Origin of the sequence: Dictyoglomus sp., from assembly GCA_025060475.1 — a bacterium.
Lineage (GTDB): Bacteria > Dictyoglomota > Dictyoglomia > Dictyoglomales > Dictyoglomaceae > NZ13-RE01.
In genome coordinates this window covers 1-57,671 of the sequence record JANXBZ010000002.1, presented here as the reverse complement: position 1 = coordinate 57,671, position 57,671 = coordinate 1, and the positions used below count along the sequence as shown (strand labels likewise).

The window sequence follows — 57,671 nt, the reverse complement described above, 5'->3', positions numbered from 1 at the left end:
TAAATATAGAAGTCTTTGCAGTAGCAGTAAGAAGAATAAATCCGGAAAAAGGAAAAGGATATTCGGTTCTTGACTTTCTTCCTAAAGAAGCAGTAATCATGATAAATACTTCTGGAGCACGAAATTATAAAGAAGCAGTAAAAATTGCCATGATTGGAAGAGAAATTACAAATTCAGATTGGATAAAAATCGAAATATCGGGAGAACTGAAATATCTTCTTCCAGACAATGAGGAAACCTTGAAAGCAGCGGAAATTCTAGTAAAAGAAGGATTTAAGGTCTTTCCATATATCTTTCCCGATCTTGTTCTTGCAAAGAAACTAGAAGACATAGGTGTCTCTGCTGTAATGCCCCTTGGATCTCCTATTGGGAGCAATAAGGGAATCGATTGTGAACTCTTACTTAAAGCTATTATAAATGAAATAAACATTCCTGTAATAATTGATGCAGGAATAGGAAGACCCTCCCATGCAGCAAAAGCCATGGAACTTGGAGCAGACGCTGTACTTATAAATACTGCCATTGCTACATCTCCTGATCCTTTCTCCATGACAAAGGCTTTTAGTATGGCGGTTTCTGCAGGAAGATTAGCCTATGAAATTGGACTTCCAAAGGAACAAGAACATGCATCTCCTTCTTCACCTTTAACTGATCTTATAAGAGGTGAAACAAAGTGATAGAAGAGGTTTTAAAAGAAGCAGACAAAATTTTAAAAGAGAGAAATCAGAAAACTAGCATAGAGAATTTCCTTTTTAAAGAGAAACTTTCTCCCTATGAGCTTTTAATTTTACTTTTAGATGATAATGATGAAAATCTTTATCTCATGGCAGAAGTATCTAAAAAAATAACAGAAAGATATTTTGGAAAAGTAATAAATCTTTTTACTCCACTTTATCTTTCTAACTACTGTACCTGTGGATGTTCTTATTGTGGATTTTCCATGGAAAACAGAAATCTGAAAAGAATAAAACTTAACGAAGAAGAAATTTTAAAAGAGCTTAAAACCATTAAGTCTTTTGGCATAGATAGCATTCTTCTTCTTACTGGATGTGACATGATAAATACTCCTTTTGAATATATTCTTTCTGGGGTAAAAATAGCAAAAGATATGTTTTCTGAAGTAGCAGTTGAAGTTTACTCTTTAAAGGAAGAAGAATACAAAATATTAGCTCAAAATGGGCTTACTGGGGTAACCCAATATCAGGAAACTTATAATAAAGAGGTTTACGATAAACTTCATCCTTATGGACCTAAAAGAGATTATTATTATCGCTTATATACTCAAGAGAGAGCATTAAAGGGAGGAGTGAAGGAAGTAACCTTAGGAGTCCTTTTAGGATTAAATGATCCCATAGAAGATGTTTTTAAGATGATCCTTCATGCAGAATATCTTATGAAAAAGTTTCCTAACGCTGAGATAAATGTATCCTTTCCAAGATTTCGCCCTGCAGGAACGAATTTTAAGGAAAGCTTTAAAATTACAGATAAAATGATGTTGAGGTTTATTTTTTCTGCCAGAATTTATTTAAAAAATGTCGGTATTCCTTTATCAACGCGTGAAAATTCTAAGTTCCGTGATGCTCTTATAGGTTATGGTATTACAAAGATGTCCGCAGGATCAAAAACCTGCGTAGGAGGTTATTCTAAAGAGTATTATTCAGGAAATCAATTTGAGAATGAGGATAAAAGAAGTGTAGAGGAGATAATTGAGGTAATAAAAAGAAAAGGGTATCGCCCTGAATTTACCAACTGGGTTAAGGGGGTAGTTGCATGACAGATTTTCATAGTATGCTTCTAGAATACTTTTCAGAGGACGATCTAAGAAAGATAGAAAACATAAAAGTTGTAATTGTAGGATGCGGAGGTCTGGGATCAAATGCTGCTATTACACTAGCAAGAACGGGATTTTCCAATTTTATTTTAGTAGATTTTGATAAAGTAGAGCTTTCTAATTTAAATAGGCAGTTTTATTTTTTTCATCAAATAGGAATGCCTAAGGTTCTTGCTTTGAAAGAAAATATCTTACTCATAAATAAAAACTGTAATATCATTACCTATCAATTAAAAATAAACGAAGAAAATGCAAGAAATATCCTTTCTCAAGGAGATATTATCTTTGAGGGAGTAGATAAAGCAGAAGTAAAAATTCTTCTTCTAGAAACTGCCTTATCCTTAGGAAAAAAAATAGTTATGGCGTCAGGAGTGTGTGGTTATGGAGATTCTGAAAATATCATCATAAAAAGATTAAAAAATTTATCTGTTATTGGTGATTTTGTTAGTGATAACACAAGATTTCGCCCCTTAGCTCCAAAGGTCATAGCAGTTTCTAGTATGCAATGTGATGAACTTTTAAGGATGGTGCTTATTGATGAAAAATGAAAAATTATATTATTTTAAAAAACCAAATCTTTATTGTATTACCGCGGAAAACTTTTCCTTGGGTAGAAAGAATATAGAAGTAGTAGAAATAATGCTTGATGCAGGAGTAAAAATTATACAGTACAGAGAAAAAAAGAAAAGTTTAAGAGAAAAATATAAAGAAGCACTTGCTTTAAGAGATCTTACCCTTAAATATAAAGCTGTTCTCATAATAAATGATCATTTAGATTTATGTAAAATGGTGGAGGGAGACGGAGTACATTTAGGACAAGATGATTATCCCCTTTCTTCTGCAAGAGAATTTCTTGGAGAAAATTATATAATCGGAATAACTGTTCACAATAAAGAACAGGTTATAAAAGCTTATGAAGAAGGAGCAGACTATATAGGACTTGGTCCCATATTTGAGAGCTATACGAAGGAAAATCCTCATCCGCCCATAGGACTTGAAATCTTAAAATGGGCGACTTCCCATATAAATATTCCTATTGTTGCCATAGGAGGAATAAATGAGCATAATCTTCCTTTGGTTTTAAAAAATGGTGGAAAATGTATTGCTATGGTAAGAGAGATTGTATCATCGGAAAATATTAAAGAAAAGATAGAAAAAATTTTTAAAATTCTGGAGGAGTATGAGCATGGAAAAAACAATTCTTGAGAAAGCAAAGGAAAAAATTACAACCCTTGAAATGGAACTTTCTCTAATAAATGAAGAAATATCGATAGAAAAACTAATTTCTAATATCTCCGAGGGAAAGACGGTCATCCCCGCTAATAAAAATCGAAAAAGAAATAAATATTTTGCCATTGGAAAGGATTGTACTGTTAAAATAAATGCGAATATAGGTGTGACTGCTGAGTATTCTTCATTTGATATAGAACTCAAGAAAGCAGAACTTTGTGAAAAATATGGTGTAGAATCCGTAATGGATCTTTCTTGCGGAAAATATGCTAAATCCTTTAAAGAGAAACTTTTGAAAGAATTTAATTTTATAGTAGGAAGTGTACCTGTTTATGATCTTGCCATAAGAGCAAAAGATTTTACAAAAACAAAATCAAAGGATTTTCTTGAAGTATTAGAAGAGCATGTAGAGATGGGTGTAGATTTTGTTACTATTCATGCAGGATTAAATATGGAGTTAATAGAAAAGATAAAAACTTCTCAAAGAATTTTAAATATTGTATCCCGTGGTGGATCTATGATTTATAAATGGATGTTAGAGAATAACAAGGAAAATCCATATTATGAATATTTTGATGAGGTACTTAAAATATTAAAAAAATATGATGCTGTGATTAGTATAGGAGATGCTTTAAGACCTGGTTGTATCTTTGATTCCTTTGATCCTTTACAGATAGAAGAAACTATAATTGTAAGCAAACTTGCAAAGAAAGCAAGAGACTTTGGAGTTCAAGTAATTATTGAGGGGCCAGGACATATGAGAGCAGATGAGATAACAGCTAGTGTAAAGTTTATTAAAAGGTTATGTAATGATGCTCCCCTGTATGTTCTCGGACCTCTCACTACTGATATTGCTGCAGGTTACGACCATATTTCAGGAAGTATGGGAGCTTTAATTTCAGCTTTAAGCGGAGCAGACTTTCTTTGTTATGTAACTCCAGCAGAACATTTGAGACTTCCTGACTTAGAAGATGTAAAAGAGGGTATTATTGCCTTTAAGATTGCTGCCCATAGTGCTAATCTGGTAAGAGGATTTAAAAGAGCACTAATTAAAGATCTTGAAATCTCAAAAGCAAGAAGAGACCTAGATTGGGAAAGAATAATTGAATATTCTATAGATCCTGAAAGGGCAAAGAAATATAGAGAAAATTTAGAAGATACCTGCTCTATGTGTGGTGAACTTTGTGCCATCAAAAACAGTAGATAATATAAAAAAGATTCTTGTAATAGCAGGATATGATCCTTCAGGAGGAGCAGGTTTACTTTCTGACCTGAAGACCATACATTCTCTTGGAGGATATGCATTATGTATACCTACTTGTTTAACCATTCAAGACACCCAAAAGGTCTACGAAGTATTTAAAATAGATGAGAAGATAATACTAAAAAATCTTGAAATAATTCTTTCCGACTGTATGATAGACGCGGTAAAAATTGGTGTTCTATATTCAAAAAACATTATCAGTATTGTTTGCAACATAATTAAAAAATATAATCTTAAAAATATTGTCCTTGATCCCATTATAAGACCAACAACAGGAGTTTCTCTCCTTGAGGAGTCTGCCTTAGAAGAATTAAAAAACCTAATTTCTCTTTGTGACATTATTACTCCGAATATTCCCGAAGCAGAGATTCTCACAAAAATTAAAATAAAAAATATAGAAGATGCAAAACTCTCTGCCAAAATCTTAAGAGAACTCGGAGCAAAAACTGTAGTAATAAAGGGAGGGCACTGGGAGGGAGAAAAGATTATTGATATTCTCTTCAAAGATAATAATTTTTACATAAAATCCAGTAAAAGAATAAACACCGAAAAAGAAGTACATGGAACGGGTTGTACTTTCTCTTCAGCTTTAGCTACTTTCTTGGCCATGGGTTATGATTACTACAGTGCCTTTTTGAAGACAAAAAACTATATAATAAAAAGCATTAAAAATGCTATAAATATTGGGAAAGGGAAAAAAATAATCAATATATCCTTTGACAAGTCAGCTCCTCTTAGGATATAAAAATAAAAAAAATGGAGGTAATAAAATGAAGGTAGTCATTATTATGGGATCTAAGGGAGATTTAGACTGGTCCAAAAAAATTGCAGAAACCTTAAAAAAGCTGGGCGTAGAATATGTAATGAGAGTAGCATCTGCCCATAAAGTACCTTTGAAGGTTTTAGAAATAATAAAAGAATATGAAAAAGAAGATGTGGTTTTCATAACTGTAGCAGGAAGAAGCAATGCTTTAAGTGGTTTTGTAGATGCAAACACTACAAAACCTGTAATTGCCTGCCCTCCATATAGCGAAAAGTTTTCAGGGGTTGACATATTCTCTACTTTAAGAATGCCATCTGGTGTTGCACCATTAACAGTACTAGAACCAGAACAAGCGGGTCTTTCTGCATGCAAAATTCTTGCTTTAAAATATAAAGAACTTGCTGAAAGACTAGAAGCTTATCAGAAAGAAAAGAAGGAAGAACTAGAAAAAGACGATGAGGAGGTAAGAAGATGGGTAGTGTAAAGGATCTTATAATTCTAGAAAATCCCACAGAAAAAACTCTAGGAAGGGGAAGATTTATTTTTTCAGACAGATATTCTGTTTTTGATTATGGAGAAATGCCAGATCATATTGAAGAGAAAGGAAAAGCAATCTGTATTACTACCGCATATTTCTTTGAAAAATTAGAAGAAAAGGGAATAAAAACCCACTACTTGGGACTCATAGAAGATGATAGAATAAAGACTCTTTCAGAACTGAAGTCACCCTCAAATGTTATGGAATTTAAGATGGTAAGAGTACTGAAACCTGAGTTAAAAGATAAAATTTACGATTATTCTATATTTAAACTAGAAAAAGGAAATTTTCTCATTCCTTTAGAGGTTATATATAGAAATTCCCTTCCTGAAGGTTCTTCAGTTTTTAGAAGATTAAAAGAAGGAAGTTTAAAATTGGAAGATTTAGGACTGAAGAAAGATCCTACCCCAGGAGAAAAACTTGAAAAACCTATCGTAGATTTCTCCACAAAACTTGAAGTAAATGATAGATATCTTTCCTACGAAGAAGCAAAAAACATAAGTGGGTTTGAAGAGGAAGAATTCCAGAAATTAATTGATCTTACTTTGTTTATAGATAACGAAATAACAAAAGCGGGAGAAAGAATTGGTCTCATGAACGAAGACGGAAAAGTAGAATTTGCCTTTGATCTCGAGAGAAATTTCATGTTAGTAGATGCAGTTGGAACTTTAGATGAATGTAGATTTACATATAATGGACTACCCGTAAGCAAAGAAATTGCAAGAATATATTACAGAAAAACTCCATGGTACAAAGAAGTTGAAGAGGCAAAAAAGAAAGATAGATTTCAATGGAAAGATTTTGTAAGTGCTCCTCCCTCTCTTCCTAAAGAACTTGCAAACCTTATTTCTCTAATTTACAAAGCCTATGCTAATGAACTTACAAAAAGAGAATGGTTTGAAACTCCACCCATTAAGGATATCATGAAAAAATTAGAAGAATTACTATTAAACTAATTAAATTAATTTAAATGAGAGCCAATGGTATAATATTAAAATTTCTATACCATTGGCTCTTTACTATTTAGTAATTTTAGTAACTCAAAACGCCATAACCTGCTTTTATATGCTTTGAAGAAGGATCATCATTAGGTCCTAATGCCCAAACTATGTTTAGTTTTCCAGATTTTGGGAAATCTTTATCATACTTGTCCTTAGTAGAAAGCTTTCTTTTTAACTCTATATACGTAAATTCTTTATCTTCCGATCCTGCAAACTCTAATATATCATTTTTCCCTTCAAGTTTTGTATCTAATGTATGCCTCACATGGGCTTCTGGAGCAAAATAATCTAGGACCTTTACTTCTTTATCTGTTACATAGCCAATTATATAGTCCGCATTTCCTGCTTTCACCGTAGGATTAATTCCTAAGGCTACCCATCCCTTTGTCTTTCCTATCATCAAAATATAAACTTCGTCCTCTATTATGCTCCAGAATATTCTAAACTCTCCATTAGAAAAACTAGCATAATTCTGATATTCGTTAGGAGAAAGTTTTCCATCAATCTTAGGTGATGATGTGGGTTTTTCCTGAGCTAAAACAAAAGAAGAAAGAATGGAAATTATCAAAATAAAAATTATCAAATTTTTCATTTTTATAAAACCTCCTATAAATTAATAACTTCCCAAAAGGCTTTTTTAGGACTATGTTTCACATCAAAAAGTAAAGGATGATCTTTTCTCCCTCTAACTGGCCAGTAATCAAGCCAAGTAGCATCATCAGCTACCCCCCAGAAAGTTACTCCAGTAATAACATTTTTATATCTTCTTAAAACTTCAAAGGCTTTTTTATAAATCTCTGCTTGTCTTTCAATACGATCTAAAGGAGGATCTGTAAAATTAGCATTCTCGTTTCTATCATAATATATGGAGATATCAAACTCCGTAATTTGAACTTGTACTCCTAAGGATTGAAATTTTTTAATAGATTCCTCTAACATACTTGGAGTAGGCCAGCTCAATGTCCAATGTCCTTGAATACCAACACCATGAATAGGTATTTTCTTTTCCTTAAGTCTTTTTACCAATTCATAAGCTTTGTCTCTTTTTCTTGGTTCTTCCAAATTGTAATCATTATAAAATAATAAGGCATTAGGATCTGCCTCATGAGCCCAAATAAAGGCTTTTTCTATAATCTCTTCCCCACCAATTTTATACCAGGGAGCATCCCTTAAGAATTCAGAAGGATTGTCAGAGATTGCTTCATTCACCACATCCCAGGCATAAACTTTTCCTTTGTAATATCCAACTACCCTCTTGATATGTTCTTCAAGCCTCTTTAGAAGAACCTCCTTACTTACAAGATTCCCCTTATCATCTCTAAATACCCATGAAGGAACTTGCTGATGCCAAAGAAGAGTATGTCCTCTAATTTTCATATTATTTTTAAGAGCAAATTCAACAATTTTATCCGCTTCAGAGAAATTATAAACATCAGGCGATGGATGAATAATCTCCCATTTCATTTGATTTTCAGGTGTAATACTATTGAAGTGTTTTTCTAAAAGAGCTTTATGAGTATTTATGGTAGTCGGATTTACTGCAGCTCCAATAGGAAAATAATTTTTATAAACTTCCTTTAAAGCTGGGATTTCCTTGTTCATTTTTTCCTCCTCACATGAGAGTGATAAAAAAATTGAGAGTAAGAATACAGTAAAAAACAAAAAGTTTCTCATCGTTTAAAAACCCCTCATAAAGTTTCTTCAAAAAGATCAAGAAAATATGATTCAAAATCTTTTCCTTCTAATATTCTTTTTGCAAAAGCACTCCCTACTATTACACCATCTACCAATCCCTTTAATGCTCTTATATGTTCTCTTCTACTTAAACCAAAACCCCAAACTAAGGGTTTATTACTTTTCTCTCTAATTCCCTTTATAAATCTTATTCCATCAGAAGAAAGCTCTTCTCTTTCTCCAGTAACGCCTTTCACTGATATACAGTAAATAAAACTTTCTGCCAACTTTAATATTTTTTCTTTTCTATCTTTATTAGTTGTTGGTGATAAAAAGAATATTAAATCCAAATTATAGCTTTTAAAAAGCTCTAGAAAACTTTCTGCCTCTTCAAAGGGAAGATCTGGAATAACTAATCCTTCTATTCCCACCTCCTTTATTCTTTGAAGATTTTTTTCTAAATTTTGATAAATTAAATTAAAATAAAGAAGAAGAATTGTAGTAATTTGAGATGGAATTTTTTTCTCTTTAAGCCAATTTATCGTATTCTCAAAATTTACTCCTTTTTTAATAGCTTGATAATTCACTTCTTCTAATATAGGACCATCCGCTATAGGATCAGAAAAGGGAATTCCCAATTCCAATATATCTATCTTATCTTTATATTTTAAAAGAAAATCTTCCAAGAAGAAAAAGGAAGGATATCCTGCAACAAAGAAAGGGATAAATATTAATTTTTTCTTTTCTTTAAATTTATCCAAGATTTTGCTCATTATTCTCCTCCATTGCTTTATAGATAATATCTAAATCTTTATCTCCTCTTCCTGAAAGATTAACAATAATTATGGGGTTTTCCTCAGGAAATTCTCTTCTTTTTTCCAAGAGATACCCTAAGGCATGGGCACTCTCTAAAGCAGGAATAATTCCCTCTAATTTTGTCAAAGCTAAGAATCCCTTTAATGCCATATCATCGGTTGCATAATCATATTTTACTCTACCTATCTTCGCTAAAAAGCTATGTTCAGGACCAACCCCAGGATAATCTAATCCTGCTGATATAGAATGGGTATCTAAGATATTTCCATATTCGTCTTGAAGGAGAAACATTTTTGCTCCATGAAGAACTCCCACCCTTCCTGCACAAATACTTGCTGAATGAAGATTTGAATCAATCCCTTTTCCCCCTCCTTCTACTCCAATAATTTTCACAGGATCCTTTAAAAAGGGATAAAAAAGTCCAATAGCATTACTGCCTCCCCCAACACAGGCTATTAAGTAATTGGGTAAAGTATTTTCCATTTCTAAAATCTGTTCTTTTGCTTCTTCTCCAATAATTTTCTGAAAATCTCTTACAATCATGGGATAGGGATGAGGTCCTACTACAGAACCCAAGAGATAATAAGTATCTTCAGGATGGCTTACCCAATCCCTTAAAGCTGAATTTATAGCGGATTTTAATGTCCTTGAGCCTGTTTTTACGGGAATAACCTTTGCTCCAAGAAGCTTCATCCTTAAAACATTCATCTTTTGCCTATTACAATCCTCTTCTCCCATATATATGGTACATTCAAATCCTAAAAGGGCGCATACCGTTGCCACTGCAACCCCATGTTGTCCTGCTCCCGTCTCCGCAATTATTCTTTTTTTTCCAAGATATTTTGCTAAAAGTGCTTGTCCAAGAGCATTATTTATTTTATGAGCCCCTGTATGACATAAATCTTCTCTTTTTAAATATACCTTTGCATTAATATATGAAGACAGATTTTTGGCAAAATAAAGAGGAGTAGGTCTTCCCACATACTCTTTCAGATATTTTTTATATTCTTCCCAAAAATTTTTATCCCTTTCTATTTCCTTATATGCTCTTTCCAATTCTAAAAGAGGCTCCATCAAAGTCTCGGGAACAAATCTTCCTCCAAACTCTCCGAAATATCCCCTTTCATCAGGAAGTCTCATCTTTTTTTCTCACCTTCCTCAAAAATCTTGATATTTTTTCCAAATCTTTTTCTCCTTTCTCATTTTCTACACCACTAGAGAGATCAATTCCCCAGGGATTTATGCTCAAAGCAGAATCTAAATTCTCTTCATTAATTCCTCCTGCAAGAATTACAGGAAAGTCTTTTGAGATTAAATATGCCTTCTCTAAAAATTCCTCCCAAGAAATTCGAAAAGAATCTTTTCTTCTATCTAAAAGAATATGACAAAAAGAGTATTTTGAAATTTCTTTTTTAATATTATCTAAAGAAATATTGTTAACTAAATTAAAAGCCTTTATGAGAAAGAAATCTTTAAATTCTTTACAGAAAGATGGAGATTCATCTCCATGAAATTGGATTCCGTCCAAGGGAAATATTTTTAACACTTCGCTAACTTCATTCCTTTTTACATTTTGAAAAACCCCAATTTTAAGAATAGGAATTGATTTTATAAAAGGTGCTATTTTTTTTGCATCTTCTATGGACAAAAATCTTTTACTTTCAGGAACAAATATAAAACCTAGAGCATTGCCACCTTCTGAGTATACATGTAAAGCAGAAAAAACATCTTTAATTCCACAAATTTTTATCCACATAATCTTAAAAATTAGGGTTATGTTCGTAGACTATTTTTTCAAAAATAATTTTAGATTTTAATGGTTTTAAAAGTTCTTTTATTTTCTCTTTGGGATCAGAACTTGATACAATACTTTCTCCTACCAAGATTCCCTTTACTCCTGCTTTATATAAAACTTCCACATCCTTTCCACTTTTTATACCACTGGCACTTATTACATGAATATTCTTTGGGATATAAGGTAATAGCTCCAAAGTATGAGATATATTTACTTGAAAATTATCTAAATTTCTGTTGTTTATCATTAAAATTCTTGGATTTAAAGGTAATACTTTTTCTAGTTCTTCTTTTTCATATATCTCTATAATTGGTTCTAAATTCAAATCCTTAGAAAGATTATATAGATTCTCTAATTCCTTTTCTGAAAGAATCCTTGCAATAAGAAGAATAGCATCTGCTCCTAAAATTCTTCCCTCATATACTTGTTCAAAGGTAATAATAAAGTCCTTTTGAAGGATAGGCTTTTTTGTAATTTTTCTTACTAGTTGTAGATTCATTAAACTTGCTGAAAAACTTTCTGCTGTTAAAACAGAGATACAAGATACTTCTTCCATTTCATCATATATTTCTGCAATTTCAGAAAGAGAAAAGTTTTTCAAAAGCTTTCCCTTGACAGGAGAAGAAGGCTTTATCTCTGCAATTAATTTTAATCCAGGAAGATTTATAGTTTTAAAAAAAATATCTTTTTCCTTTTCTGGTAATGATATAGGAATGATAAAACTTCTTTTTTTTAAGTATTTCCTTTTTTCTTCTACTAATTCTTCTAGTATACCCATTCTTTCATCCCCCTTAACCTCTCTAAAAATTGGTATACTTTACCTTCTAAAATATGTTCTTTTATTCTTTCAAATCCCTCTTTAACATTCTTAACCTTTCCTAACACTAAAAGACCAAAGGCACTATTTAAGGAAAGAATATCTGTTTGAGCAGGAGTTCCTTTTCCTTTAAAGATATTTATAAGAATTTCTGCATTTTCTTGGGGAGTACCCCCAACAAATTCCTCTAAAGGATAGGTTCTAAGTCCTATATCTTTGGGATGAAAGACAAAATAATCTATATCCTTTTCCTTTACCCAAGCCATCTCTGTGGGACCACTTAATGAGATCTCGTCTATTCCATCTTCTCTCCCATGATAAAATAAAATATTTTTTCGTCCTAGAATCTTTGCAGATTCAGCTAATTTTTTTAAAATATTTAATGAGTATACACCTAAAATTTGTGCTTGTAAATTGGCAGGATTCAGCATAGGACCTGCAAGATTAAAAATAGTTCCAATCCCCAACTCTCTCCTTACCTTTCCCGCCTTTCCTACCACGGGATGAAAATAAGGAGCAAAGATAAAGCTTAATCCTACTTTATCTATTTCTTCTGCTACCTTTTCGGGATCTTCCGAAAATTTTACACCTAGGGCTTCAATTACATCAATACTTCCAGACCTACTTGATACTGCTCGATTTCCATGCTTTGCTACAGGAATACCAAGACTTGCTAAAACAAAGGCTACCCCTGTGGAAATATTAAAAGTTTTTGCCTGATCCCCTCCTGTTCCACAAACATCAATGGCAGGAGACTTATTCATTACTTTTTTTGCCTTTTTATGAAGAGAAGATATAAACCCTGCAATTTCTTCAGGTGTTTCTCCCTTAACCCTTAAAGAGAGAAGAATACCCCCAAGTTGTGCTTCTGTTATTTCCTCTCTCTCAATGCTTTCAACTATTTGTTGAGATTCTTCAAAAGAAAGATTATTTCCCATAGAAAGTTTTTTAATAATCTCCTTTATCATTTTATTAACCCTCCTATTTTAAGGAAATTTTTTAATATTTCTTTACCTTTTGGAGTAAAAGCAGATTCAGGATGAAACTGAAGTCCAAATACAGGTTTAGTTTCATATTGAATTCCCATAATAATCCTATCTTTAGTCCAGGCAATTATTCTTAAAGATGGGGATAAAGTGTTGTAATCTACAATTAGAGAATGATATCTTGTTGCTATAAAGGGATTTTCAATATTTTCAAAAAGAGGATGGGGAATATGATAAATCTCAGATACCTTTCCATGCATTGGTAATGTTTTTACAATTTTCGTTCCAAAGGCAGAACCCAAAGCCTGATGTCCCAAACAGATTCCTAATATGGGTAATCGATCTTTAAAATGCTTAATAATAGGAATACTTATTCCTGCCTTTTCAGGAATTGATGGTCCAGGAGATATCACAATCCCTTGAGGATTAATTTTTTCAATTTCTTCAATAGTTATTTTATCATTTCTATAAACCACTACTTCTATAAACTCAGACAAGAATTGGTATAGGTTGTAGGTAAAGGAATCATAATTATCAATAAGTAAAAGCATAATCTAACCCCCCTGAAATTTTTATAGCCTCAAAAAGTGCCTTAGCTTTATTTATTGTCTCTTCATATTCCTTTTTGGGATCTGAATCATAAACAATTCCTGCCCCAACTTGAAGATATAAGTCTTCCCCTTTTAAAAAGAAACTTCTAATAGTTATACAAGTATCTAAGTTTCCATCAAAGGAAAGATAACCTATACCCCCTGCATATGGCCCTCTTTTAAATTTTTCTAATTCCTCTATTATTTCCATAGCTCTTATTTTGGGAGCCCCTGAAACTGTTCCTGCAGGAAAACAAGCTCTTAAAACTTCTAGAGGATGAATATTTTCTTTAACCTTACAAGATACAGTACTCACAAGATGCATTACATGAGAATATTTCTCAATCTTCATTAATTCTTCCACTTTAACACTGCCTATTTCTGCAACCCTTCCAAGATCATTTCTTCCTAGATCTAAAAGCATAATATGCTCTGCTCTTTCCTTTTCATTATTTATCAATTCCTTTTCTAAGAGTTCATCTTCTAAGGGATCATTTCCTCGCGGTCTTGTTCCTGCTATGGGTCTTACTTCACCTTTTCCCTTTTCCACTCGAACTAGGGCTTCAGGAGAAGCACCAATTAAATAAATATCTTTAAAGCGAAGAAAGAACATATATGGGGAAGGATTTATAAATCTTAATGCTCTATAAAGAAGATAAGGATCTAAAGGATATCTCGTGTGAAATCTTTGAGAGAGAACCACCTGAAATATCTCTCCTTCTCTGATATACTCTAATGCTTTTTTAACCATTTCCTTGTATTCATTTTCTGAAGTAAAAGATTCTAAAGGAAAAGTTAAGTTATAAGGATTACTCCTCTGAGGAGAACGATTAAAAATATCTAAAATTTCTCTAATCTTTTCCCTATACTCCCTTAAAACATCTTTATTCTTAAGCTCATTCTTAGATATTAAAAGAATGATACTTATCTTTCTCTTTAGATGGTCAAAAACTATAAGAAAATCAGTAAGCTGAAAAGAGGCTAAAGGAAAACTCAAATTATCTTCAGTAGAATCAGGAAGTTTTTCCCACTGCCTTATTAAATCATAGCTTATAAATCCTACTATACCCCCTAAGAATCTTGGTAATTCCTTTTCTTGATATATTCTAGAAGGAGGAAATTGTAAAGAAAGCTCCGAAAGTATATCATTAGAATAGTTATATGGAAAAGAAAAAATCTTTTTAGGTCTCCAGCTTAAGAAAGAGTATCTTCCTATCTTTTCTCCACCCTCTGCACTTTCTAAGAGAAAAAAGTATTCTTCGTTTTTTACTTTAGAAATAAGACTTACTGGGGTCTCCCAGTCTCCTGGAAGATCGAAAACTAAAGGAAAGTAATCATAGCCTTCTAAGTTTTCTGGAATTTTAAAATTAAACAATAAAAACACCTCCTTAAAATAAAAAAGCCTTCTCGCCCATTAAAGGACGAGAAGGCTCTTTCTTCTCGTGGTGCCACCTTACTTAGGCAACATTGCCTCTCTCTTTTCGGGTACGGGAGATCCTCTTTGCTCCGATACCCTTTGCCCTGATAACGGTGGCAACATCCGTTGGAGCCTACTCAGGGGTTATACCCCTTTTCGGTCCAAAGCTCCCGGGCCCATTCACCATCTGCAGGATAGCTGGCTCACACCTTTTCCCAGCCTCTCTGAATCCTGCCTACGATGGCTACTACTCCCGATCTTCGCCTTTTACAGAGTGATATAGATTATATACTAACTTTTTTAAAGATGCAAGTACCCCTAATATTATAACCAAAATTTGCTATAAAAAGTTGAAAAGAAAAAGAGAAAACAATTAAAGCTCAAAGTTTTTCTCCACCATTGACAAGATCAGGATTATCTAATAATATAATCTTTGTAAACACGGTTTGGGGAGTCGTCTAGCTGGTAGGACGCCTGACTCTGGATCAGGTAGGGATGGTTCGAATCCATCCTCCCCAGCCAAAAAATAAAGGCCCTATCGTCTAGAGGACTAGGACGTTGGGTTCTCAACCCAAAAACCGGGGTTCGAATCCCCGTAGGGCCACCAAAAACAAAAATAAAAAAGCCCCCAAGAAATTCTTGGGGGCTTTTATTTCTTTTTTGGATTAGTACTCAGGTGGTGGAGGTGGAGTTTGTTTTTCCTTTTCAGGTTTTTCAGCAACAAGTCCTTCAGTAGTTAACACTAAGGCTGCAATACTTGCAGCATTTTGAAGAGCAGATCTTGTTACTTTACATGGATCTACAATTCCTGCCTCAAACATATTTACAAATCTGTCTCTTGCAGCATCGTATCCCATAGGTCCATCCATCTCTTTAACTTTTTCAGCAATAATTGATCCTTCTTTACCAGCATTATTTGCTATTAACTTTAATGGTACATCTAAAACTCTTCTTACTATATCTACGCCAATTTTCTCATCTTCATTATTAACTTTCACATTATCTAGTGCCTTCATTGCTCTAATTAATGCTACCCCACCACCAGGCACAATTCCCTCTTCAACTGCAGCTTTTGTGGCAGAAAGCGCATCTTCTATTCTATGTTTCTTTTCTTTTAATTCTACTTCTGTTGCAGCTCCTGCCTTAATCACTGCTACTCCTCCTGCTAACTTTGCAAGTCTTTCTTGTAGCTTTTCCCTATCAAATTCGGAATCGGTCTCTTCTAATTGTTTCCTTATTTGAGCAATTCTTGCTTCGATATCTTTTCTATTTCCTTTACCTCCAACAATTGTTGTTTTATCTTTATTAGCTCTAACTTTTTCTGCTCTTCCAAGCATATTAAGGGTTACATTCTCTAATTTTATTCCTGTTTCTTCAGAGATAAACTCTCCACCTGTTAAAATAGCTATATCCTGAAGCATAGCTTTTCTTCTATCTCCAAATCCAGGTGCTTTTACTGCAAGAGATTGTAATACTCCACGAAGTTTATTTACTACAAGGGTAGCTAATGCTTCACCTTCTACATCCTCTGCAATAATTACTAAAGGTTTTCCAGTTTGTACTACTTTTTCTAAGATTGGTATAATATCGTTTACTGCGCTAATTTTTCTATCAGTTATGAGAATGTAAGGTTCTTCTAATACTGCTTCCATTCTTTCTGCATCAGTAATCATATAAGGAGAAATATATCCTCTATCAAATTGCATTCCTTCTACAACCTCAAGGGTAGTTCCAATACCTTGAGATTCTTCAACAGTTATTACTCCATCTTTTCCTACTTTGTCCATGGCATCTGCAATTAATTGTCCAATTTCTTCATCATTATTAGCAGAAATTGCAGCTACATGAGCAATATCCTCTTTTGTCTCAACAGGTCTTGCAATCTTCTTTAACTCTTCGACTACTGCTTCAACTGCTTTTTCGATTCCTCTTTTTACGTACATTGGATTAGCACCTGCAACAACACTCTTCAATCCCTCATGAACTAAAGCTTGAGCTAGAACTGTTGCTGTAGTTGTACCATCTCCAGCTACATCGTTAGTTTTAGAAGCAACTTCTTTAACAAGCTGAGCTCCCATATTTTCAAAAGGATCTTCAAGATCAATTTCCTTCGCAATGGTTACTCCATCATTAGTTATGACAGGTGCTCCAAATTTTTTCTCCAATACTACATTTCTTCCTCTAGGTCCTAAGGTTATCTTTACAGTATCTGCAACAGTATCTAATCCTCTGATTAAAGCAGTTCGTGCTTCCATATTTAAACTTATAATTTTAGCTGCCATCCTCTATCACCCTCCTTTTTCTTATTTTTCAACTACTGCCAAAATATCTCTTTCGCTGAGAATCAAATATTCTTCTCCTTCAATCTTAACTTCAGTACCTGCATACTTAGCAAAAATCACAGTATCTCCCTCTTTGATCTCGAGAGGGACTTTTTGACCATTATCTAAGATCCTTCCTGTCCCTACAGCAACAACTTTACCTTGTTGAGGTTTTTCTTTAGCGGTATCTGGTAATACAATTCCCCCTTTCGTTTTTTCTTCTTGTTCCAATACCTTAACAACAACGCGATCACCAATAGGTCTGAGCTTCATAATCTACCTCCTTTCCATAAATTTTGTTAGCAATCTTATCAAGTGAGTGCTAAATCCAATCTAAATATATAGAATCACCCTTTTAACTTCAATAGAGAATATCCCAGAAAAAATCTAATTAATCCTAATTAATTGGAAATTTCTTATATTTTTTTCTATTTTTCTCTTTCTTTCACAATTTCTCTATAAAATTCTTGCAATTTCTTCGCTAAATTCTTAATGGAAAAATTTTGAGCTTTTGCCTTTGCATTAGTTTTCATCCTGTAAAGAAGATCTGGATTATCAAGAAGAATCTCAACTTTCTGAGAAAAAATTTGAGAATTAAGAGGGGATAAGAATCCTTCTACACCATCAGAAACAAGACTTTTTGTTCCTGTAGCATCTACTGCAACGATTGCACATCCACCTGCCATAGCTTCTAAAGTAACTAATCCTTGAGTTTCTGTAATAGAAGGAAATACAAATATATGAGCAGAGGTATAAAAATCTACTAATTTCTCCCTAGGGAACCATCCTAAGAAAAAAACTTTATTTCTTAATAAAAGTCTATTCCTTAGATTTTCAAGATTTTTTCTTTCATCCCCATCTCCTACAATAAGAAGAACAGTATCTTCTCTTCTTCTAAGAAGAGGAGCTAAAGAATTAAGCAAAAATTCAAGATTTTTTTCCTTTGCCAATCTTCCTGTATAAAGAAGAATTTTTTTATTTCTCCAAGGTTTATCAGATAAAAATTTCTCTCTATCTGCCCTCTCCCATAAAGATAAATCAAGACCAGTAGGCAATACTTCTATTCTTGTTTTTGTTCCTAAGTTACTTATCATTTCTTTTATTTCAGAGGAAGGAGCTATGACCAAGTCTACTTTGTTTGTAAAATTTATACTTGTAATTATTGCAATTTTTTCTTTTATTTTCTGAGGAAAAAGAGGAATATAATGGACATATTTGTGATATAAAGTATGATAAGTAAAAACAAGGGGAATTTTATATTTTTTCGACAACTTTAAAGCAGTTTTCCCAATAATATAAGGATGGTGGGTGTGAATGATGTTAAAATTTTGTTTTCTAAAAAAATCTTCTATGAAGAAGGTAAAAGGAAGAGGTATAGGATGAGGATTTATACTTTTTATAAAAAGAGCAGGATATCTAAAAATTCTTTTAGAATCATTATAGGGAGGAAACCAAGGAGGATATTTAGGAGCAAAAACATAGACCTCATCTCCTAACTCTTCTAATGCTTTTCTATAGGTTTCAACAGATATCGCTGCTCCACCAGTATTTGGAAGGTAATTTATAGTAAAAAAGGCTATTTTCACGACTTTTCTAATATTCTTTTATAAAGATTGACAGTTTCTTCAGCAATTCTATCTATGTCATATTTTTTTGCAAGTTCTAATGCCCTTTTTGAATATTCTTCTCTCAGTTCTTCATTTTCTGCAAGAAGTCTAATTTTTTCTTCAAAGTTCTCCTCATTCCCTGCAATATAGGAATCAGCAAGAGGCTCTTTATATTCTGGAAGATCTCGTAAAAGAAGTGGAAGACCGCAGGATGCTGCCTCTAAAACAGCAACACTAAAATTTTCCTGTCGAGATGGAAAGAAAAATATATCCGCCATATTATAAAATTTTGGCAGTTCTTCATGAGGTTTTCCGCCAGTAAAGATTAAATTTTTAGGGGGATTTTCTTTTATTCTTTTTACTTCAGCAAATCCTCCGCTTAAGAAGGAAAATGGAATATCTCCTACCCAAACGAATCTATATTCGGGAAATTTTTCTGCCATTTTTACAAAAGTATCAAATCCTTTTCTTTTAATAAGATGACCTACAGAAAGAAAGACAATTTCTTCATCTTCTATTCCATATTCTTTTCTTGTTTTTATTCTTAATTCCTTATCTTTTTTAAACTCTCTAAGATCTATTCCATTAGGAATAACTACAATTTCAGATTTTACACCCATTTCTCTTAATTTTTCTGCCTCAAAAGGAGAAACTGCAATAACAACTCTTGCTTGATTGTATATAAGGAGAAGATATTGTGAAAATACTCCCTTCCATTTATCCGCCAATATTGCACTTCCTATCATAGTATCTGGTATTACATGAGCTGTGAATATAATCCTATCTTGATATTCCTTTCTTGCATATCTAAAGAAAACATCTCCAAAGGAATGAAAATGTACTATATCAAAAGGCTCTTCCTTAGTAGTTCCATTTAAAAATACTTCTACGTCATCTCTTCTTTTAAGAGCAGAATAAAGCATAAGACATGCAGTTTGGTCTCCACCGCCTTTTTTACGAGCGGAAGGAATTCCTGGTTTAAAAATAAGATTTACTCTAATTCTTTCCATTTCCCCAATTCTCTCCTTCTTTTAACATTAGGATATCCCAGGTATTTCCAAATCTTTTTTCCTTCTTCTCTCATTTTTTCCAAAGTTATCCAATCTCTTTTATATCTTGGAGGATTTTTTAGTACTTCTTTGTAAATCTCTAATACTTTATTACCAATATTATCTAAACTATAATTTTTCGATAATTGTAAAGCTCTTTCTTTATATTCCATATAAAAGGTCTTATCTTCTTTCAATTTTAATAAATATCCTAAAAATTCACTATCATTCTTCGCAGGAATAAAGAAACCACCAAAAGGTTCCTTATATTCCAAGATATCCCTTAAAAGAAGAGGAAGACCACAGGATGAAGCCTCTAATACTGCCATAGGAAGATTTTCTTGATAAGAAGGAAAGAAAAACACATCACCTAAATTGTAATAATCAGGCATTTCTTCATAGGGAACAATTCCTGTAAAAATCACATTAGAAGGAGCATTTTTGATCTTTTCTTGGAGCTCAATAAATCCTGCAGTAAGAACTGAAAAGGGTTGTCCTCCTACCCATACAAATTTTACATCAGGTAATTTCCTTGCAACCTCAATAAAAGTATCGATACCTTTTCTTGGTTGAATTTGTCCTGAACTTACAGCCACAAAATCTAACATAGAAATACCTAATTTTTCTCTTATTCTTTTCTTTTTTTCAATAGAGGGATAAAATCTCTCCAAATTTACAGGGTTTGGTACAAAATAGATAGGAGCTTTTATTCCAAGATTTTCCAATTCTTCTTTAACCTTAGGAGAAACAGCTATTACACAATCAGCTAAATTATAATAATATTTTAAATATTGCGTAAAAAATGGAAGCCAGATATTTACAAGAACAAGACTTCCAATTAAAGATGCAGGAATTACATGGGCTGAAATAACTAGTCTTCTTCCAGAAATCATCCCTTTACTTACCGCATAGGGACCAGGAGTATGAAGATGAGCAATATCGTACAGTCCTCTACCGTTTATATTTACTTCTAATTCTTCTCTTCTCTTTAAAGCTTCTATAAGGGACAAACTTGCAGTATATACTCCTTGTCCCTTAACATCCCATGCTAAAGCTTCAGAGATTATATTGACTGTGATTTTCATAATTTATAACCTTTATATTATAACATAGAAAAATTTCTTTACAATTAGAAAAATTTGTTTTTTAATAAAAGTATTACAAAATTTACAAATATCAAGGAAAATAGGAGGCGATAATAGAAAATGAAGAAAGTTATAAAACCACCAACCATGAAAGATGTAGCCAAGTTAGCAGGGGTATCAGTAAGCACTGTATCCCATGTGATAAATAAAACAAGACATGTGGAAGAGGAAACTAAAAAGAAAGTTCTCTCCGCTATAAAAGAATTGGGCTATAGACCTAACATCGTCGCAAGAAGCCTAAGAAAGAAAACTACCCATACCGTTGGCTTAATTGTCTCTAATATCACAAATCTCTTCTATCCTGAAGTGGTCAGAGGTGTTGAGGATACTTTGCTAAATTATAAGTATAACCTCATCCTCTGTAACTCCGATGAGAATATTGATAAGGAAAGAGAATATATTGAAGTTTTGTATAGCAAACAGGTGGATGGAATTATTATTACCCCAAGTAAAAGTACTGAAACAAGAAAAAATTTGGAAATCTTCATATCTCAAAATATCCCTGTGGTACTCGTGGACAGAAGAATAAAGGGAATAGATACCGATGTGGTACTAGTAGATAATATCTCGGGAACCTTCTTGGCAACAGAATACTTGATAAACCTTGGCCATAAAAGAATAGGAATCATTACAGGACCTTTGGATACTACAACAGGAAAGGAAAGACTGGAGGGATACCTTCAGGCATTAGATAAAAATAAAATCCCAAGAGATGATAGCTTAATAAAAGAAGGAGATTTTAAAAGAGATGGGGGATATATTAAGGGAAAAGAGCTCTTATCTTTGGAAGATCCACCAACAGCAATAATATCATCAAACAACCTTATGACATTGGGATTAATTTCAGCAATTCAGGAGCTGGAATTAAAAATCCCTGATGACCTCTCAGTTATATCCTTTGATGATATGGAATGGTTTAAATACTTCTCCCCTTCTATAACTGCTATATATCAACCTTCTTATGAACTTGGAAAAAATGCAGGTCTACTATTGCTTGAAAGATTGAGAAGACGAAGAAAAAAAGCAAAAGAAGTTATCTTACCTACTAAGCTTATAATTAGAGAGTCTTGTGCTCCACCTAAAAAATCTTGAAAGGGGGTTTTTTCCAATGAGTATTAGGAAGGATTATATTGAAAATCCTAGTAGTAAGCTTAAAGGAAAGCACGTTTTAATATTATGTGCCCATGAATTTGAAGATGTCGAATTACTCTATCCAATTCTAAGATTAAGTGAGGAGGGGGCAAAAGTATCTGTTGGAGTAGTTTCCCTTAAAGGTCCAGGCTTTCACACAAGACCATGGTGGGCAGAAAAACCTATAACAGGAAGATTTGGAACAACAGTTCCCATAGTAGTCATGGGAGAAGGAGTGAGATACAATATAATCGAAATATCTCAAGCCAAACCAGAAGATTATGACGCGGTAATAATTCCAGGAGGCTTTGCTCCAGATTTTTTAAGATGTGATAAGAATACTTTAAAACTTGTTGCAGACATGTATAAAATGGGAAAAATTGTTGCTGCAATCTGTCATGGTCCTCAGGTCTTTATCTCTGTAGATAGAAATTTTGGAACAGATATTATAAAGGGAAGAAAAGTGACCTGTTGGGATGCTATAGTAGACGACATTATAAATGCAGGAGGAGATTTTGAACCCCTTCCTGCAAGAAGAGATGGAAATGTTATTACAGGAAGAGTTCCTGACTCTCTGCCTCAATTTACGCAGGCAATAATTGAAGCACTAAGTGAATAAAACATAAAAGGAGGACTAAATATCATGAAAATTGGTATTTTTACGGTCCTCTATAACGAAAAACCTATAGAGGAAGTAGCTCAATATGTTTCTTCTCTTGGATATGAGATGGTAGAGCTTTCTGCTTGGAAAGGAAGTAACCATCTTGATATTGATAAAGTAGTTTCTGATAGAGAATATGTTAAAAAATTAAAAAATACCTTGGAAAAATATAACTTAAAAATTTCTGCAGTATCTAACCATTTAGAAGGACAATTGGTCTTAGGTCCCTTAGATGAATCTACAGATGATTGGGCTCCCTCAAAGAATCCAGAGGAAAAAATAAAGTATGGTATGGAAAGAATGATAGAAACGGCTCGAGCAGTATCTATACTTTGTGAAGAGGGAATTCAGGAAAGGCCAATAGTAAATGGATTTACAGGCTCCCATGTATGGGAGAAGTGGTATATATTTCCTCCAAAGAATGAGGAAATTTATGAAAGAGCTTGGGATCTCTTTGCAGAAAGATGGAATAAAATATTGGATAAATTCAAAGAATATGGAGTAAAGTTTGCTCTTGAAGTTCATCCAACAGAAATAGCATATAATATTGAGACTGCAGAAAAAGCTTTAAAAGTATTAGAAGAAAGACCTGAATTTGGTTTTAATTTTGATCCCTCCCATTTTGTTTGGCAGTTTATTGATCCTGTAATTTTTATAAAAAGATTAGGAAAAAGGATCTTTCATGTACATGCTAAGGATTCTGAACTTCAAGAAGACGAGCTTCCGAGATCTGGGGTAATTCCTACAGGTTCTTGGATGAGACCTGATAGAGGATTTAGATTTCGAGTGCCAGGATGGGGAAATGTTAATTGGAAAAGAATAATTACTGCCCTTGTTACTGTAGGATATGACTATGTTCTATCTTATGAACATGAAGATCCTGTCATGTCTCGAGAAGATGGCTGTGAAAAATGTATCCAATTTTTAAAACCTTTGATCATTAAAGCTCCTCTAAAAGAAGTTTGGTGGTAGGAGGAAATTTATGGAAGAGAAAAAAGTTGGATTTGTAAGTATGGGAGATGTAAAAGGATTCTCAGGAGATATTCCTGAAATTGGAATAGGAATTTTGGGCTATGCTTTCATGGGAAAAGCTCATGTCAATGCATATAAAAAAATCCCATACATTTATTGGCCTCCTTCAGGAATTCCAAAGCTTGTTGCTCTATGTGGAAGATCTGAGGAAAAAGTAAAGGAATCAGCAAGAAGATATGGCTTTCAAAAATACTATACCAACTGGAAAGAAATGCTAGAAGACCCAGAAGTACAAATTTTTGATAATAGTGGCCCTAACAATCTTCATGAGGAGCCGTGTATTTTAGCCTTGAAACTGGGAAAACATGTAATATGCGAAAAACCTCTAGCAAGAGACTCCAATGAGGCAAAAAGAATGCTCGAAACAGCAATGAATTCCCCTGGGAAAAATATGGTTGCCTTTAATTATAGATTTGTACCCGCTATAAGACTTGCAAAGGAATTAATTGAAGAGGGAACCCTAGGAGAAATTTACCATTTTAGAGCTAGATATCTTCAGGAATGGATTATGGATCCCAATTTTCCATTGGTTTGGAGACTGAAAAAAGAAATATCAGGAAGTGGAGCCTTAGGAGATATAGGTTCCCACATAATTGATCTTGCAAGATTTTTAGTAGGAGAGCCTAAAAGTGTAAGTGCTATAGTAAAAACTTTTATAAAAGAAAGATATTCTGAAAAAGATCCTGCGAAAAAGGAAGAAGTAGATGTAGATGATGCCTTTGTAGCATTGGTAGAGTTTAAAAATGGTGCCCTAGGAACCTTAGAGGCATCAAGGTTCTGTGCAGGAAGAAAGAACCATCAGGTTATTGAAATTAATGGCTCAAAGGGAACATTAGTTTTCAACTTGGAGAGAATGAACGAATTGGAATTATATCTCAATAATGAAAGAAAAGAGATTAGAGGATTTCGGAATATACTTGTTACGGAATCCTTTCATCCCTTTTATGATAAATGGTGGCCCCATGGACATATCATCGGATGGGAGCATACCTTTGTTCATGAACTTTATCATTTTATTGACTGTATTGTTAATAACAAGCCTGTAGAGCCTTATGGTGCTACTTTCTTAGATGGATATAGATGTGCAGTAATATGTGATGCTATATTAGAATCCTCTGAAAGGGGAAGGAAAATAGAGATAAATTACGAGTATTAAATTAAAAGTTTCATGGAAAAATTTAGAGCATATTTAGATATAGAGACTACTGGGCTTTTTCCAGAATTTTCTCATATTACTGTTATTGGTATTTTTATAGAAAGAGGAGACGAAGAAAATTTAATTCAACTTGTAGATAAAGAAATTACTATTTACAATCTTTTATATGTTTTAAAAAATGTTGGTATAATTTACACCTATAATGGCTCAAGATTTGACCTTCCCTTTATAAGATCAAAACTTAATCTTGATCTGAAAAGTTATTTTTCTCATATAGACCTTATGTATATTTGTTGGAGAAGGGGACTCTATGGAGGTCTTAAGGCTGTAGAAAGAAGGCTTGGAATTGAAAGAAAATTAAAAGATATAGATGGAAGGATAGCTGTAGAGCTTTGGTATAGGTATATTCATCATAATGATCCCTATGCTCTTCATCTTTTATTAGAATATAACAAAGAGGATGTGATAAACTTAAAAAAGTTAAAAGAGAAATTAGAAGAGTTATAGTTTTAAATAAAAGCATTGAATATCTTCTTTAAAAAGATTCTTTGATAAAGCATAACTCAAAGCTCTACAACCTATACAATTTTTTATATTACAAGAGGAACATATTCCTTCTAAATTCTTTTTATTCAAAAGGTTTCTAAACTTTCTTAATCTTAAAAGAACATTTGAAAAACTTTCTTTCCTTAAATCTCCTATTTCTATGGGAAGTCTCCTACAAGGAAAAACAATTCCATCAGGCATAAGACACATGGATTCATCTCCTAAATTACATAATGCCCCATAAATTTCGTTATCTTTTATGTTTATATAAAAAGCCTTATATGGTAAAAGGCTATAAGGAGAAAGACCATAAATTTCTGAAATAAAACTACATACTTCAAACCATTCTTTCATTCCTAGGGTCTCTTTTATAATTTCTCTTCCTTTTCCTAAAGGGATGAATCTTTCAAGAATTAAACCTATTCCTCCTATTTTATTTGTAAGTTTTATCATTTCATAAATTTCTTTATAGTTATATTTTGCAAGAGTAAACATAAGAACCTTTTTCAATTTACATTCCTTTAAAATTTCTACGACCCTATTAAAATTTCCTCTACCTCTAATATAATCATTGCTCTCTTCCTTTGCTCCCTCAAGAGAAATTTTTAAATATTTTAATTTCCTATACAAAGCTAATTTATCCTGCATTTTTCCAAGATATTCACCATTGGTTATAATACTAAAATCCTTCACAAAATCTTCTTTTTCAAGGATATTAAGAACTGGAAAAAGAAGAGGAGAGATTAAGGGCTCTCCGCCTGTGATATTTATACTTAAGGATGAATAATTATTTTCTTTTAAAACACCAATTATATCTCTTATAATCTTTTCTAATAAATTTGGAGAAAGATCTTTTTCCCTATCAAATTCTTCTTGATAGCAATGTTTACATCTTAAGTTACAAGAATTAGTTATATGCCATTGAAAAGCAAATTCTTTTTCCATATTTTACTGTTTCTATTTTTCTATGTTATATTATTAAAAACTTTGGAATTTAAGGAGGGTAGAAATGACAGAGTGTAAAATTCAAAAAAATTTAAAAAACTGTAATTGCACCTATGAGCCTTGTTCAAGAAAAGGCCTATGCTGTGAATGTTTAGCCTATCATAGAAGCCATGGAGAACTTCCTGCATGTTATTTTCCTTCTGATATAGAAAAAACATATGATAGATCAATCAGAAGATTTGTTTCTCTTTATAAATAAAGGGAGGAATTAATCCTCCCTCTCTCCTTTGGGATCTATATGAACAATAACCTGTGAGCCTTGAATATTTTCTTTTATTGAATCTTGAACCTTCAAAGCTATATCATGGGCATCCTTTGCTGAGATATTGTTATCTACAACTATATGTAAAGTTATTACCTTTTTGTTCTGATAATCATGAATTGAAATATCATGATAATCTAATACTCCTGGAATTGAGAAAACAATATTCTTAATTTTATTAATAAACTCTTGAGTTGGTGCTTCTCCTATTAGAAAACTTGAAGAGTTTTTTATAAGATCAATACCAACCCATAAGAGAAGCAGGGAAACAAAAAAACCCATGATTCCATCTATAATATATAAACCGTAATTTATAGCTAAAAGGCCAAAGGCAACCAAAGCTGAAGCAAAAGCATCACTTCTATGATGCCATGCATCAGCAATAAGAGTTGAGGAATTAATTTTGTTACCTAAAAAAATTGAAAATCTCGCCATCCATTCCTTAAATAAGGCGGAAAAGAACATTAAAAATACAATAAAAATATTAAAAGAAACTTTCTGCGGTTTTATTATCCTTTCAAAGGAACTTTTTCCAAGGTCATAAGCGATAATAAGAAGCATAAAGGCTATAATAAGGGTTGCAATCTGCTCAATTCTTCCATGTCCAAAGGGATGCTTTTTGTCCGCAGGTTTTTCTCCGAACTTAAATCCCAATATTACAACTATTGAAGTAAGAACATCGGACAAAGAATGAAAGGCATCTGCAGTTAAAGAAATACTATTTAAATAAATTCCAGAAATAAATTTAAAAATAAAGAGAATAATATTCCCAATTATACTAATCCAACCCTCTAAATATCCTATTTCTTTTCTTCCAATCTCTTTCTGAGAATATATTTTTTTTAAAAACCAGTCATTAAATCTCATAATTTTTATTTTTTTTATTTACTAGTTTTTTAATTTTTCTTAGAGAAGATTTTAATCCATATTTAATTTTTGTCAAATATTAAAATCCCTTGACTTAATTTTTCTATCATGATATCCTTTTACAAGAATTAATACCAAAAAGGTAGGTGATTGTATGAGCAAGATATTAATTGTAGGAGCAGGACTAGTAGGAACCTCCTTTGCTTATAGTCTAATGCAGAGGGGAATAGTTGAAGAAATAGTTCTCTATGATATAGATAAAAAAAGAGCATTAGGAGAAGCCATGGACCTTTCCCATGGTATTCCCTTTACGAAACCTGTAAAAATAACAGCAGGAGAACTTAAAGAAGCAAAGGATTCTGATATAGTAGTAATCACTGCAGGAGCAAAGCAAAAACCAGGAGAAACAAGACTACAACTAATAGATAGAAATTTGGAAATATTTCGAGATTTAATTCCCAAGATTGTTGATACAGGATTTAAGGGTATTTTCTTAGTAGTATCAAATCCTGTAGATATTCTTACATATATTACATGGAAGTTATCTAATTTTCCAAGAAATAAGGTTATAGGATCAGGAACAATTCTTGACAGTTCTCGCTTTGCTTATCTTCTCTCCCAACACTGCAATGTAGATCCCAGATCTTTAACAGCATATGTTATTGGAGAACATGGTGATACATCTGTTGCAGTATGGAGCTTGACCCATATAGGAGGTATACATATTTCAGAATTTTGTCCTGTCTGTGGTAAAAAGTGTTTTAACCAGGAGGTTATGAGGGAGATATTAAAGGAAATAAGAGAATCTGCATATAAAATAATTGAATATAAAGGAGCAACCCATTTTGCTATAGGATTAGCATTAGTAGAAATTGTCTCAGCAATATTAAGAGATGAGAACAGAATTCTTCCAGTATCTTCTGTTCATCCTGAAATTTTAGGAATAAAAGATGTTCCATTAAGTCTATTATCTATAGTAGGAAGAAACGGAATCAAAAAAATTTTAGATATAGACTTTACAGAAGAAGAAAAAAAGGACTTAATAATATCAATAAAAACTATTAAAGCTGTTCTTGAATCTATAAATATTGAAAAAGAGAAAATTTTGTCATAGAATTCTATGAACCCCCTTATCTCCCCTTCCCCCTGGGTCCCCCCTCTCAGGGGGAGTGTTATAATATAAATGATGAAAAAATTAATTTTCATTTTTATTTTAGTTATACTAACCACATCCTCATCGCAAGTATTAACAAACTTGCCTCGCAACGAACTTCTAATTGTAGATGCCCTTCATGGAAGAATAATGAACCCAAAAGATTTCAATTTTTGGAAGCCTGGATTTCTTCCGGGAAATGGTGCTCATCAAATGCTATTTGATGCTCTCTGGTATCATGATCCACAGACAGGAAAAATTATCAATGCTTTAGCTGAATCTCCTCCTCATTATGATAAAAATTATAGAAAAATGACGGTAAAATTAAGAAAAGGAATCTATTGGAGTGATAATAAACCTTTTACTGCCGATGATGTGGTCTTTACTGTAAATTATCAAATGAAAAATATAGGACTAGTTTATAGTGATTATTTTAACCATTATGTATCTAAGGTATACAAAACTGACGACTACACTGTTGTTTTTGAATTTAATAATCCTTCTCCGTCTTTTCATTATATCTTCACTGCCCTTGTATTCTCTACCTGTTATATAATGCCAAAACATAAATTCGAAAGAATAAAAGATCCTTTAAAATACGAGTTTTATCCTCCTGTTTCTTTAGGTCCTTATATTCTAAATAAATATGATCCATCAGGATATTGGTGGCTCTTTGAGAGAAGAGAAGATTGGATTAGAACTAGCGTAGGACAAATCTACGGAATGCCTTCTCCTAAGTATGTTTTATTTATCTATTATGGTCCCGATGAGAAAAAAATTATGGCTCAATCAAGACATGAATTAGATCTGATTACCGATTTAACTCCCGAAGCATGGGAAGTTTTAAGAAGAAGTAATCCTTTTTCAAGGGTATGGTATAGAGATTTTCCTTGGGCATGGATGGGGGACGTAAGATCAAGAGCTATTGGAATGAATCTAGAAAAATATCCATATAATTTAAAAGATGTAAGATGGGCTTTAACCTTAGCCATTGATATTATTGATATAGTAGTTTCTGGATTTAATGGAATATTAAGATTGAGTCCCTTATTTATAGGTGCCACAGGATCTTTAACTGAAGAATATTATTTGGCTCTAGAAGATTGGTTAAAAGATTTTGAATTAGAAAATGGTTTTAAACCTTGGGATTCTAATATTCCCTTTAAAATTGAGGAACATATAAAAAGAAAGGGAATTTCTTTTGAAGGACAGGCCAGAGAAATATGGGGAATAGGTTGGTGGAGATATTCTAAAGAGGAAGCAGAAAAATTGTTATTGAAAAATGGATTTAGAAGGGATCAAAAAGGGAAATGGCTTCTTCCTGATGGAAAACCATGGAAAATTACAATTACAGCACCTGCAGGATCTGAGATTCAGGGGACAAGGTTAGCTTTTTTAGTTGCAGAACAATGGAGAAGATTTGGAATAGATGTAAATGTAGAAACCTTAGAAATAGTTAACTTTTTAACAAAGTTATCTCTAGGAAATTTTGATGTTATATCTTATTGGAGTATTCCCTCTGTAGATATATACCTTGCTATCCCTCAGTATCATTCAAAGTTTTATAAATCTATAGGAAGAATTGCTACAACTCAAAATTTCATAAGATGGAAAAACAAAATAGTAGATGAGATTATAGAGAGGTTAATTTTAGTTCCCCCTGAAAACCCAAAATCAAAGGAGCTTATTATGGAGTTTATAAAACTTTTTTTAGAGGAAAATCCTGCCCTTATATTCACTATAACTATAAAATTCTGTGCCCAGGATAATTATTACTGGACTAATTTCCCAAGCTCAGATAATCCTTATATGGCTCCTGTTTGGTGGTGGGGACAATTTAAATTTATTTTGCCCTTTATAAAACCTACAGGAAGAATATAAAATTTTTTAAAAAACTGATAATTTAACTAATTAAGTAATTTATATCTCGTAATATATTGATGTTTCTAGATACTGATACATTTACTTTTTTCCCTTGAAGATACCCCAAGAATGGAAAAGATGTCTTTTTCGATCCTAAAGACTTAATTCCTGGATAGAAGCTCCTATACTTTAATTCTGTTTTACATAGTCCAAAAGGAATTCAAGTTTAGGAAGGATTTTTTCCTACAATCCTTTCTACTTCAAATCTGCTCCTACCCATATAGGAGAACAGATTATTACAAAATCATAATCCTTAGGATCTTTTTTAATGGGCTCGATTATGGTATTTCTTCTTAAGATGTATTTACTTTATCTATAATTTCCTCAATATCACAATTTAGTTCCTCTTGAAGTCTCTTTGCCAACTTCTCAGTAAATCCTGTTCTCGAATAATAAGAAATTAAAACTTTTTTCATTTTTTATTCCTCTTTTTCACAGTTTATAATATTTTAACTCTACTTGTCTTTAAAAATTTATTTTACATTATTGGTTGAAATTGACTATAATATTTTTGTTATGAAGAAAGTTATTATTTTAATTATTCTATTAATCTTTTTTATAGAAAGTGAAGGGGAAATAAGAAAGGCTTTAGTATCTATTCCTCCTTTACAAAGCTTATCCAGTTTTATAGGAGGAAAATATTGGGAATTTTTATTGATACTTCCAAAAAATGTTAATCCCCATGTTTTTGAGCCAAAACCTGAGACTTTTAAATTAGTCGAAAAAGCGGAATTGGTTATTATAAATGGAGGGGATATAGATTACTGGGTGGAAAATATTCTTAAGGATAAAAGAAAAAAACTTCTTAATGTATCTTACAACATAAAATTTGAAGATAATAATCCTCATATATGGCTCGATCCCATCCTTGCAAAAAAGGTCTCAGAAAATATCTATGAAAAACTAAAAAGCATGGATATCAAAAATAAAGAATATTACTATAAAAATTTTAAAGATCTAATAAAGAAATTAGAGGAATTAGATAGAGAAATAAAAATAAAGTTTTCAAAATATAAGAAAAAAGAAGTAATTATTTACCATCCCGCTTGGTATTACTTTTTTAAGAGATATAATATAAAAACCTTAGGAATAATCGAAGAAGGAGAAGGAAAAGAACCTTCTCCAAGAAAAGTTGCAGAAATAATTAATTTAATTAAAGAAAAAAAGATTAAATATATTCTAAAAGAACCTTATAATATATCTCCTGTTTTAAATATGATTTCCAAAGAAACAGGAGCAAAATTGATAACCTTAGACCCATTAGGTTATGACAAAGATTATTTTTCAATGATGAGAGAAAACATAAAAATATTGGAGATGATTTTTAGTGAACAAAATAATTGAAATAGAAAATTTATCCTTTGGCTATGACAATACTTTCATTTTGAAAGATATAGATTTCATTGTTGAAGAGGGAGATTTCTGGGGGATAATAGGTCCCAATGGTGCTGGAAAAACCACACTAATTAAAATAATTTTAGGACTTTTAAGACCAAAAAAAGGAAAAGTTGAAGTTTTTGGAAAAGCACCATGGAAGTTAGGAGAAGAAAGGAAAAAGATAGGATATATTGCACAAAGAGCAGAGATTGAGAGTTATTTTCCAATAAGAGTTTGGGACTTAGTATTACTTGGAAGAAAGGTTGTAAACAATTGGAGAAATATTAGTAAAGAAGATGAAGAGATTGTTGAGAGGGCTCTTAATCATGTAGAGATGTGGGATTATAAGGATAAATTATTTAGAGAGCTATCAGGGGGACAACAACAAAGAGTATTAGTAGCAAAAGCTTTAGTACAGGAACCAAAACTTCTTGTATTGGATGAGCCTACCATTGGAGTGGATATTACTACTCAAGAAAAATTCTACAGTCTTTTGCAATATCTAAATAAAAAGGGATTAACAATAATTTTAGTATCCCATGATATAGGAGTAATAACAAAGAGAGTTAATAAGTTAGCCTGTTTGAATAGAAGAATTTTCTTACATGGATGTCCCAAGGATTTGAGATTGCATAAGACCTTAAAGGAGATATATGGGGAAGAATTTCTATTGTTAACCCACGAAGGAGAAGAAAAACAATGAATTTTCTTTCTTATTCCTTTATGCAAAGAGCCATAATTTCAGGTTTCCTTCTTTCTATAATTACTTCCATTATAGGCTCTTACTTAGTTCTTAAAGGAATGACCTTTATGGGTTCGGGAATTAGTCATGCATCTTTTGGAGGAATAGCCTTAGGAATACTTCTAGGAGTAAATCCTCTTATTTTGGCTTTGATTTTTGCATTAATTATTGTGTGGGTTATGCCTTATATAAAAAGAAAAATAAAATTAAAGGAAGATGTTCCCATAGGGATATTTTATACCTCCTCTATGGCATTGGGAGCTATTTTTCTTTATATGCATAAAGGATATTCTGTGGACTTATTTAGCTATCTTTTTGGCAATATCCTTGCAATAACTACCGAAGATATTCTAATTACCTTGTTTTTCCTTTTAATTTTAATTCTCTTTATTTTCAGAAATTACTGGAAAATTGTTTATATCATCTTTGATTCTACCTCTGCACAGGTTTCAGGAATAAATACTTTTATTCTAGAAGAGGTCATATTAAGTTTGTCCGCTGTTTCCATTGTTTTAGCAAGTAAATTAATTGGAATTACTTTAATTTCTGCATTATTGGTTATTCCCTCTTCTATTGTTCTTCCTTGGTCCAAAAGTCTTAAGGAAATGATAATTTTTTCTTCAATAGTAAGCTTTATAGGAATTATTTCTGGTCTTACCTTATCTTTTTATTTTAACCTTCCTAGTGGTGCATCAATAATTTTAATTCTTACCCTTTTGTTTTTAATATCGGTTTTTAAGAGAAAATAATTTAAATAATTTGCTTTCCTTACCAATTTTTGGTATTATATTTTTGCTATGCCTTTAAGTGAAAAAGATTATCGTTGGAATTTTATTGTAGATAGTATTGATTTTGCCCTTTTTAGTTTGGGAATGACTTTTGGGTCAATTCTTACTTTATTTCCTCTATTTGCTAAAAATCTTGGAGCAGGAAATATTGAGATTGGTCTTATTCCTGCAATTGCTAATTTAGGATGGGGAATTCCTGCAATCTTAGGTGCTAAGGTTTCTGAAAAGGCATCCAAAAAATTAAATGTGGTTTTAAAATTTACTTTAGGAGAAAGACTTCCCTATTTATTTATGGCTTTTATATCCTTTTTTATAGTTCCCTATAATCCTAAGCTTGCTCTTTATCTTTCCCTTCTTATGTTAGGAATAGCAACATTCTCCATGGGATTTTTAGGGCCTCCTTGGATGAGCTTGATTGAGAAGGTTATTCATCCTGCAAGAAGAGGAACATATTTTGCAATGGGAAATGGTCTTGGAGCATTGATGGGAGTTGGTGGTGCAAGCCTAGCAAGATATTTCCTATCTAATTATTCCTTCCCGAAGAATTTTGGATATTCCTTTTTATGTGCAGGTATTGCTCTACTTTTTTCATTTATATTTTTAGCATTAACTCGAGAGGAACCCGATGAGGATAAAAAAGATGATGTAAAATTTTCTGAATATATAAAAGGAATAAATATAGTTTTAAAAGACGGAAATTTTAGAAATTATATAATAAACAGAGTATTAGGAGCTTTAGCAGGAGCATACACATCTTTTATAGTTGTATTTGCATTGAAAAAATTCTCTATTCCAGATAAGATTGTTGCTGATTTTACAGGAATACTTCTTGTATCTCAAGGAATATCCTCTTTTCTTTTTGGACCTATTGGAGATAGATGGGGACATAAGATTACCTTAATTATTGGGAGATCTCTTAGTATTCTTTCTTTAATTTTACTTCTTTTTGGAAATTCAGCTTTCTTTATATATATTGTTTTCATGTTAATTGGCTTAATATATAGCTCTTTTATGGTAGGAGATTTAGCAATTACTTTGGATTTAGCCCCAAAGAATAAAAAAGAACTATACATTGGAGTTTTAAATCTATTAATTGCTCCTTTTTCTTTTCTATCTCCACTTATTGCAGGAAAAATATCTGATCTATTTGGATATGAGACTTTATTTTCAATTTCCCTCTTAGTTGGAATCTTTAACCTTTTCTTCCTCATTAAAAAGATTAAAGACCCAAGAAAAGAAAATTCTTTTTGATTATAGTATAATATAAACGAAGAAGAGAATGATAAAGGGAATAGGACATATTGCCCTTGAGGTATCAGATCTTGAAAAATCCTTAAACTTCTATGAAAAAGTTTTAGGATTTAAAAAGCTTTTTAATTTAGAAAAAGATGGTAAGCTTATTCTTGTATATTTAAAGATTGCAGAAGATCAATATCTAGAACTTTTTCCCAAGAAAGAGATTGTTCAAAAAGAAAATCAAAACTTTATGCATATTTGTCTTATTACTGATAATATTTTTGAAACCGTTGAGAAAATAAAAAGTAAAGGATGGCATATAGATATAGAACCTTCTTTAGGAATTGATGGAAATTATCAGGCATGGATAAGAGATCCCGATGGTAATAAAATTGAGATAATGCAAATGTTACCTGATTCTCTTCAGAAAAGGAGTGAAAATTTATGTTAGGAGCTATGTTAGATGAAACTGGCAAATTAGTATTAAGAGAATGTCCTAAGCCTTTTATAAAACCTTCTGAGGTCCTTATAAAAGTATTAGCAGCGGGAATATGTGGTACGGATTTGCACATATTTTCAGGAAAAGGTTATGGAAAGCCTAATATAATAAGAGGACATGAATTTTCGGGAAAGATAGTGGAAATAGGTTCTGAAGTTAAAGGTTTTAAAATTGGTGATCTTGTGGCTATTGATCCCAATATATCCTGTGGAAACTGCTATTTTTGCAGAAGAGGAGAGATTCATCTTTGTGAGAATTTAAAAGCTTTAGGAGTAGACCTTGATGGAGGATTTTCCGATTACTGTGCTGTTCCCTATGACAAACTTTATAAGCTTCCTGCTGGAGTTTCACCCGAAGAAGGAGCAATGATGGAACCTTGTGCCTGTGCCTTGCATGGTATAGAAAAGATTAAGATAAAGCCAGGAGATACAGTCTTAGTAATTGGGGGAGGAGCCTTAGGATTGATTCTTCTACAACTTGCATATATATATGGGGCATCAAAGGTTTTTCTATCGGAACCTGTCAAGGAAAAAAGAGAAATAGCAGAATCCTTTTTTGCTCATACCTTTGATCCTCAAAAAGAGGATGTCGCATCAGAAATTAAAAAGTTAACAGGAGTTGGAGTAGATATCGCCATAGAAGCTGTGGGAAGAGCAGATACTGTTGAGCTTGCCATAAATAGTGTAAGAAGAGGAGGAAAAGTCTTAATTTTTGGTGTTGCAGATAAGAAAGAAATTCTGAATATCTCTCCCTTTGATATATATTATAAAGAAATAACTTTGATGGGTTCTTTTGTAAACCCTTATACCAATAGCAGAGCCTTAGAATTAATTGCCAATAAGAGAATTGACGTAAAAAGAATAATTTCCCATAAATTTCCTTTAAAGGAGATTCATAAAGCAGTAGAAACGGGATTATCAGGAAAGGCTTTAAGGATTTTAATTGTTTGGGAGGATTCTGAATGATATTTGATCTTATCTGTGTTTTAACTATAATAGGACTTGCCCTTAAAGGATTAAAGGAAATTTTTAGTAATAAAATAGCTCTTATTTTATCAATAGTCATTGCTTTTTTTATCTCTTCCGCTCTTCTTCCCTTTTATATGAAATACCTTCGATTTCCTCCTTATATCCCATCAAACATATTTGCCTTTATCCTTACCTTTATATTCTCATATATATTGTTAGCCTTACCTTCTCTAATTCTTTCTGTAATTTTTGGTGGAAGTTTCCTCATAATTGCTTATGGAGTAATTCTTAAATTTTTACCTTATAATATTCAATCTCAAATTTCTCAAAATTCTATTATTTTCTCCTTTATTAAGCCTGTAGTAGAATTTATTTATAGACTAATAAACTATGTACTTTGATGAAGATCCTAGCTCTCTCTGATATTCACTTGGACTATATAAGGCTTAGAAATGGCCTAAAGAAAGAAGAAGTAAAGGAGTTTTTGTTAAAAATAAGAGATAAACTATCTTCCTTTAACGCTGATGTTTTTATTTTTGCAGGAGATATATCAAGAAAAATAGAGGATATAAATATGTTCTTTGAAGTGTTAAAGGACATGAATTTTTATAAAGTATATGTTCCTGGAAATCACGATCTATGGATTGAAGACGGTATAAGTAGTTCTGAAAAGTATAGAAAGATTCTTGAAAAAATTGCTAAAATAAATAATTTTCATTATCTTCCCTCTTCTCCATTGATTATAAATAAAGTTGGATTTGTGGGAAATGTAGGATGGTATGATTATTCTTTAGGAAGTGAAGAATTTAGTATTGAGGAATATGAAAAGGGTGAATATGGAAATTTAAGATGGAGAGAAATATATTGGAAACTCGTGGTTTTTAGAGATGATTCAGGAAAGATACTTTCTAATCAAGAGATTTGTAAGGTAATGAAAGAAGAATTGGAAAGACAAATAGAAGATATTAAGAATAAAGTAGAAATTATTGTAACGGTTATACACACCCTTCCCTTTGAGGAGTTAATATATACAAAAAACTTCTTTTCTGCCTATCTTGGAAGTAAATATCTAGGAGATATTCTTTTGAAAAATAAGAAAATAAAATATTTAATTTGCGGTCATGAACATAATCCCTTAATCCTAAATAAAGATGGAATTAATATCTATAGATGTCCCTTCGGATACTTAAAAAATCTAAAGGACTGGGAAGAAAATATCCTAAGAGGCATAAAAACATTTGAAATCATCATACAATAACGGGACACGAATGATAAATATTTAAGGCTTTATATATACTTCCCCATATTACTGCATTATTTCCTAAGGGAGAAGAAACAATATTTATATCAATTGGTAGATAATGTTCAAAGATTTTTTCCATTTTAGGTAATAAAATATCAAGATATCTTCCCAAAATTCCTCCAATAATGATAATTTCAGGTGCCAATACAGTAGTAACATTAACTATTGCTCTTGCAAGATTTTCTGCAGAAATATCTATGATTTCCTTTAATTCCTTATCCTTTTCATAGTTTTCAAAAATTTCTTCAATAGTCTTATAACTCTTACCAAGCTGCTGCAATCTCTTTTGTATTCCTGACCATGAAGAATTCCATTCTAAGGAACCAAAGGGGGTATTCAAAACTCCAGGATATATGTAATTGGGATCATCTATTGACATGTATCCTATCTCTCCTGCAAACTTATTTTTACCTTCATATATTTTCCCATTTATTATTATTCCTGCTCCAATTCCAGTACTAATAGTTATATAAACTATATTTTCCTTTCCCCTTCCTGCACCTTTCCAATATTCTCCCAATACTGCCATATTTACATCCCTTTCTAAAATTACCAAGGAAGAAGGAAATTCTTCCTCCAATATCTTTCCTAAAGGAGCATTGTTCCACTCAGGAAGGCCAGGGGATAACATTAATCTTCCTTCGTCAATAATACCTGTTATTCCAAAACTTAGTATTTTTAGGTTTTCTCCTTGAATTCCATTTTTCTCTAAAATCTTCTTTAGAATTATTGGAAAATTTTGAGGATACATAAGATTTTTTTCTCTTAATTCTTGGGTTTTTATTACTTCTTCATATTCTATTTTTCCTGACATATCTGAGATGGCAAGTCTAAAGAAAGATCCTTCCAAATCACCTGCCAAAATATATCCATGCTTTGCATTATAAACCAATAAAATGTCCTTTCTACCTTTTTTAGTCTCTCCCTTTCCTACTTCTAAAACTAATCCTTCCTTTATGAGATCTTGAACATGAGCGGATACTGTTGGTCTTGAGAGTCCAAGTTTTCTTGCAATCTTTGCCCGAGATATGGGACCCTCTTCTCTTACTAAATGAAGAATTAATCCCCTATTAATCTCATTAATAATATTAGGTCTTCCTATCTTAGACATATCTTCACTCCTTGTTTAAAATTTTATATACTTTAACATGATTTTATATAATATTTCAAAAAAATCGTCAATAATTTAAAAAAGCTCTTTGAATAAAAATGCTTGAAGAAAACAATTATGGAGGTCTAAAGCATTATGTATATTTTTGATAATTTTAAAAAAACTTCCAAAGAGTACAAAAATATGGGATTTAGCATTATAGAAGTTTTAGTTGTGATTTTAATATTAGGTATAATAATAGGCATAGGGGTTCCCGTATATTATGAGATCTTATTAGAATCTAAAAGAAATACACAAAAATATAATATGAAGTTGATTAAAGAAGCATTGGAAGTGTACTATTTGAGAAATAAATCTTACCCTATAGATGCATGGTCTTTCACCACTTTTTTACTTTATAATCCTTTATATTTCTCAGAAACACTGATATGTCCATACAATAACAAACCATATAATGTAATTCAGTGGCAAGATTACTATACAGATTGGGACGATATATGGAATTGGGTTGAATCTTCTAGGAATTATAACAATATATACTATAAATCAGAAAATCCTACTTATAGTTATGCTTTGACTTATTACTCTCGATGAATAAAAATAAAATAATATCTTCACATTTTTTTGTATAAATTTCGAGCAATATCTCGTTGGATATAAAAATTCACTATAGGTTTCACATAGGAAATCTTGTATTTTAGAGGATTATGAATTTTATAACATTCTTCATTCTTTAATTCTGGTATATACTTTTTAATGAAAATACAATCTGAATCATATCTTTGAGATTGTAATATAGGATTAAAAATTCTCAAGGGCCTTGGATCTGCTCCCACCGATGCAGACCATTGCCAATTCTGAATGTTTAAAACTTCATCATAATCAACAAGAAAATCTTTAAAAAATTTTTCTCCTATTCTCCAATCAGTAAGCAATGTTTTTGTGAGAAAAGATGCTAGAAGCATTCTTGCTCTATTATTAATCCATCCTTCGGAAATAAGCTGTCTTATACATGCATCTATTATAGGATATCCTGTTTCACCTTTCTTAAATTTCTCTATAAAATAATCGTTATTAAGCCACGAAATTTTTCTCTTTTTTTCTTGGAATTCAATATTCCTTGTTTCAGGAAAATTTAGCCTTATATGATACCAGAATTCTCTGAAAGCAAGTTCTTTTAAAAATTGAGAGTTATAAATGTTTTTTATTTTTTTATAAATTTCCTTTATAGATATGACACCAAAGTTAATAAAAGGAGAGAGTTTAGAAGTTCCATCTATACTTAAAAAATTGCGATTTTTATCATAAGTTTCAAAATCAAATTCTTTTAATCTATTAAAACCTGAATTTATTATTTTTAAATCTGCCTCCTTTAATATTTCTAGATCTCTAAATTTTGTTATTTCAACTAAAGGGGTATTTATAAAAGGAATATTTTCCATCTCAGTATAGTCTTTAACATCTAAATAATTTACCCATTTTTTATAAAAGGGCGTAAAAACTTTCCTTTTATCTATTAGCATGGGATTAACTAAAAAATTTCCGTCATAGAACTTTAGAACTATACCCTTTTTTCTACAAAAGTCTTCCAATAATTTCTCTTTTTCTTCAAATTTCCATGTAAAATCTTTATTCAAATAAATAGCCTCAGGTTTTATTCTTTCATATATAAAATTTAAAGTTTCGTAGGAAAAATAAGAGTTTACGACATACAAAAGGGATTTTAACTTTTCAAGCTCTAAATTTAACAGAAAAAGAGCGGAAATAAGAAATTTCCTTTGAAAGAGATTATATTCCTTTTCTTCGAAAATAAATAAAGGAATTAACTCTATTGAATTTTTTACAGCATCATAGAAAGCATTATTATTTTTTATTCTTAGATCTCTTAAGAATAAGTATAAAACTCTACCATACATGAAAGATTTTTCCCAAAATCTTTATTTTTCTTAAAGTTTATCATGAAACTTTTCTTACTTAAATATCAAAACCCCTCTTTACATTTAAATTTGACTATGGTAATATACCAAATTAACTTAATATAGTTATCAATGGCGAAGAAGAGGAGTAGTACACAGGTGATTACTTTACAGAGAGCTGGGGTACGGTGAAACCCAGTAGTATAGCCTGTGGAACTCGCCTTGGAGCTGAAAGCTCGAAGTTGGAGGAGGGTTTTTAAACCTTCCTTTCTAATAAGTAGGGTTTTCCGTTATTCCTGCGTTAAAGGAAAGAGAGGTCCAAAAAAATCAAGGACCAAAAAAGGTGGTACCGTGGGAGGCTTCTCACCCTTTTTTAAAAGGTGGAGAAGCCTTTACTTTTAAGAAAGGAGGAAGAATTTTATGGAAATGACAGTGGCACAAGCAATAATAAAATTCTTGCAGGAAGAGGGAGTGGAGGTTATTTTTGGTTATCCTGGGGGAGCAGTTATTGGTTTTTACGATGCATTATATGATTCCTCTTTAAGACATGTGTTGGTAAGACATGAACAAGGAGCTGCCCATGCAGCAGACGGATATGCTAGAGCTTCCGGAAAAGTAGGAGTTTGTGTTGCAACTTCAGGACCTGGGGCTACAAATTTAGTAACAGGTTTAGCTACTGCCTTCATGGATTCCTCTCCTGTTATCGCTATTACAGGACAAGTAAGAACTAACGTTCTGGGAAAAGATTCCTTTCAAGAAGCAGATATTACTGGAATAACTATGCCCATTACAAAGCATAATTATTTAGTTAAAGATCCTGAAAAGGTACTTACAGTTTTTAAAGAAGCTTTTTATATAGCAACCACAGGAAGAAAGGGGCCTGTTCTTATTGATATTCCTGCAGATGTTTTTATGGCAAAAATAAATTATAGTTATCCTTCTAATATAAATCTCCCAGGATATAAACCTACTTACGATCCCCATCCATTACAGATTAAAAAAGCAATAAATCTTATAAAATCTGCAGAAAAACCAGTAATTTTAGCAGGAGGTGGAGTAATAAGTTCTAACGCATCATCAGAACTACTTAAACTTGCAGAAAAAATTAATACCCCTGTGATTACCACTCTTATGGGAAAGGGTGCTATTCCCGAAGATCATCATCTCTATTGTGGTTTTTTGGGAATGCATGGAGCAGCTTATGCTAATTTTACTGTAAACAACAGTGATTTAATTATCGCAGTAGGAGTTAGATTTAGTGATAGATCTACAGGAAGAGTAGATACCTTTGCTCCTAACGCAAAAATAATTCATATAGATATTGATCCTGCAGAAATCGGAAAAAATGTTTCTGCATCTGTTCCTATTGTAGCAGATGCAAAAATTGCTCTTCAAAGATTGTATGAAGAAGTTGAAGAAAAAAATAACCCTAATTGGTGGGCACAAATCAAAGAGTGGAAAGAAAAATATCCATTAAAATATAAAAACAGTGATGAAGTTATTAAACCTCAATATGTTATCGAGAAAATATATGAAATTACAAAAGGTTCCGCTATTGTGGTTACTGAAGTAGGACAAAATCAAATGTGGGCTGCTCAGTTTTATAAAGTTAAATATCCTAGGCAATTTATTACTTCTGGTGGCTTAGGAACTATGGGATTTGGACTACCTGCTGCCATTGGAGCACAAATTGCGAACCCTGATAAACTAGTAATTGATATAGCTGGAGATGGAAGCATTCAAATGAATATTCAAGAATTAGCTACTGCTGTTTGTCAAAAATTACCCATAAAAATATTTATTTTAAATAACAGTTGTTTAGGTATGGTAAGACAATGGCAAGAACTTTTCTATAGAAAAAGATATTCTTGTACTCTTTTTGATTTTGCTCCTGACTTTGTAAAATTAGCATCCGCTTACGGAATTTATGGAAGAAGAGTAGAAAAACCTTCTGAGGTTGAAGATGCTATTTATTGGGCTTTAGAAAAAAATGATGCTCCTACTATAATAGACTTTAAGGTTGTAAGAGAGGAAAATGTATTTCCTATGGTTCCTGCAGGAGGATCCATAGATAAGATGATGATAGATTAGGAGGTGGAAGTAATGAAACACACCCTCTCCCTTTTAGTGGAGAATAAACCTGGAGTTCTAGCAAGAATTGCAGGACTCTTTAGTAGAAGAGGATACAATATTGAAAGCTTAGCTGTGAATACCACAGAATCCTCTGAAATTTCTCGCATAACCTTAGTCGTCGACGGTGATGAAAAAGTTTTAGAACAGATTACAAAACAACTTTATAAATTAATAGTCGTATTAAAGGTGAATGATTTTACTGATGTTCCTGTCGTAGAAAGGGAATTGGCTTTAATTAGGGTGAATTCTGATACCAATAACAGAAGGGCAATAATAGATCTTGTGGAAATTTTTAGAGCAAGTATTGTAGATGTTAGTGAGAGAGAATTAATTATTGAAATTACTGGAGATAGCGAGAAGATTGATGCCTTTGTAAAGAATTTAGAGCCCTATGGAATAAAAGAGATGGTGAGAACAGGGAAAATAGTTATGCCTCGAGGGATGAGATTAAATAGTAAATAAAGGGAGGTTTATAAAATGGCAAAAGTTTATTATGATTCTGATGTCAATATGGATATTCTTAAGGATAAGATTATTGCAGTTTTAGGATATGGTAGTCAGGGAAGAGCTCATTCTAACAATCTAAAAGATAGTGGTTTAAAGGTTATTCTTGGATTAAGACCAAATGGAGAATCATGGAAAAGAGCTATAGAAGAAGGAATGGAAGTTTATGATATAGAAACTGCAGTTCAAAAGGCAGATATAATTATGTTTTTATTTCCTGATACGGAACAAGCTCAAGTATATAAGGAAAAAGTAGCACCAAATTTGAAACCTTATAAAGCTTTAGGATTTGCTCATGGGTTTAATATTCACTATCACCAAATTGTACCTCCTCCCTTTGTAGATGTATTCATGGTTGCTCCCAAGGGACCTGGTCCTCTAGTAAGACAACTTTATATGGAAGGTAAAGGAGTTCCTGCCCTTTTTGCAGTCCATCAAGACTACTCCCAAAACTGTAAAGACATAGCCCTCTCTTATGCAAAAGGAATAGGAGCTACAAGAGCAGGAGTTTTGGAAACTACTTTTAAAGAGGAAACAGAAACAGATCTTTTTGGAGAACAAGTAGTTCTTTGCGGAGGAGTAACAGCTTTAATAAAGGCAGGCTTTGAAACATTGGTTAATGCAGGATATCAACCTGAGGTTGCTTATTATGAATGTCTTCACGAGTTAAAACTCATAGTAGATCTTATAAATCAAGGTGGGATAACTTTTATGAGAAAAGCAGTAAGTGATACTGCAAAGTATGGAGATATAACAAGGGGACCAAGAATTATTAACGAAGAGACCCGTAAAGAGATGCAAAAAATCCTGAAGGAAATTCAAGAGGGAATATTTGCAAGGGAATGGATTTTAGAGAATCAAGTAGGAAGACCTGTATTTAATGCCCTCCTAAAGAAGGATGAAGAACACCTAATTGAAAAGGTAGGAAAGGTTTTAAGAAAGATGATGCCTTGGCTAAAGGCACAAGAATAGGAGGTGTCTTTTAATGGAAAAGATTTATATCTTTGACACCACACTAAGAGATGGAGAACAAACCCCAGGGGTTAGTTTAAATGTAGAAGAAAAATTAGAAATTGCAAAACAATTAGCTAAATTAAATGTAGATATAATTGAGGCAGGATTTCCCATATCATCAGAAGGAGAATTTCAGGCAGTAAAAACTATAGCAGAAAAGGTAAAAGGACCTGTAATAGCTGCATTAGCAAGAGCAATACCACAAGATATAGATAGAGCATGGGAAGCCTTAAAATATGCAGAAAATCCAAGAATACATACTTTTATTGCAACCTCAGATATCCATATGGAAAAAAAACTAAGAAAAACAAAAGAAGAAGTATTAGAACAAGCAATCTTTGCAGTAAAATATGCAAAAAAATATTGCAGTGATGTAGAATTTTCTCCAGAAGATGCAGTGAGAAGTAATTTTGATTTTCTGTGTAAAGTTATTGAAGAAGTAATTAATGCAGGAGCAACAGTCATAAATATTCCTGATACAGTAGGATATGCTTTACCTTGGGAATTTGGAGAACTGATAAAAAGAATCAGAGAAAAAGTGAAAAATATTGATAAAGTAATTCTTAGTGTTCATTGCCATAATGATTTAGGATTAGCTGTAGCAAATTCTTTGTCTGCCATTATAAATGGAGCTCAACAAGTAGAATGTACTATAAATGGTTTAGGAGAGAGAGCAGGAAATGCAGCCTTAGAAGAAATTGTCATGGCAATTAAAGTGAGAAAATTGGGAAAAGATGTAGGAATAAATACAAAAGAAATTTATAAAACAAGTAGGCTAGTTAGTTCTCTTACGGGAATAATGATACAGCCTAATAAAGCTATCGTTGGAGACAATGCCTTTACCCATGAGTCAGGAATTCATCAGCATGGAGTAATTCAAGATCCCTCTACTTATGAGATTATGTCTCCAGAAAGTATTGGGCTTTCTGAGAGTAGAATAGTCTTAGGAAAACACTCAGGAAGACATGCTTTTGAAAAAAGATTAGAAGAGCTTGGTTATAGTTTAAACAAAGAAGAATTAGATGAAGCCTTCAAAAGATTTAAGGAGTTGGCAGATAAGAAGAAAGAAATTACTGATAGAGATCTAGAAGCCTTGATTAAAAATGGATTTAGAGAATCTGAAGAAATGATAAAATTAGAGCATCTTCAGGTAGTTAGTGGATTAGGTATTGTTCCCACCGCAACAATTGTAATAGATAAAAGAGGAGAAAAGATAAAAAGTGTAAATACAGGAAATGGACCAGTAGATGCAGTGTATAAAGCTATATCAGAGTCTATTAAAGTGGAACATAATTTATTAGACTTTTCTCTTCGATCTGTAACTTCAGGAACTGATGCTTTAGGGGAAGCTTTAGTCAAAATTTCCGATGAATCTGGAAATATTTTTGTAGGAAGAGCAACAAGCACCGATGTGATTGAGGCAAGTGCAAAGGCATATTTAAGAGCAATTAGTAATCTCTTAAGTTATAAAGAAAGAACTAAAAATTAATTGAGAAGGGAGAAAAATTTATGGGATTAACTATTACCGAAAAAATTCTTCTAAAACACTCAAATAATAAAGAGATTTCTCCTGGAGATTTGATCTTTGTAAAATTAGATTTTATGTTAGCTAACGACATTACTGCTCCTTTAGCTATAAAGGAATTTAGAAAAATAGGTGCGAAAAAGGTCTTTGATCCTGAAAAAATTGCCTTGATTCCTGATCACTATACCCCTAATAAGGATATAAAGTCAGCCCAGCAAGCAAAAGAAGTTAGAGAATTTGCAAGAGAGCAGGGAATTAAATACTTTTACGATGGAGGAAGAGTAGGAATAGAGCATGCTCTTCTTCCTGAAGAAGGCTTGGTTTTACCTGGAGATTGTATAATCGGTGCGGATTCCCATACCTGTACCTATGGTGCCTTAGGGGCTTTTTCTACTGGAGTTGGAAGTACTGATTTAGCTTATGCTATGACTTTTGGAGAAATTTGGCTCAAAGTTCCTGAGTCTATAAAATTTATTTATTATGGAAAACTTCCAAAATGGGTAGGGGGGAAAGATTTAATATTGTTTACTATAGGAAAGATAGGAGTTGATGGAGCAAGATACAAAGCTATGGAGTTTACAGGAGAAGTGATTAGAAGTCTTTCAATGGCAGACAGGTTTACTATATGCAATATGGCAATAGAAGCAGGAGCAAAAAGTGGAATTATCGAGCCCGATGAGATTACCTTAGAGTATGTTAGGAGTAGAGCCAAAAGAAATTTTGAAATTTTTTATAGCGATAAAGACGCAAATTATAGTGAAATATATGAATGGGATGTTTCAAATTTGGAACCTATGGTTGCTTTTCCCCATCTTCCTAGTAATGTCTATCCTATTTCTGAAGTTATTAATAAAAATATAACATTAGATCAGGTATATATTGGATCTTGTACCAATGGAAGATTAGAAGATTTAAGAATTGCTGCAAAGATTCTAAAGGGACATAAGGTTAATCCTAATTTAAGGTTAATAATAACCCCTGCAACTCCTTCCATATATATGTCCGCTTTAAAAGAGGGATTAATTGAAATATTTTTATCTGCTGGAGGTATAATCACTCCTCCCAGTTGTGGTCCTTGTTTAGGAGGACATCTAGGGGTTTTAGCAGAAGGAGAAAGAGCTTTAAGTACTACTAATAGAAACTTTGTAGGAAGAATGGGACATCCAAAGAGTGAAGTTTATTTATCTAATCCTGCAGTAGCAGCAGCTTCTGCCATCTTGGGAAGGATATCTGCACCTTGGGAAGTGGAGGTGAAAGAATGATTTATCAAGGAAAAGCCCTTTGTTATGGAGATAATATAGATACCGATGTAATTATTCCTGCAAGGTATCTAAATACCACTGATCCTAATGAACTTTCCCTTCATTGTATGGAAGATTTAGATCCTTTATTTCATGAAAAGGTTAAAGAGAAAAACATTCTTGTAGTAGGAGAGAATTTTGGATGTGGCTCCTCTCGAGAACATGCTCCTATAGCTTTAAAAGCATCGGGTATTCAATGCATCATTGCAAAATCCTTTGCAAGAATCTTTTATAGAAATGCTATAAATATTGGTTTTCCTATTTTGGAAATTCCTTCTGCCGTAGAAAGAATTAAAGAAGGGGATCTTTTAAGAGTAGATTTTATCAATGGGATAGTAGAAAATCTCTCCACGAAAGAAAGATTTGAAACAAAACCTTTTCCCCCCTTAATTCAAGAAATTATAAACAAGGGGGGGCTAATAAATTTTGCTAAAGAGAGAATTAAAGGGGGAGAATTATGAGTTACAAAATTGCAGTATTACCAGGAGATGGCATTGGACCAGAAGTAATCCAGCAAGGGATTAAAGTTTTAAAAGCAATAGAGAGGGTATTTGGACATAAATTTGAGATGGAATTTGCCCTAGCAGGAGGGGTTGCTATTGACGAGAAAGGAACTCCTCTCCCTGAAGAAACTTTTAATCTTTGTAAGGAGAGCAACGCAATTTTATTAGGCGCAGTGGGAGGACCAAAATGGGATAACCTGCCTTCCCATCTTCGTCCTGAACAAGCCCTTTTAGGGCTTAGGGGAGGCTTGAAACTATTTGCTAATATTAGACCAATAAAGGCATATAATTCCTTAATTTTTAGTTCTCCTCTAAAACCCGAGATTGTTAAAGATGTAGATTTTGTTATTATCCGAGAACTTACAGGAGGACTTTATTTTGGAAAACCTAAAGAAAGATATGAAAAAGATGGAGAGTTTTTTGCGGTAGATACTATGATTTATTCAGAGAAAGAAATTGAAAGAATAGCAAGAGTCGCCTTTTCTATTGCTGAGAAAAGAAGAAAGAAAGTTACCTCTGTAGATAAGGCAAATATTTTAGAGACTTCAAGACTATGGAGAGAAGTTGTAGAGAAAATTTCTAAAGAGTATTCTGAAATTATCTTAGAACATATGTATGTAGATAATTGTTCTATGCAAATAATAAGAAATCCTAGACAATTTGATGTTATTTTGACAGAAAATACCTTTGGAGATATTTTAAGTGATGAAGCAGCAGTGATAACTGGATCTATTGGAATGCTTCCATCTGCAAGTCTTGGGGAAGGAGAAATAGGCTTATATGAACCCATTCATGGCTCTGCTCCAGATATTGCGGGAAAAAATATTGCAAATCCCTTAGGAACTATTTTATCCTGTGCCTTCTTATTGAGATATTCTCTAAACTTAGAAAAAGAAGCAAAATTAATTGAAGAAGCAGTAGAAAAAGTTTTAAGTTTAGGATATTTTACTAAAGATTTATATAACAATAATCCCAATGCTAAGAAGTTAGTCTCTACGGAAGAAATGGGAGATCTAATAGTTAAATATATAGAGAGAGGTGAGCTTAATGAATAAAATTTATCTCTATGATACCACTCTAAGAGATGGAGCCCAAAGTGAAAGAATTTCTTTTTCTTTAGAGGATAAATTAAGAATAGTAGAAAAGCTTGATGATTTTGGAATTGACTACATTGAAGGAGGATGGCCTGGTTCTAATCCTAAAGATCTGAACTTTTTCAAAAGAGTTAAAGAAATCCCCTTAAAACATGCTAAAATTGCTGCTTTTGGAAGCACAAGAAGAGTAAAGAATCTACCTGAAACAGATCCTAATTTAAAAGCCTTACTAGATAGTGACACTCCAGTAGTGACTATTTTTGGAAAAAGTTGGGACTTTCATGTTATAGAGATTCTTAAAACAACCCTTGATAATAACCTTCAAATAATATACGATTCGGTGAAGTATTTAAAATCCCATAATAAAGAAGTAATCTATGATGCAGAACATTTCTTTGACGGGTTTAAATCTGACCCATCCTATGCTATAGCTACATTGGAGTCTGCAGTAGAGGGAGGAGCAGATTGTATAGTTTTAGCAGATACCAATGGAGGATCCCTGCCTTGGGAAATAGCTGAAGCTATTAGAAAGGTTAAAGAAAAAATTAAAGCTCCTTTAGGAATTCATACCCATAATGATTCAGAACTAGCAGTAGCAAATACTATAGTTGCTGTTTTAGAGGGAGTTATTCACGTACAGGGTACAATGAATGGGTATGGGGAAAGATGTGGAAATGCAAATTTATGCTCCATAATACCTATACTTCAGTTAAAAATGGGTATTCCCGTACTTCCTGAAGAAAATTTAGCAAAGCTTACGGATTTATCTCATTGGATTTCTGAAATTGCTAATCTTCCTCCTGAGTCCTGGGCACCCTTTGTTGGAAGAAGCGCTTTTGCCCATAAGGGAGGAGTACACGTTAATGCCATTTTGAAAAACCCTAAATCTTATGAACATATAAATCCTGAAAAGGTAGGAAACAAGAGGAGAATATTAGTTTCAGAACTTTCAGGAACAAGTACCATTGTTTCAAAAGCAAGAGAATTTAATATAGATTTAGATAGAGACTCACCTTTAGCAAAAATGATTTTAGATAAGGTTACAGAACTGGAAAATGAAGGGTATTATTTTGAAGGTGCAGAAGCATCCTTTGAGCTTTTAGTAAGACATGCCTTAGGGCAAGAAACAAAACTTTTTGATTTAATTGGTTTAAGAGTCATAGTAGAAAAAATAGGAGAAGATGGAGAAACAATAACTGAAGCAACATTAAAACTAAAGGTCAAAGATAAAATTGTCCATGTAGCATCCGAAGGAAATGGTCCTGTACATGCTCTCGACCAAGCTCTAAGAAAAGCTCTCACAGAATTCTATCCCCAATTAAAGAATATTCAACTTTCCGATTTCAAAGTAAGGGTAATTAATGGAAAGAGTGGAACAGGAGCAAAAGTAAGAGTATTAATCGATTCTGTGGATAATCAAGGAAGAAGTTGGAGCACTGTTGGAGTTTCTACAAATATAATAGAGGCAAGTTGGAAAGCCTTAGTAGAAAGTCTTGAATATGGGCTTTTAGAAGAAAAAGAAGACTAAAACTTGGGGGAAAATATTCTTTTCCCCCTCAAAGAATTCATATTCTTATCTATAGTAGGCAGTTAAAAGAAGAAAATTGTAATTGAGATTTAAGAAAGATTGCATGGTATTACAGTAAAAAGAAAGCTTTGGAAGAATCCTTTCGTGAAATTAAAAGAACTAAAAAGAGAAATTATTGAGAAAAAAGAGATATACACTTTAATAATTCTATTAGGAATTGGAAATATAGGATTTTCTCTGTTTTCTGCCTTTCGAAGTTTTAATTTGATATTTTTTATAAGCAAGTTTACAACTTCAAAAACTCAAATTGGAATTATAATGTCTATAATAGGTTTTGCAGGAATGATAGTTCCTCCTTTGATTGGCTTACTTTCTGATAGAATGATTAAAGTTTTAAAAGGAAGAAAATATATAGTTATTTTCAGTTTGATCTTTTTAGTTTTAGCTCTTTTAAGGTTTGAGAGGTCAAAAAGTCTAAAGGACTTATATATAAATACCTTTTTAATCTCTACTTTCTTCTTTTCAGGATTTGCTCCTTTCCAGTCCTTAGTTCCAGATTTGATACCAAAGAATTTTTTTGCAAAAGCAACAGGAATATTGAACTTTTCCTCTTATCTAGTTCAGGGAATTTATATCATTCTTATTTTATTTCTCCATACTGATTTTATAAAATTTCTTTTGATATATTTAGGAATAATCCTTTCTCTTCTTTTTCTTCTTCTTATTCCTGAAGAAGCGAAAGAATATAAAAAAGATGTTATGGATCTTAATTATTTTAGAGGAGGAATATGGATTAAGCTTTTTGCATTGCAGTGGCTAATATGGTATAGTATATCCTCCATTAGTTCTTTTATTCTTCTTTTTTTTCAGGATGCCCTTTTTGCCTCTCTAAAAGATTACATAATTGCTCTTGGTATCTTTGGAATATTGTCTTGGATTTCTACCATTCCCATAGGTTTTATTGCGGATAGATATTCTAAAGAAAAATTAAGTGCTATTGGTTTGGCACTTTTGGCAATAAGTAGTGTTCTTTTCTCACAAACCTATAGATTAATTCATGTTTATCCTCCTTTAATTCTCTATGGCATCAGCCTATCTTTATTATCCATTGTCCCCTATAGCCTTTTATTGAGTTATATTCCCAAGGAAAAGGCAGGAAGCTTTGTAGGATTAAATAATTTAATTATTTCTTTTTCTCAGATTATTTCCTATTTTCTTTCAGGTTTAATTATTGATTATGGAAGTTACAGGATTAATTTTCTCCAAGGAGCAGTAGCATCTATTATTGCACTTTTAATCTTAAGAAGAATTAACAACTCCTCTTAATTTTCCTTGAACCTTTTCTTTAAAATCTTTAACCTTTTCTGGGGAATATGGTTTTTGAAATCTATATTCCAAATTTAACGTTTTCTCAGGATTAAACTGCTGTAAATAATAAGGAACATCCCCAATAACATCTTTGATAATTCTTAAATCTTTTTCTCTCACTAATTTTGGAACCAGTGTAGTCCTTACTTCAAAATTTATATTACTTTTTTTTAGAATTTTTAAGGATTCCATAAGATTTTTGTAATATTTCTCTGCTAAATCTTCTTTTAAACCTATAGTTTCTCCATATTTTTCTTTAGAGTTCTTAAAATCAAGAGCAACGTAATCCACTAGTCTTGCTTGAATTAATTCCATCAACATATAGGGGTTACTACCATTGGTATCTAATTTTACAAAAAGTCTTTTCTTTTTTAATTTAAATAAAAATTTGGGAAGATCTTTTTGCAATGTAGGCTCCCCTCCTGTTATTACTACAGAATCTATCAATTTCCTTCTTCTTGCTAATTCTTCTAATATAAATTCTTCAGAATATACCCCCTTTTTTCTTGTGGATATCAATTCAGGGTTATGACAAAATGGACATCTAAAATTACATCCTTGGGTAAATATTACAAAGGATATTTTTTCAGGAAAATCTATTAAACTAAATCCCAGGTAACCTGAGATTTTCAATTCTCTTCCTCTCCTTTAAAGTTAATACAAAAGATTTTCTTAATTTAAATTCTTCCTGTTTACCTCTATTCCAGCTTTTAACAGGTCTATAATATCCTACAACCCTTGAATAAATTTCCGTTTCCTTTCCACAATGGGGACAACTTTCCCTTTCCCCTTTTATATATCCATGTTCAGGACATACACTGAAGGTAGGAGTAAGGGTAAAATAGGGAAGACGATAATTGGAAGAGATTAATCTTACTGCCTCTTTCACTAAGTTTATATCATCAATTGCCTCTCCCAAAAAGATATGTAAAACTGTGCCACCTGTATATAGGCTTTGAAGTTCATCTTGATGTTCCAATACTTCAAAAGGATCTTGGGAATAGTTCACAGGAAGCTGAGTAGAGTTTGTATAAAAAGGTTCCTTATCTCCCGAAGTATATATATCCTTAAACTTCATCTTATCAATACGAGCTAACCTGTAAGATGTTCCTTCTGCAGGAGTAGCTTCAAGATTATATAGGTTATTTGTTTCCTTCTGATATTTTAAAAGCCTTTCTCTCATAAATTTTAATACTTTAATGGCAAACTCTCTACCCCCTACCTCATTTATTCCTTCCTTTAAAAGATTCATGCATGCTTCATGCATTCCTATAACTCCAATGGTAGAAAAATGATTCCCCCAGTATTGTCCTGTAAGTTCATAAACTCCGGAAAGATAATACTTAGAATAGGGATAGAGATTTTTATGAGTTAAATCCTCAAGAACTTTTCTTTTTATTTCCAAACTTTCCTTTGCTAAATCCATAAGAAAGGCTAATCTATCAAAGAATTCGTCTTCATTTTTAGAAAGATATCCTAATCTTGGAAGATTTATAGTAACAACTCCAATACTTCCTGTTAAAGGATTAGCACCAAAAAGGCCTCCTCCTCGGTGTTTTAGTTCTTCTACATTTTTATTCGATGTATTTAGAGTAAAAGTAAGAGCTCTTTGTCTTACAAGAGAATTATCTAATCTTAACCTGCAACACATACTTCTTACATCAGAAGGATCCATATCTGAGTTTACAAAATTGGAAAAGTATGGAGTTCCATACTTTGCAGTCATTTCCCATATTTTTGTAAGATTTGACTTTTCCCAAGGAAAATCTTTAGTTATACTATAGGTAGGAATAGGAAAAGTAAAAATTCTTCCATGAGCATCTCCTTCAATCATTACCTCACAAAAAGCTTCATTTAGAATATCCATTTCCCTTTGAAACTCTGAGTAAGTAGCATCTTTTCTTTCTCCACCAATAATAACCTTTTTATCTCTTAAATCTTCAGGAACAGTGAGATCAAAACTAAGATTTGTAAAGGGAGTTTGAAACCCTGTTCTTGTAGGTATATTTAAGTTAAATATGAACTCCTGGAGGGCCTGCTTCACTTCTTTATAGGAAAGGTTATCATAGGCTATAAAGGGTGCTAAAAAGGTATCAAAATTAGAAAAGGCAATAGCACCTGCTGCTTCTCCTTGAAGAGTAAACATAAAGTTAACAATTTGTCCCAAAGCAGTTCTAAAATGTCTTGCTGGCTTACTTGATATTTTACCCTCTACTCCTCCAAAACCCCTTAATAATAAGTCTTCTAAGTCCCATCCCACACAATATACGGAGAGAGAGCCTAAATCATGAATATGAAAATCTCCTTCTTGATGAGCCTTTGCAATATCTTTAGGATAAATTTCTTCTAACCAGTATCTTGCAATTAAGCTGGAATAAAGATAATAATTTAATCCTTGAAGAGAATAAGCCATATTAGAATTTTCGTTTACTCTCCAGTCACTTTTCTCCAGATATTCTCTTATTAAATCATTAACCTCCTTTCCCATATTTATTTAGCCCTCCTTCTCTCCTTTTTCTTTCTCCAGTTGGGAAAGAAGTTTTGCAAATTCCTCGACGGAACTAAATTCCTGATATACTGAAGCAAATCTAATATATGCAACTTTATCCAAATATCTTAATCTTTCTAGTACCATCATTCCTAAGTCTTTTGATCTTATTTCACTTAATCCCTGTTTTCTTATATCTCCTAATATTTCGTCAATTATTTCTTCTAACTTCTCGTTATCTATATTTCTCTTTACCGTAGCTCTCTGAAGACCAAGAAGAAGTTTATTCCTATCAAAAGGTTCCCTTCTTCCATCTTTTTTAATTACTAAAATAGGTTTCTCTTCTATTCTTTCATAGGTAGTGAATCTTTCACCACATCTAAGACATACTCTTCTTCTTCTGACTACTGTCTGATTCTCAATTTCTCGAGTATCCAAAACATTTGTTTCTGAGTTTCCACAGAAAGGACATTTCATTTTTATATTCTCCACTATATATTGTATTAAACAAATAATAACATACCCTATATATTGAGTCAAAGAAAAAGAACTCTTTTTTTCTTATAATTTTTACCTAAAATTATAATTTTTCTTTATTTTTCTTTGGTTTTTGACTAAAGGTAAAGATTAATAAGGTGATGGGGGAAGAAAAATCTTCCCCCAAAAATTATCTATGGTTCTCCGCCAATATTAACTCCAATTCTCCCCTATGATTTTCTGGATCAAAGTAGCATTCAATAATTTTTTCATGAGGAAGTCTTTCAATCCTTTCATTCATAATATTCAGAACCTTAGTGTTTATCTCTATAGCTTTAAGCACAGGAATTCTCTCTGGATTTATATCAATTCCAAAGTATCCTTGATAACCTACCATTTTTAGAGTATAAAGAAGAGCCTCGGTAGCATCCCAATCTACAACACCAACATTTAAATCTTGATCATAATTTCCCAAGGGCTGACTATTCCAATGGGTGTGGAACAATCTCCCTTCTCTGGCTACTCTTGCATAGGAATAAGGTAAATCTTCAAAACCCATTCTTACATGACCTACCTCTGGATTTAATCCAACAAGAGCATGACCCTCTTTTAACAATTTTAAATTTTCTGGATTTCTCAATCTTGATTCTATATCTCTTGCCGCTAAAATTCCATCAGAAGTAGTTCTATAAATGTTATTAGGAGCAGGTTCATAAGGTTTAGGTTCAATTGCTACTTGTACTCCTGGAACTTCATCCATAGCTTGAGCTACTAATTCCTCAAAAGTATCCCACATATGATAATATAGATGTCCAAAAGAATATGTATATCCATCAATTCCAGGCCAAATGATACATATATCCGCATTGGCCTCCTTTACAAGTTTTAATCCATTTACCAGTCTTTCATAGGCAATTTTTCTATATTTTTCATAGGGATTAGAGAGAGAACCAAATTCAAAGATCTTATCATAAAATAAACTTAAAGGTACTGCAACAAGTCTAATTCCTGCCTCTTTCTCAAGCTTTTTATATAAATGTAAATTCTCTTCATTCACTTCTGCAGGATAATGAGCTTCTATTCCTTTTATCCCAAATTTTGCCATTTCTGCTGCCATCTCTATTCTCTCAGGAATACCTTTAGTTTCTACATAGGGTTCATGAAATCTTCCTCCTCCTGGAGTAAAATACCAGATGCCGACAGAAAACTTAAGATCCAATTTAAAAGATTGCATGTGTTTTAATAATTCCTCTTTATTTCTTTTTATTTTTTGAGAACGATGGTCTACAAAGGGCATATTAAAACCTCCTTTTTAATGAGTTTTATATAAGTTTACAATAATATTTGTTTACAAGCAATCGTTTTAATAAAAAAAGGCGGAGAGGGTGGGATTCGAACCCACGAGGCTCTTTTAAGCCTACTCGCTTTCGAGGCGAGCGCCTTAATCCCCTCGGCCACCTCTCCATATTTATTATATCATGTGTGATCTATGTCACAGACAAAAATAGAAGTATAATATAAAAATACAAAATTAAAAATTTTATGAGAGAAAAATGAGCCTAAGAAGAAAAATTCTACTGGGATCATTCTTAGTTCTTTTGTTTTTTTCTTTCTCTGTTTTTATTTCTTCTTTTTTAATCTCTAATATCCTTGTAGAGGAAAGCATCAAAAGTAAAGCTCAAGAGGTAAAAAAGAACTTTTTGTATTTTCTAGTACGAGAAATAAAAAAGCTTGAAAATCATATCAGAGATTATGCTTATTGGGATGACATGGGAGAATTTGGCGTTATTAAAAAGGATAAAAATTGGATTAAGAATAATCTGGAACCATGGGTTAGAAATACTTTTCACTATGATTTAGTTGCTCTTTTAAAAGAAAATGGAAAAATTATAATTAAAAGTCCCTTTGAAAATATCCCATTAAAGATTTTACTACCAAAGAATTTAACAATTACTTCTGGATTCTATATAACTAAAAGAGGAGTTCTTGTATATGCTTCTTCTCCCGTTTTTGATAACTACGGAAAGAAGTTCTATCATGCCTTTTTAATCTTCGGATATATCATAGACGATTCAGTCTTAAAAGAATGGGAAAAAACTTTAGATTTTGGTATTGTCATAAAAACCAAAATAAATACTTATTCCTCAGATCCTAATATACCTGAAATTTCTTTTTCTTCAGATTACTGCTATAAAGATAATTATCTTTGTATATTAACTCCCATAGATGCCAAAAATGGATCCTTTGAATTTAAAATCTATAAGTATGAAGATTTACCCTCTAAAATTTCCCTTTTTCTTCAAAGATCTTTTATTCTTTCACTAGTATTCATACTAATTTTATCTATTCTTTTAAGTAATTTTGCTATATCTGCAATATTTGAGCCTCTGAAAACCTTTCAGAAAAACATAGAAGATATTGCTGAAGGTAAATATAACATAGAGTTAGATATTAATAGAAAGGATGAAATTGGGGAATTGGCAAGAAGTTTTAAAAAAATGGTAGATAAAGTATCAGAAAGAGAAAAAGAATTAACCTTAGCAAGAAAATTAGCAGAAGAATCCTCCTTAATAGATGAATTAACAGGTATTCCCAACAGAAAATTTTTATACCAATACACAGAATATTTAATAAAGACTAAAGAAGATTTTGCTTTAGTTTTTATAGATTTAGACAATTTCAAAAGTATTAATGACCTACTAGGACACTCTAAGGGAGATGAAGTTTTAAAAGAAGTAGCCCAATGGTTAAAAAAGAATTTAAGGGAAGAAGATAAACTGGCAAGATATGGCGGGGATGAGTTTTGTATTATTCTTCTTGATGTTAATGAAGATAAAGCAGAGGAAATTGTAAAAAGATTATATATCAAATTTTTAAGCGAGAATTTTATAACAGGAATAATGATAGGCTTTAGCTATGGAATTTCCTTTTTCCCAAAGGATGGAGAAAATTTAGATAAACTTCTTGAAAAAGCGGACGAAAGAATGTATAAAATGAAATATGATGAAAGTGAATAGATCTCATTCTATTGTTAATAATTTAAAAGATAAATTTGAATATATAGGAACATTTTTAGCATCCTTTCATTATATCTTTCAAATCCCATATGTCATATATCTAACTGCAAGAGTCAAATTGCCTTTTAATAAGATAATAGATAATAATCTTGATAAATTTCTTTTAATCCTCTTATTTATTTCAGGATTAATTAGTTCT

At 32.3% G+C, this 57,671-nt stretch carries 59 protein-coding genes, 3 tRNA genes and 2 other annotated features (1 of these 64 running past the window's edge); of the genes, 38 read left to right on the top strand and 24 right to left on the bottom strand.

Annotated features, from left to right (window positions below; translation table 11 throughout):
* The 8 genes in view from NZ841_01400 to purC are tightly spaced (at most 25 nt apart) and all read left to right on the top strand, a layout consistent with a single transcriptional unit that may run on beyond the window.
* Positions 1-677: the 3' portion of a thiazole synthase gene (locus NZ841_01400; GenBank protein MCS7201422.1), read on the top strand. Its footprint begins 100 nt before the window's first position; 677 of the gene's 777 nt are visible here — the last part of the coding sequence; its start codon lies beyond the left edge, outside the window; its stop codon occupies positions 675-677.
* Positions 674-1,774: a 2-iminoacetate synthase ThiH gene (thiH, locus tag NZ841_01395; GenBank protein ID MCS7201421.1), complete on the top strand. Its 1,101-nt coding sequence runs from the start codon at positions 674-676 to the stop codon at positions 1,772-1,774. Before NZ841_01400 ends, thiH begins: the two co-directional genes overlap by 4 nt.
* Entirely contained in the window at positions 1,771-2,379 is a 609-nt protein-coding gene (thiF, locus tag NZ841_01390; protein MCS7201420.1) for a sulfur carrier protein ThiS adenylyltransferase ThiF, read from the top strand. The genes thiH and thiF overlap by 4 nt, the downstream gene beginning before the upstream one ends.
* Positions 2,369-3,037 carry a thiamine phosphate synthase gene (gene thiE, locus NZ841_01385; GenBank protein MCS7201419.1) on the top strand — a complete coding sequence of 223 codons (669 nt, stop codon included), beginning with the start codon at positions 2,369-2,371 and terminating at the stop codon, positions 3,035-3,037. Before thiF ends, thiE begins: the two co-directional genes overlap by 11 nt.
* Positions 3,018-4,268, top strand: coding sequence for a phosphomethylpyrimidine synthase ThiC (thiC, locus tag NZ841_01380; protein ID MCS7201418.1), 1,251 nt, complete (start codon positions 3,018-3,020; stop codon positions 4,266-4,268). The genes thiE and thiC overlap by 20 nt, the downstream gene beginning before the upstream one ends.
* A complete protein-coding gene (gene thiD / locus NZ841_01375) occupies positions 4,246-5,070 on the top strand; it encodes a bifunctional hydroxymethylpyrimidine kinase/phosphomethylpyrimidine kinase (GenBank protein ID MCS7201417.1) in 825 nt (274 codons plus the stop codon). The genes thiC and thiD overlap by 23 nt, the downstream gene beginning before the upstream one ends.
* A 25-nt stretch (positions 5,071-5,095) precedes the next feature.
* Positions 5,096-5,572 (top strand): 5-(carboxyamino)imidazole ribonucleotide mutase, encoded by a 477-nt coding sequence (purE, locus tag NZ841_01370; protein ID MCS7201416.1) that lies wholly within the window; start codon positions 5,096-5,098, stop codon positions 5,570-5,572.
* A complete protein-coding gene (purC, locus tag NZ841_01365; GenBank protein ID MCS7201415.1) occupies positions 5,560-6,582 on the top strand; it encodes a phosphoribosylaminoimidazolesuccinocarboxamide synthase in 1,023 nt (340 codons plus the stop codon). The genes purE and purC overlap by 13 nt, the downstream gene beginning before the upstream one ends.
* A 76-nt stretch (positions 6,583-6,658) precedes the next feature.
* Here the strand turns inward: purC and NZ841_01360 are convergent, their stop codons facing one another.
* From NZ841_01360 to NZ841_01320, 9 genes are all read right to left on the bottom strand, one after another.
* Complete coding sequence (locus tag NZ841_01360) at positions 6,659-7,219, bottom strand: DOMON domain-containing protein (protein MCS7201414.1); 561 nt, start codon at positions 7,217-7,219, stop codon at positions 6,659-6,661.
* A 14-nt stretch (positions 7,220-7,233) separates the two neighbouring features.
* Positions 7,234-8,229: an endo-1,4-beta-xylanase gene (locus tag NZ841_01355; GenBank protein MCS7201413.1), complete on the bottom strand. Its 996-nt coding sequence runs from the start codon at positions 8,227-8,229 to the stop codon at positions 7,234-7,236.
* Between the two features lie 86 nt (positions 8,230-8,315).
* Complete coding sequence (trpA, locus tag NZ841_01350; protein MCS7201412.1) at positions 8,316-9,074, bottom strand: tryptophan synthase subunit alpha; 759 nt, start codon at positions 9,072-9,074, stop codon at positions 8,316-8,318.
* Positions 9,055-10,257, bottom strand: a complete 1,203-nt coding sequence (trpB, locus tag NZ841_01345) for a tryptophan synthase subunit beta (protein ID MCS7201411.1) — start codon at positions 10,255-10,257, stop codon at positions 9,055-9,057. The genes trpA and trpB overlap by 20 nt, the downstream gene beginning before the upstream one ends.
* Positions 10,244-10,873, bottom strand: a complete 630-nt coding sequence (locus NZ841_01340) for a phosphoribosylanthranilate isomerase (protein ID MCS7201410.1) — start codon at positions 10,871-10,873, stop codon at positions 10,244-10,246. The genes trpB and NZ841_01340 overlap by 14 nt, the downstream gene beginning before the upstream one ends.
* Positions 10,874-10,877: 4 nt before the next feature.
* Positions 10,878-11,690 (bottom strand): indole-3-glycerol-phosphate synthase, encoded by an 813-nt coding sequence (locus NZ841_01335; protein MCS7201409.1) that lies wholly within the window; start codon positions 11,688-11,690, stop codon positions 10,878-10,880.
* Complete coding sequence (gene trpD / locus NZ841_01330; protein MCS7201408.1) at positions 11,678-12,697, bottom strand: anthranilate phosphoribosyltransferase; 1,020 nt, start codon at positions 12,695-12,697, stop codon at positions 11,678-11,680. Before trpD ends, NZ841_01335 begins: the two co-directional genes overlap by 13 nt.
* Positions 12,694-13,266, bottom strand: a complete 573-nt coding sequence (locus NZ841_01325; protein ID MCS7201407.1) for an aminodeoxychorismate/anthranilate synthase component II — start codon at positions 13,264-13,266, stop codon at positions 12,694-12,696. Before NZ841_01325 ends, trpD begins: the two co-directional genes overlap by 4 nt.
* The gene (locus NZ841_01320) at positions 13,250-14,680 is read right to left on the bottom strand and encodes an anthranilate synthase component I family protein (protein MCS7201406.1); all 1,431 of its coding nucleotides are present in this window, start codon (positions 14,678-14,680) and stop codon (positions 13,250-13,252) included. Before NZ841_01320 ends, NZ841_01325 begins: the two co-directional genes overlap by 17 nt.
* A gap of 39 nt (positions 14,681-14,719) precedes the next feature.
* Positions 14,720-14,992, bottom strand: a binding site (T-box leader).
* Positions 14,993-15,169: 177 nt separating this feature from the next.
* On the opposite strand from NZ841_01320, the gene NZ841_01315 reads away from it, so the two are divergent.
* Positions 15,170-15,244: transfer RNA gene (locus tag NZ841_01315), tRNA-Gln, on the top strand.
* Positions 15,245-15,253: 9 nt separating this feature from the next.
* Positions 15,254-15,329 (top strand) — tRNA-Glu (locus tag NZ841_01310).
* A 58-nt stretch (positions 15,330-15,387) separates the two neighbouring features.
* On the opposite strand, the gene groL is transcribed toward NZ841_01310, so the two are convergent.
* From groL to NZ841_01285, 5 genes are all read right to left on the bottom strand, one after another.
* Positions 15,388-17,004, bottom strand: coding sequence for a chaperonin GroEL (groL, locus tag NZ841_01305; GenBank protein MCS7201405.1), 1,617 nt, complete (start codon positions 17,002-17,004; stop codon positions 15,388-15,390).
* 21 nt (positions 17,005-17,025) lie between these two features.
* A complete protein-coding gene (gene groES / locus NZ841_01300) occupies positions 17,026-17,316 on the bottom strand; it encodes a co-chaperone GroES (GenBank protein ID MCS7201404.1) in 291 nt (96 codons plus the stop codon).
* Positions 17,317-17,471: 155 nt separating this feature from the next.
* On the bottom strand, positions 17,472-18,629 hold the full coding sequence (locus tag NZ841_01295) for a glycosyltransferase family 4 protein (GenBank protein MCS7201403.1): 1,158 nt from the start codon (positions 18,627-18,629) through the stop codon (positions 17,472-17,474).
* A complete protein-coding gene (locus tag NZ841_01290) occupies positions 18,626-19,660 on the bottom strand; it encodes a glycosyltransferase family 4 protein (GenBank protein ID MCS7201402.1) in 1,035 nt (344 codons plus the stop codon). The genes NZ841_01295 and NZ841_01290 overlap by 4 nt, the downstream gene beginning before the upstream one ends.
* Entirely contained in the window at positions 19,642-20,784 is a 1,143-nt protein-coding gene (locus NZ841_01285; protein ID MCS7201401.1) for a glycosyltransferase family 4 protein, read from the bottom strand. The genes NZ841_01290 and NZ841_01285 overlap by 19 nt, the downstream gene beginning before the upstream one ends.
* Positions 20,785-20,904: 120 nt before the next feature.
* On the opposite strand from NZ841_01285, the gene NZ841_01280 reads away from it, so the two are divergent.
* From NZ841_01280 to NZ841_01260, 5 genes are read left to right on the top strand one after another with little or no spacing between them, the layout of a single operon-like run.
* Complete coding sequence (locus NZ841_01280; GenBank protein ID MCS7201400.1) at positions 20,905-21,936, top strand: LacI family transcriptional regulator; 1,032 nt, start codon at positions 20,905-20,907, stop codon at positions 21,934-21,936.
* 16 nt (positions 21,937-21,952) lie between these two features.
* The gene (locus tag NZ841_01275; protein MCS7201399.1) at positions 21,953-22,594 is read left to right on the top strand and encodes a type 1 glutamine amidotransferase; all 642 of its coding nucleotides are present in this window, start codon (positions 21,953-21,955) and stop codon (positions 22,592-22,594) included.
* A gap of 24 nt (positions 22,595-22,618) precedes the next feature.
* Positions 22,619-23,608, top strand: coding sequence for a sugar phosphate isomerase/epimerase (locus NZ841_01270; protein ID MCS7201398.1), 990 nt, complete (start codon positions 22,619-22,621; stop codon positions 23,606-23,608).
* Positions 23,609-23,618: 10 nt separating this feature from the next.
* Positions 23,619-24,824 (top strand): Gfo/Idh/MocA family oxidoreductase, encoded by a 1,206-nt coding sequence (locus tag NZ841_01265; GenBank protein ID MCS7201397.1) that lies wholly within the window; start codon positions 23,619-23,621, stop codon positions 24,822-24,824.
* Between the two features lie 12 nt (positions 24,825-24,836).
* Positions 24,837-25,331 carry a ribonuclease H-like domain-containing protein gene (locus NZ841_01260; GenBank protein ID MCS7201396.1) on the top strand — a complete coding sequence of 165 codons (495 nt, stop codon included), beginning with the start codon at positions 24,837-24,839 and terminating at the stop codon, positions 25,329-25,331.
* Here the strand turns inward: NZ841_01260 and NZ841_01255 are convergent.
* Complete coding sequence (locus tag NZ841_01255; GenBank protein ID MCS7201395.1) at positions 25,326-26,315, bottom strand: radical SAM protein; 990 nt, start codon at positions 26,313-26,315, stop codon at positions 25,326-25,328. The two genes, NZ841_01260 and NZ841_01255, sit on opposite strands and share 6 nt — an antisense overlap.
* A gap of 64 nt (positions 26,316-26,379) precedes the next feature.
* Between NZ841_01255 and NZ841_01250 the strand changes: the two genes are divergently transcribed.
* Positions 26,380-26,574 (top strand): DUF6485 family protein, encoded by a 195-nt coding sequence (locus NZ841_01250; protein MCS7201394.1) that lies wholly within the window; start codon positions 26,380-26,382, stop codon positions 26,572-26,574.
* 9 nt (positions 26,575-26,583) lie between these two features.
* On the opposite strand, the gene NZ841_01245 is transcribed toward NZ841_01250, so the two are convergent.
* Positions 26,584-27,504: a cation diffusion facilitator family transporter gene (locus tag NZ841_01245; protein MCS7201393.1), complete on the bottom strand. Its 921-nt coding sequence runs from the start codon at positions 27,502-27,504 to the stop codon at positions 26,584-26,586.
* 154 nt (positions 27,505-27,658) lie between these two features.
* Here NZ841_01245 and NZ841_01240 point away from each other — a divergent pair, with 154 nt between their 5' ends.
* Positions 27,659-28,618: an L-lactate dehydrogenase gene (locus NZ841_01240; GenBank protein ID MCS7201392.1), complete on the top strand. Its 960-nt coding sequence runs from the start codon at positions 27,659-27,661 to the stop codon at positions 28,616-28,618.
* A 69-nt stretch (positions 28,619-28,687) separates the two neighbouring features.
* Positions 28,688-30,538, top strand: coding sequence for an ABC transporter substrate-binding protein (locus NZ841_01235; GenBank protein MCS7201391.1), 1,851 nt, complete (start codon positions 28,688-28,690; stop codon positions 30,536-30,538).
* A 335-nt stretch (positions 30,539-30,873) separates the two neighbouring features.
* On the opposite strand, the gene NZ841_01230 is transcribed toward NZ841_01235, so the two are convergent.
* Complete coding sequence (locus NZ841_01230; protein MCS7201390.1) at positions 30,874-30,996, bottom strand: hypothetical protein; 123 nt, start codon at positions 30,994-30,996, stop codon at positions 30,874-30,876.
* 100 nt (positions 30,997-31,096) lie between these two features.
* Between NZ841_01230 and NZ841_01225 the strand changes: the two genes are divergently transcribed.
* The 8 genes from NZ841_01225 to NZ841_01190 are packed head-to-tail and all read left to right on the top strand — an operon-like array spanning position 31,097 to position 37,448.
* Entirely contained in the window at positions 31,097-31,924 is an 828-nt protein-coding gene (locus NZ841_01225; GenBank protein MCS7201389.1) for a metal ABC transporter substrate-binding protein, read from the top strand.
* Positions 31,908-32,660, top strand: coding sequence for a metal ABC transporter ATP-binding protein (locus NZ841_01220; protein MCS7201388.1), 753 nt, complete (start codon positions 31,908-31,910; stop codon positions 32,658-32,660). Before NZ841_01225 ends, NZ841_01220 begins: the two co-directional genes overlap by 17 nt.
* Positions 32,657-33,448, top strand: coding sequence for a metal ABC transporter permease (locus tag NZ841_01215; protein MCS7201387.1), 792 nt, complete (start codon positions 32,657-32,659; stop codon positions 33,446-33,448). Before NZ841_01220 ends, NZ841_01215 begins: the two co-directional genes overlap by 4 nt.
* Before the next feature lie 48 nt (positions 33,449-33,496).
* The gene (locus tag NZ841_01210; protein ID MCS7201386.1) at positions 33,497-34,738 is read left to right on the top strand and encodes an MFS transporter; all 1,242 of its coding nucleotides are present in this window, start codon (positions 33,497-33,499) and stop codon (positions 34,736-34,738) included.
* A 28-nt stretch (positions 34,739-34,766) separates the two neighbouring features.
* Positions 34,767-35,174 (top strand): VOC family protein, encoded by a 408-nt coding sequence (locus NZ841_01205; protein MCS7201385.1) that lies wholly within the window; start codon positions 34,767-34,769, stop codon positions 35,172-35,174.
* Entirely contained in the window at positions 35,168-36,187 is a 1,020-nt protein-coding gene (locus NZ841_01200) for a zinc-dependent alcohol dehydrogenase family protein (GenBank protein MCS7201384.1), read from the top strand. Before NZ841_01205 ends, NZ841_01200 begins: the two co-directional genes overlap by 7 nt.
* Positions 36,184-36,591, top strand: coding sequence for a hypothetical protein (locus tag NZ841_01195; GenBank protein MCS7201383.1), 408 nt, complete (start codon positions 36,184-36,186; stop codon positions 36,589-36,591). Before NZ841_01200 ends, NZ841_01195 begins: the two co-directional genes overlap by 4 nt.
* Entirely contained in the window at positions 36,591-37,448 is an 858-nt protein-coding gene (locus NZ841_01190) for a metallophosphoesterase (GenBank protein ID MCS7201382.1), read from the top strand. The genes NZ841_01195 and NZ841_01190 overlap by 1 nt, the downstream gene beginning before the upstream one ends.
* Here the strand turns inward: NZ841_01190 and NZ841_01185 are convergent.
* Positions 37,438-38,604, bottom strand: coding sequence for an ROK family transcriptional regulator (locus NZ841_01185; GenBank protein ID MCS7201381.1), 1,167 nt, complete (start codon positions 38,602-38,604; stop codon positions 37,438-37,440). The two genes, NZ841_01190 and NZ841_01185, sit on opposite strands and share 11 nt — an antisense overlap.
* A gap of 135 nt (positions 38,605-38,739) precedes the next feature.
* Here NZ841_01185 and NZ841_01180 point away from each other — a divergent pair, with 135 nt between their 5' ends.
* Positions 38,740-39,198, top strand: coding sequence for a prepilin-type N-terminal cleavage/methylation domain-containing protein (locus tag NZ841_01180; GenBank protein ID MCS7201380.1), 459 nt, complete (start codon positions 38,740-38,742; stop codon positions 39,196-39,198).
* 20 nt (positions 39,199-39,218) lie between these two features.
* On the opposite strand, the gene NZ841_01175 is transcribed toward NZ841_01180, so the two are convergent.
* Positions 39,219-40,520, bottom strand: coding sequence for a DNA photolyase family protein (locus NZ841_01175; protein MCS7201379.1), 1,302 nt, complete (start codon positions 40,518-40,520; stop codon positions 39,219-39,221).
* A gap of 129 nt (positions 40,521-40,649) precedes the next feature.
* Positions 40,650-40,894 (top strand) — a binding site (T-box leader).
* A gap of 46 nt (positions 40,895-40,940) precedes the next feature.
* On the opposite strand from NZ841_01175, the gene ilvB reads away from it, so the two are divergent.
* From ilvB to NZ841_01130, 9 genes are all read left to right on the top strand, one after another.
* Complete coding sequence (gene ilvB, locus NZ841_01170) at positions 40,941-42,611, top strand: biosynthetic-type acetolactate synthase large subunit (GenBank protein MCS7201378.1); 1,671 nt, start codon at positions 40,941-40,943, stop codon at positions 42,609-42,611.
* Positions 42,612-42,623: 12 nt separating this feature from the next.
* Positions 42,624-43,115, top strand: a complete 492-nt coding sequence (ilvN, locus tag NZ841_01165; GenBank protein MCS7201377.1) for an acetolactate synthase small subunit — start codon at positions 42,624-42,626, stop codon at positions 43,113-43,115.
* A gap of 15 nt (positions 43,116-43,130) precedes the next feature.
* A complete protein-coding gene (ilvC, locus tag NZ841_01160; GenBank protein MCS7201376.1) occupies positions 43,131-44,129 on the top strand; it encodes a ketol-acid reductoisomerase in 999 nt (332 codons plus the stop codon).
* A 13-nt stretch (positions 44,130-44,142) separates the two neighbouring features.
* Entirely contained in the window at positions 44,143-45,660 is a 1,518-nt protein-coding gene (locus NZ841_01155; protein ID MCS7201375.1) for a 2-isopropylmalate synthase, read from the top strand.
* Between the two features lie 20 nt (positions 45,661-45,680).
* Positions 45,681-46,958, top strand: coding sequence for a 3-isopropylmalate dehydratase large subunit (leuC, locus tag NZ841_01150; protein MCS7201374.1), 1,278 nt, complete (start codon positions 45,681-45,683; stop codon positions 46,956-46,958).
* Positions 46,955-47,458, top strand: coding sequence for a 3-isopropylmalate dehydratase small subunit (leuD, locus tag NZ841_01145; protein MCS7201373.1), 504 nt, complete (start codon positions 46,955-46,957; stop codon positions 47,456-47,458). The genes leuC and leuD overlap by 4 nt, the downstream gene beginning before the upstream one ends.
* Entirely contained in the window at positions 47,455-48,555 is a 1,101-nt protein-coding gene (leuB, locus tag NZ841_01140; GenBank protein MCS7201372.1) for a 3-isopropylmalate dehydrogenase, read from the top strand. Before leuD ends, leuB begins: the two co-directional genes overlap by 4 nt.
* A complete protein-coding gene (gene cimA, locus NZ841_01135; GenBank protein MCS7201371.1) occupies positions 48,548-50,122 on the top strand; it encodes a citramalate synthase in 1,575 nt (524 codons plus the stop codon). The genes leuB and cimA overlap by 8 nt, the downstream gene beginning before the upstream one ends.
* Positions 50,123-50,266: 144 nt before the next feature.
* Complete coding sequence (locus NZ841_01130) at positions 50,267-51,448, top strand: MFS transporter (protein MCS7201370.1); 1,182 nt, start codon at positions 50,267-50,269, stop codon at positions 51,446-51,448.
* Here NZ841_01130 and NZ841_01125 read toward each other — a convergent pair.
* From NZ841_01125 to NZ841_01105, 5 genes are all read right to left on the bottom strand, one after another.
* Positions 51,422-52,123 (bottom strand): anaerobic ribonucleoside-triphosphate reductase activating protein, encoded by a 702-nt coding sequence (locus NZ841_01125; GenBank protein ID MCS7201369.1) that lies wholly within the window; start codon positions 52,121-52,123, stop codon positions 51,422-51,424. The genes NZ841_01130 and NZ841_01125 overlap by 27 nt on opposite strands.
* The gene (locus NZ841_01120; protein ID MCS7201368.1) at positions 52,095-53,978 is read right to left on the bottom strand and encodes a ribonucleoside triphosphate reductase; all 1,884 of its coding nucleotides are present in this window, start codon (positions 53,976-53,978) and stop codon (positions 52,095-52,097) included. The genes NZ841_01125 and NZ841_01120 overlap by 29 nt, the downstream gene beginning before the upstream one ends.
* Positions 53,979-53,984: 6 nt before the next feature.
* The gene (gene nrdR / locus NZ841_01115) at positions 53,985-54,455 is read right to left on the bottom strand and encodes a transcriptional regulator NrdR (GenBank protein ID MCS7201367.1); all 471 of its coding nucleotides are present in this window, start codon (positions 54,453-54,455) and stop codon (positions 53,985-53,987) included.
* A 190-nt stretch (positions 54,456-54,645) separates the two neighbouring features.
* Entirely contained in the window at positions 54,646-55,752 is a 1,107-nt protein-coding gene (locus NZ841_01110) for a TIM barrel protein (GenBank protein MCS7201366.1), read from the bottom strand.
* Between the two features lie 80 nt (positions 55,753-55,832).
* Positions 55,833-55,919, bottom strand: a tRNA-Ser gene (locus NZ841_01105).
* A gap of 236 nt (positions 55,920-56,155) precedes the next feature.
* Here NZ841_01105 and NZ841_01100 point away from each other — a divergent pair.
* Both NZ841_01100 and NZ841_01095 read left to right on the top strand, forming a co-directional pair.
* Entirely contained in the window at positions 56,156-57,472 is a 1,317-nt protein-coding gene (locus NZ841_01100; protein ID MCS7201365.1) for a diguanylate cyclase, read from the top strand.
* Positions 57,456-57,671: hypothetical protein (locus NZ841_01095; GenBank protein ID MCS7201364.1), on the top strand; the 216-nt coding region annotated here is incomplete at its 3' end. The genes NZ841_01100 and NZ841_01095, both read left to right, overlap by 17 nt.

Excerpts from the sequence above, each read along its gene's own strand:
- thiF (MCS7201420.1), top strand. The coding sequence starts at position 1,771 with ATGACAGATTTTCATAGTATGCTTCTAGAATACTTTTCAGAGGACGAT.
- thiE (MCS7201419.1), top strand. The coding sequence starts at position 2,369 with ATGAAAAATGAAAAATTATATTATTTTAAAAAACCAAATCTTTATTGT.
- thiC (MCS7201418.1), top strand. The coding sequence starts at position 3,018 with ATGGAAAAAACAATTCTTGAGAAAGCAAAGGAAAAAATTACAACCCTT.
- purE (MCS7201416.1), top strand. The coding sequence starts at position 5,096 with ATGAAGGTAGTCATTATTATGGGATCTAAGGGAGATTTAGACTGGTCC.
- purC (MCS7201415.1), top strand. The coding sequence starts at position 5,560 with ATGGGTAGTGTAAAGGATCTTATAATTCTAGAAAATCCCACAGAAAAA.
- NZ841_01360 (MCS7201414.1), bottom strand. The coding sequence starts at position 7,219 with ATGAAAAATTTGATAATTTTTATTTTGATAATTTCCATTCTTTCTTCT.
- NZ841_01355 (MCS7201413.1), bottom strand. The coding sequence starts at position 8,229 with ATGAACAAGGAAATCCCAGCTTTAAAGGAAGTTTATAAAAATTATTTT.
- trpA (MCS7201412.1), bottom strand. The coding sequence starts at position 9,074 with ATGAGCAAAATCTTGGATAAATTTAAAGAAAAGAAAAAATTAATATTT.
- trpB (MCS7201411.1), bottom strand. The coding sequence starts at position 10,257 with ATGAGACTTCCTGATGAAAGGGGATATTTCGGAGAGTTTGGAGGAAGA.
- NZ841_01340 (MCS7201410.1), bottom strand. The coding sequence starts at position 10,873 with ATGTGGATAAAAATTTGTGGAATTAAAGATGTTTTTTCTGCTTTACAT.
- NZ841_01335 (MCS7201409.1), bottom strand. The coding sequence starts at position 11,690 with ATGGGTATACTAGAAGAATTAGTAGAAGAAAAAAGGAAATACTTAAAA.
- trpD (MCS7201408.1), bottom strand. The coding sequence starts at position 12,697 with ATGATAAAGGAGATTATTAAAAAACTTTCTATGGGAAATAATCTTTCT.
- NZ841_01325 (MCS7201407.1), bottom strand. The coding sequence starts at position 13,266 with ATGCTTTTACTTATTGATAATTATGATTCCTTTACCTACAACCTATAC.
- groL (MCS7201405.1), bottom strand. The coding sequence starts at position 17,004 with ATGGCAGCTAAAATTATAAGTTTAAATATGGAAGCACGAACTGCTTTA.
- groES (MCS7201404.1), bottom strand. The coding sequence starts at position 17,316 with ATGAAGCTCAGACCTATTGGTGATCGCGTTGTTGTTAAGGTATTGGAA.
- NZ841_01290 (MCS7201402.1), bottom strand. The coding sequence starts at position 19,660 with ATGGAAAGAATTAGAGTAAATCTTATTTTTAAACCAGGAATTCCTTCC.
- NZ841_01285 (MCS7201401.1), bottom strand. The coding sequence starts at position 20,784 with ATGAAAATCACAGTCAATATAATCTCTGAAGCTTTAGCATGGGATGTT.
- NZ841_01280 (MCS7201400.1), top strand. The coding sequence starts at position 20,905 with ATGAAGAAAGTTATAAAACCACCAACCATGAAAGATGTAGCCAAGTTA.
- NZ841_01275 (MCS7201399.1), top strand. The coding sequence starts at position 21,953 with ATGAGTATTAGGAAGGATTATATTGAAAATCCTAGTAGTAAGCTTAAA.
- NZ841_01270 (MCS7201398.1), top strand. The coding sequence starts at position 22,619 with ATGAAAATTGGTATTTTTACGGTCCTCTATAACGAAAAACCTATAGAG.
- NZ841_01265 (MCS7201397.1), top strand. The coding sequence starts at position 23,619 with ATGGAAGAGAAAAAAGTTGGATTTGTAAGTATGGGAGATGTAAAAGGA.
- NZ841_01260 (MCS7201396.1), top strand. The coding sequence starts at position 24,837 with ATGGAAAAATTTAGAGCATATTTAGATATAGAGACTACTGGGCTTTTT.
- NZ841_01255 (MCS7201395.1), bottom strand. The coding sequence starts at position 26,315 with ATGGAAAAAGAATTTGCTTTTCAATGGCATATAACTAATTCTTGTAAC.
- NZ841_01250 (MCS7201394.1), top strand. The coding sequence starts at position 26,380 with ATGACAGAGTGTAAAATTCAAAAAAATTTAAAAAACTGTAATTGCACC.
- NZ841_01245 (MCS7201393.1), bottom strand. The coding sequence starts at position 27,504 with ATGAGATTTAATGACTGGTTTTTAAAAAAAATATATTCTCAGAAAGAG.
- NZ841_01240 (MCS7201392.1), top strand. The coding sequence starts at position 27,659 with ATGAGCAAGATATTAATTGTAGGAGCAGGACTAGTAGGAACCTCCTTT.
- NZ841_01235 (MCS7201391.1), top strand. The coding sequence starts at position 28,688 with ATGATGAAAAAATTAATTTTCATTTTTATTTTAGTTATACTAACCACA.
- NZ841_01230 (MCS7201390.1), bottom strand. The coding sequence starts at position 30,996 with ATGAAAAAAGTTTTAATTTCTTATTATTCGAGAACAGGATTTACTGAG.
- NZ841_01225 (MCS7201389.1), top strand. The coding sequence starts at position 31,097 with ATGAAGAAAGTTATTATTTTAATTATTCTATTAATCTTTTTTATAGAA.
- NZ841_01215 (MCS7201387.1), top strand. The coding sequence starts at position 32,657 with ATGAATTTTCTTTCTTATTCCTTTATGCAAAGAGCCATAATTTCAGGT.
- NZ841_01210 (MCS7201386.1), top strand. The coding sequence starts at position 33,497 with ATGCCTTTAAGTGAAAAAGATTATCGTTGGAATTTTATTGTAGATAGT.
- NZ841_01205 (MCS7201385.1), top strand. The coding sequence starts at position 34,767 with ATGATAAAGGGAATAGGACATATTGCCCTTGAGGTATCAGATCTTGAA.
- NZ841_01200 (MCS7201384.1), top strand. The coding sequence starts at position 35,168 with ATGTTAGGAGCTATGTTAGATGAAACTGGCAAATTAGTATTAAGAGAA.
- NZ841_01195 (MCS7201383.1), top strand. The coding sequence starts at position 36,184 with ATGATATTTGATCTTATCTGTGTTTTAACTATAATAGGACTTGCCCTT.
- NZ841_01190 (MCS7201382.1), top strand. The coding sequence starts at position 36,591 with ATGAAGATCCTAGCTCTCTCTGATATTCACTTGGACTATATAAGGCTT.
- NZ841_01185 (MCS7201381.1), bottom strand. The coding sequence starts at position 38,604 with ATGTCTAAGATAGGAAGACCTAATATTATTAATGAGATTAATAGGGGA.
- NZ841_01180 (MCS7201380.1), top strand. The coding sequence starts at position 38,740 with ATGTATATTTTTGATAATTTTAAAAAAACTTCCAAAGAGTACAAAAAT.
- NZ841_01175 (MCS7201379.1), bottom strand. The coding sequence starts at position 40,520 with ATGTATGGTAGAGTTTTATACTTATTCTTAAGAGATCTAAGAATAAAA.
- ilvB (MCS7201378.1), top strand. The coding sequence starts at position 40,941 with ATGGAAATGACAGTGGCACAAGCAATAATAAAATTCTTGCAGGAAGAG.
- ilvN (MCS7201377.1), top strand. The coding sequence starts at position 42,624 with ATGAAACACACCCTCTCCCTTTTAGTGGAGAATAAACCTGGAGTTCTA.
- ilvC (MCS7201376.1), top strand. The coding sequence starts at position 43,131 with ATGGCAAAAGTTTATTATGATTCTGATGTCAATATGGATATTCTTAAG.
- NZ841_01155 (MCS7201375.1), top strand. The coding sequence starts at position 44,143 with ATGGAAAAGATTTATATCTTTGACACCACACTAAGAGATGGAGAACAA.
- leuC (MCS7201374.1), top strand. The coding sequence starts at position 45,681 with ATGGGATTAACTATTACCGAAAAAATTCTTCTAAAACACTCAAATAAT.
- leuD (MCS7201373.1), top strand. The coding sequence starts at position 46,955 with ATGATTTATCAAGGAAAAGCCCTTTGTTATGGAGATAATATAGATACC.
- leuB (MCS7201372.1), top strand. The coding sequence starts at position 47,455 with ATGAGTTACAAAATTGCAGTATTACCAGGAGATGGCATTGGACCAGAA.
- cimA (MCS7201371.1), top strand. The coding sequence starts at position 48,548 with ATGAATAAAATTTATCTCTATGATACCACTCTAAGAGATGGAGCCCAA.
- NZ841_01120 (MCS7201368.1), bottom strand. The coding sequence starts at position 53,978 with ATGGGAAAGGAGGTTAATGATTTAATAAGAGAATATCTGGAGAAAAGT.
- nrdR (MCS7201367.1), bottom strand. The coding sequence starts at position 54,455 with ATGAAATGTCCTTTCTGTGGAAACTCAGAAACAAATGTTTTGGATACT.
- NZ841_01110 (MCS7201366.1), bottom strand. The coding sequence starts at position 55,752 with ATGCCCTTTGTAGACCATCGTTCTCAAAAAATAAAAAGAAATAAAGAG.